This is a genomic window from Pseudomonas sp. Pseusp16 (genome assembly GCF_047324915.1).
Classification (GTDB): domain Bacteria; phylum Pseudomonadota; class Gammaproteobacteria; order Pseudomonadales; family Pseudomonadaceae; genus Aquipseudomonas; species Aquipseudomonas fluorescens_CD.
The window spans coordinates 1944113-1998539 of sequence record NZ_CP168522.1 but is presented as its reverse complement, the minus strand read 5'-3'; the positions used below and the strand labels follow the sequence as shown (position 1 = coordinate 1998539).

Annotated in this window: 60 protein-coding genes and 3 tRNA genes (2 of these 63 cut by a window edge); 41 read left to right on the top strand and 22 right to left on the bottom strand. The window is 58.4% G+C overall.

Features of this window, described 5'->3' with window-relative positions; all coding sequences use genetic code 11:
- From ACEN8Q_RS08910 to ACEN8Q_RS08880, 7 genes are all read left to right on the top strand, one after another.
- Window positions 1-512, top strand: the 3' portion of a protein-coding gene (locus ACEN8Q_RS08910) for an amino acid ABC transporter permease (RefSeq protein ID WP_008015908.1). Its footprint begins 151 nt before the window's first position; 512 of the gene's 663 nt are visible here — the last part of the coding sequence; its start codon lies beyond the left edge, outside the window; it ends in the stop codon at window positions 510-512.
- A gap of 8 nt (window positions 513-520) precedes the next feature.
- Window positions 521-1183, top strand: a complete 663-nt coding sequence (locus tag ACEN8Q_RS08905) for an amino acid ABC transporter permease (protein ID WP_413423510.1) — start codon at window positions 521-523, stop codon at window positions 1181-1183.
- The gene (locus tag ACEN8Q_RS08900; protein ID WP_413423508.1) at window positions 1180-1974 is read left to right on the top strand and encodes an amino acid ABC transporter ATP-binding protein; all 795 of its coding nucleotides are present in this window, start codon (window positions 1180-1182) and stop codon (window positions 1972-1974) included. Before ACEN8Q_RS08905 ends, ACEN8Q_RS08900 begins: the two co-directional genes overlap by 4 nt.
- A 29-nt stretch (window positions 1975-2003) precedes the next feature.
- Window positions 2004-2393, top strand: a complete 390-nt coding sequence (locus ACEN8Q_RS08895; RefSeq protein ID WP_413705015.1) for a RidA family protein — start codon at window positions 2004-2006, stop codon at window positions 2391-2393.
- Between the two features lie 74 nt (window positions 2394-2467).
- Entirely contained in the window at window positions 2468-3232 is a 765-nt protein-coding gene (locus ACEN8Q_RS08890) for an IclR family transcriptional regulator (protein ID WP_413423504.1), read from the top strand.
- Window positions 3233-3271: 39 nt separating this feature from the next.
- Entirely contained in the window at window positions 3272-4489 is a 1218-nt protein-coding gene (locus tag ACEN8Q_RS08885) for an amino acid deaminase (protein WP_413423502.1), read from the top strand.
- A gap of 129 nt (window positions 4490-4618) precedes the next feature.
- On the top strand, window positions 4619-5551 hold the full coding sequence (locus tag ACEN8Q_RS08880; RefSeq protein WP_413705014.1) for a sugar kinase: 933 nt from the start codon (window positions 4619-4621) through the stop codon (window positions 5549-5551).
- A gap of 123 nt (window positions 5552-5674) precedes the next feature.
- Here the strand turns inward: ACEN8Q_RS08880 and ACEN8Q_RS08875 are convergent, their stop codons facing one another.
- From ACEN8Q_RS08875 to ACEN8Q_RS08820, 12 genes are all read right to left on the bottom strand, one after another.
- Window positions 5675-5950 carry a peptidylprolyl isomerase gene (locus ACEN8Q_RS08875; RefSeq protein WP_007898282.1) on the bottom strand — a complete coding sequence of 92 codons (276 nt, stop codon included), beginning with the start codon at window positions 5948-5950 and terminating at the stop codon, window positions 5675-5677.
- A gap of 67 nt (window positions 5951-6017) precedes the next feature.
- Complete coding sequence (locus ACEN8Q_RS08870) at window positions 6018-8555, bottom strand: PAS domain S-box protein (protein ID WP_413423498.1); 2538 nt, start codon at window positions 8553-8555, stop codon at window positions 6018-6020.
- Between the two features lie 167 nt (window positions 8556-8722).
- Complete coding sequence (locus ACEN8Q_RS08865; protein ID WP_413423496.1) at window positions 8723-10678, bottom strand: acetoacetate--CoA ligase; 1956 nt, start codon at window positions 10676-10678, stop codon at window positions 8723-8725.
- Between the two features lie 120 nt (window positions 10679-10798).
- Window positions 10799-11572, bottom strand: a complete 774-nt coding sequence (locus ACEN8Q_RS08860; RefSeq protein WP_413705013.1) for a 3-hydroxybutyrate dehydrogenase — start codon at window positions 11570-11572, stop codon at window positions 10799-10801.
- 7 nt (window positions 11573-11579) lie between these two features.
- The gene (locus ACEN8Q_RS08855) at window positions 11580-12971 is read right to left on the bottom strand and encodes a GntP family permease (RefSeq protein ID WP_413705012.1); all 1392 of its coding nucleotides are present in this window, start codon (window positions 12969-12971) and stop codon (window positions 11580-11582) included.
- A 285-nt stretch (window positions 12972-13256) separates the two neighbouring features.
- The gene (locus tag ACEN8Q_RS08850) at window positions 13257-14672 is read right to left on the bottom strand and encodes a sigma-54 interaction domain-containing protein (protein WP_413705011.1); all 1416 of its coding nucleotides are present in this window, start codon (window positions 14670-14672) and stop codon (window positions 13257-13259) included.
- A 140-nt stretch (window positions 14673-14812) separates the two neighbouring features.
- Window positions 14813-16390: an ABC transporter ATP-binding protein gene (locus ACEN8Q_RS08845; RefSeq protein ID WP_413423488.1), complete on the bottom strand. Its 1578-nt coding sequence runs from the start codon at window positions 16388-16390 to the stop codon at window positions 14813-14815.
- 13 nt (window positions 16391-16403) lie between these two features.
- The gene (locus ACEN8Q_RS08840) at window positions 16404-17426 is read right to left on the bottom strand and encodes an ABC transporter permease (protein WP_413423486.1); all 1023 of its coding nucleotides are present in this window, start codon (window positions 17424-17426) and stop codon (window positions 16404-16406) included.
- Complete coding sequence (locus ACEN8Q_RS08835; RefSeq protein ID WP_413705010.1) at window positions 17426-18487, bottom strand: microcin C ABC transporter permease YejB; 1062 nt, start codon at window positions 18485-18487, stop codon at window positions 17426-17428. Before ACEN8Q_RS08835 ends, ACEN8Q_RS08840 begins: the two co-directional genes overlap by 1 nt.
- Window positions 18487-20355: an extracellular solute-binding protein gene (locus ACEN8Q_RS08830; protein ID WP_413423482.1), complete on the bottom strand. Its 1869-nt coding sequence runs from the start codon at window positions 20353-20355 to the stop codon at window positions 18487-18489. Before ACEN8Q_RS08830 ends, ACEN8Q_RS08835 begins: the two co-directional genes overlap by 1 nt.
- A 135-nt stretch (window positions 20356-20490) precedes the next feature.
- Entirely contained in the window at window positions 20491-20772 is a 282-nt protein-coding gene (locus tag ACEN8Q_RS08825) for a peptidylprolyl isomerase (protein ID WP_007984657.1), read from the bottom strand.
- 107 nt (window positions 20773-20879) lie between these two features.
- Window positions 20880-21761 carry an esterase/lipase family protein gene (locus tag ACEN8Q_RS08820; RefSeq protein ID WP_413705009.1) on the bottom strand — a complete coding sequence of 294 codons (882 nt, stop codon included), beginning with the start codon at window positions 21759-21761 and terminating at the stop codon, window positions 20880-20882.
- Between the two features lie 338 nt (window positions 21762-22099).
- On the opposite strand from ACEN8Q_RS08820, the gene ACEN8Q_RS08815 reads away from it, so the two are divergent.
- On the top strand, window positions 22100-23164 hold the full coding sequence (locus ACEN8Q_RS08815) for a hypothetical protein (protein WP_413423480.1): 1065 nt from the start codon (window positions 22100-22102) through the stop codon (window positions 23162-23164).
- A 60-nt stretch (window positions 23165-23224) separates the two neighbouring features.
- Here the strand turns inward: ACEN8Q_RS08815 and ACEN8Q_RS08810 are convergent, their stop codons facing one another.
- Entirely contained in the window at window positions 23225-24301 is a 1077-nt protein-coding gene (locus tag ACEN8Q_RS08810) for a 3-deoxy-7-phosphoheptulonate synthase (RefSeq protein ID WP_413705008.1), read from the bottom strand.
- Between the two features lie 663 nt (window positions 24302-24964).
- Between ACEN8Q_RS08810 and ACEN8Q_RS08805 the strand changes: the two genes are divergently transcribed.
- The 7 genes from ACEN8Q_RS08805 to ACEN8Q_RS08775 all read left to right on the top strand — a co-directional run bounded on the left by ACEN8Q_RS08805 (window position 24965) and on the right by ACEN8Q_RS08775 (window position 29138).
- Window positions 24965-25408: a GNAT family N-acetyltransferase gene (locus ACEN8Q_RS08805; protein WP_413423577.1), complete on the top strand. Its 444-nt coding sequence runs from the start codon at window positions 24965-24967 to the stop codon at window positions 25406-25408.
- 127 nt (window positions 25409-25535) lie between these two features.
- A complete protein-coding gene (gene uvrY, locus ACEN8Q_RS08800) occupies window positions 25536-26177 on the top strand; it encodes a UvrY/SirA/GacA family response regulator transcription factor (RefSeq protein WP_008015884.1) in 642 nt (213 codons plus the stop codon).
- A 2-nt stretch (window positions 26178-26179) separates the two neighbouring features.
- Window positions 26180-28003 carry an excinuclease ABC subunit UvrC gene (gene uvrC / locus ACEN8Q_RS08795; RefSeq protein ID WP_413705007.1) on the top strand — a complete coding sequence of 608 codons (1824 nt, stop codon included), beginning with the start codon at window positions 26180-26182 and terminating at the stop codon, window positions 28001-28003.
- A 32-nt stretch (window positions 28004-28035) separates the two neighbouring features.
- Window positions 28036-28596 carry a CDP-diacylglycerol--glycerol-3-phosphate 3-phosphatidyltransferase gene (gene pgsA, locus ACEN8Q_RS08790; protein ID WP_085717653.1) on the top strand — a complete coding sequence of 187 codons (561 nt, stop codon included), beginning with the start codon at window positions 28036-28038 and terminating at the stop codon, window positions 28594-28596.
- A 63-nt stretch (window positions 28597-28659) separates the two neighbouring features.
- Window positions 28660-28735 (top strand) — tRNA-Gly (locus tag ACEN8Q_RS08785).
- 47 nt (window positions 28736-28782) lie between these two features.
- Window positions 28783-28856: transfer RNA gene (locus ACEN8Q_RS08780), tRNA-Cys, on the top strand.
- 195 nt (window positions 28857-29051) lie between these two features.
- Window positions 29052-29138: transfer RNA gene (locus ACEN8Q_RS08775), tRNA-Leu, on the top strand.
- Window positions 29139-29218: 80 nt separating this feature from the next.
- Here ACEN8Q_RS08775 and xerC read toward each other — a convergent pair.
- Window positions 29219-30250 carry a tyrosine recombinase XerC gene (xerC, locus tag ACEN8Q_RS08770; protein WP_413424870.1) on the bottom strand — a complete coding sequence of 344 codons (1032 nt, stop codon included), beginning with the start codon at window positions 30248-30250 and terminating at the stop codon, window positions 29219-29221.
- Between the two features lies 1 nt (window position 30251).
- Complete coding sequence (locus ACEN8Q_RS08765) at window positions 30252-30458, bottom strand: DUF4224 domain-containing protein (protein ID WP_223533090.1); 207 nt, start codon at window positions 30456-30458, stop codon at window positions 30252-30254.
- 763 nt (window positions 30459-31221) lie between these two features.
- On the opposite strand from ACEN8Q_RS08765, the gene ACEN8Q_RS08760 reads away from it, so the two are divergent.
- The 3 genes from ACEN8Q_RS08760 (at window position 31222) to ACEN8Q_RS08750 (ending at window position 33161) form a co-directional block, all read left to right on the top strand.
- On the top strand, window positions 31222-31521 hold the full coding sequence (locus ACEN8Q_RS08760; RefSeq protein ID WP_413705006.1) for a hypothetical protein: 300 nt from the start codon (window positions 31222-31224) through the stop codon (window positions 31519-31521).
- Window positions 31522-32197: 676 nt separating this feature from the next.
- A complete protein-coding gene (locus ACEN8Q_RS08755) occupies window positions 32198-32635 on the top strand; it encodes a hypothetical protein (RefSeq protein WP_413705005.1) in 438 nt (145 codons plus the stop codon).
- A gap of 322 nt (window positions 32636-32957) precedes the next feature.
- Entirely contained in the window at window positions 32958-33161 is a 204-nt protein-coding gene (locus ACEN8Q_RS08750; protein ID WP_413705004.1) for a hypothetical protein, read from the top strand.
- A 251-nt stretch (window positions 33162-33412) separates the two neighbouring features.
- Here ACEN8Q_RS08750 and ACEN8Q_RS08745 read toward each other — a convergent pair whose 3' ends face one another.
- From ACEN8Q_RS08745 to ACEN8Q_RS08720, 6 genes are all read right to left on the bottom strand, one after another.
- Window positions 33413-33874, bottom strand: a complete 462-nt coding sequence (locus tag ACEN8Q_RS08745) for a hypothetical protein (protein ID WP_413705003.1) — start codon at window positions 33872-33874, stop codon at window positions 33413-33415.
- Window positions 33871-34143: a hypothetical protein gene (locus ACEN8Q_RS08740; RefSeq protein WP_413705002.1), complete on the bottom strand. Its 273-nt coding sequence runs from the start codon at window positions 34141-34143 to the stop codon at window positions 33871-33873. The genes ACEN8Q_RS08745 and ACEN8Q_RS08740 overlap by 4 nt, the downstream gene beginning before the upstream one ends.
- Window positions 34144-34292: 149 nt before the next feature.
- A complete protein-coding gene (gene csrA / locus ACEN8Q_RS08735) occupies window positions 34293-34493 on the bottom strand; it encodes a carbon storage regulator CsrA (RefSeq protein ID WP_413705001.1) in 201 nt (66 codons plus the stop codon).
- A gap of 265 nt (window positions 34494-34758) precedes the next feature.
- Window positions 34759-35208, bottom strand: a complete 450-nt coding sequence (locus ACEN8Q_RS08730) for a tellurite resistance TerB family protein (RefSeq protein WP_413705000.1) — start codon at window positions 35206-35208, stop codon at window positions 34759-34761.
- Window positions 35209-35526: 318 nt separating this feature from the next.
- A complete protein-coding gene (locus ACEN8Q_RS08725) occupies window positions 35527-35775 on the bottom strand; it encodes a DUF1654 domain-containing protein (protein WP_413704999.1) in 249 nt (82 codons plus the stop codon).
- Window positions 35776-35937: 162 nt separating this feature from the next.
- The gene (locus tag ACEN8Q_RS08720; RefSeq protein ID WP_322617170.1) at window positions 35938-36660 is read right to left on the bottom strand and encodes a S24 family peptidase; all 723 of its coding nucleotides are present in this window, start codon (window positions 36658-36660) and stop codon (window positions 35938-35940) included.
- Between the two features lie 106 nt (window positions 36661-36766).
- Here ACEN8Q_RS08720 and ACEN8Q_RS08715 point away from each other — a divergent pair, with 106 nt between their 5' ends.
- The 9 genes from ACEN8Q_RS08715 (at window position 36767) to ACEN8Q_RS08675 (ending at window position 42921) form a co-directional block, all read left to right on the top strand.
- Window positions 36767-36985 carry a Cro/CI family transcriptional regulator gene (locus tag ACEN8Q_RS08715; RefSeq protein ID WP_413704998.1) on the top strand — a complete coding sequence of 73 codons (219 nt, stop codon included), beginning with the start codon at window positions 36767-36769 and terminating at the stop codon, window positions 36983-36985.
- A 43-nt stretch (window positions 36986-37028) separates the two neighbouring features.
- On the top strand, window positions 37029-37523 hold the full coding sequence (locus ACEN8Q_RS08710; RefSeq protein ID WP_413704997.1) for a YmfL family putative regulatory protein: 495 nt from the start codon (window positions 37029-37031) through the stop codon (window positions 37521-37523).
- 1 nt (window position 37524) lies between these two features.
- A complete protein-coding gene (locus tag ACEN8Q_RS08705) occupies window positions 37525-38376 on the top strand; it encodes a hypothetical protein (RefSeq protein ID WP_413704996.1) in 852 nt (283 codons plus the stop codon).
- Window positions 38357-39139: an ATP-binding protein gene (locus tag ACEN8Q_RS08700; protein ID WP_413704995.1), complete on the top strand. Its 783-nt coding sequence runs from the start codon at window positions 38357-38359 to the stop codon at window positions 39137-39139. Before ACEN8Q_RS08705 ends, ACEN8Q_RS08700 begins: the two co-directional genes overlap by 20 nt.
- Before the next feature lie 31 nt (window positions 39140-39170).
- Entirely contained in the window at window positions 39171-40448 is a 1278-nt protein-coding gene (locus ACEN8Q_RS08695) for a tyrosine-type recombinase/integrase (RefSeq protein WP_413704994.1), read from the top strand.
- Window positions 40449-40487: 39 nt separating this feature from the next.
- Window positions 40488-40808, top strand: a complete 321-nt coding sequence (locus tag ACEN8Q_RS08690; RefSeq protein WP_413704993.1) for a hypothetical protein — start codon at window positions 40488-40490, stop codon at window positions 40806-40808.
- A 4-nt stretch (window positions 40809-40812) separates the two neighbouring features.
- Complete coding sequence (locus ACEN8Q_RS08685) at window positions 40813-41202, top strand: antiterminator Q family protein (RefSeq protein WP_413704992.1); 390 nt, start codon at window positions 40813-40815, stop codon at window positions 41200-41202.
- Between the two features lie 435 nt (window positions 41203-41637).
- Window positions 41638-42093, top strand: coding sequence for an Hsp20 family protein (locus tag ACEN8Q_RS08680; protein WP_008020769.1), 456 nt, complete (start codon window positions 41638-41640; stop codon window positions 42091-42093).
- Between the two features lie 462 nt (window positions 42094-42555).
- Entirely contained in the window at window positions 42556-42921 is a 366-nt protein-coding gene (locus ACEN8Q_RS08675) for a histone-like nucleoid-structuring protein, MvaT/MvaU family (protein WP_413704991.1), read from the top strand.
- Window positions 42922-43094: 173 nt separating this feature from the next.
- Here ACEN8Q_RS08675 and ACEN8Q_RS08670 read toward each other — a convergent pair whose 3' ends face one another.
- On the bottom strand, window positions 43095-43457 hold the full coding sequence (locus tag ACEN8Q_RS08670) for an NUDIX hydrolase (protein WP_413704990.1): 363 nt from the start codon (window positions 43455-43457) through the stop codon (window positions 43095-43097).
- A gap of 532 nt (window positions 43458-43989) precedes the next feature.
- Between ACEN8Q_RS08670 and ACEN8Q_RS08665 the strand changes: the two genes are divergently transcribed.
- The 14 genes from ACEN8Q_RS08665 to ACEN8Q_RS08600 form a co-directional block, all read left to right on the top strand.
- Window positions 43990-44313, top strand: a complete 324-nt coding sequence (locus ACEN8Q_RS08665) for a phage holin family protein (RefSeq protein ID WP_008015856.1) — start codon at window positions 43990-43992, stop codon at window positions 44311-44313.
- Between the two features lie 74 nt (window positions 44314-44387).
- Entirely contained in the window at window positions 44388-45128 is a 741-nt protein-coding gene (locus ACEN8Q_RS08660) for a hypothetical protein (protein WP_413704989.1), read from the top strand.
- 161 nt (window positions 45129-45289) lie between these two features.
- A complete protein-coding gene (locus ACEN8Q_RS08655; RefSeq protein ID WP_008015854.1) occupies window positions 45290-45844 on the top strand; it encodes a terminase small subunit in 555 nt (184 codons plus the stop codon).
- On the top strand, window positions 45807-47888 hold the full coding sequence (locus tag ACEN8Q_RS08650) for a phage terminase large subunit family protein (protein ID WP_413704988.1): 2082 nt from the start codon (window positions 45807-45809) through the stop codon (window positions 47886-47888). Before ACEN8Q_RS08655 ends, ACEN8Q_RS08650 begins: the two co-directional genes overlap by 38 nt.
- A complete protein-coding gene (locus tag ACEN8Q_RS08645) occupies window positions 47879-48091 on the top strand; it encodes a primosomal replication protein PriB/PriC domain protein (protein WP_116583236.1) in 213 nt (70 codons plus the stop codon). The genes ACEN8Q_RS08650 and ACEN8Q_RS08645 overlap by 10 nt, the downstream gene beginning before the upstream one ends.
- On the top strand, window positions 48088-49638 hold the full coding sequence (locus tag ACEN8Q_RS08640; RefSeq protein WP_413704987.1) for a phage portal protein: 1551 nt from the start codon (window positions 48088-48090) through the stop codon (window positions 49636-49638). Before ACEN8Q_RS08645 ends, ACEN8Q_RS08640 begins: the two co-directional genes overlap by 4 nt.
- Complete coding sequence (locus tag ACEN8Q_RS08635) at window positions 49601-51661, top strand: ClpP-like prohead protease/major capsid protein fusion protein (protein WP_413704986.1); 2061 nt, start codon at window positions 49601-49603, stop codon at window positions 51659-51661. Before ACEN8Q_RS08640 ends, ACEN8Q_RS08635 begins: the two co-directional genes overlap by 38 nt.
- 67 nt (window positions 51662-51728) lie before the next feature.
- The gene (locus ACEN8Q_RS08630; RefSeq protein ID WP_413704985.1) at window positions 51729-52049 is read left to right on the top strand and encodes a capsid cement protein; all 321 of its coding nucleotides are present in this window, start codon (window positions 51729-51731) and stop codon (window positions 52047-52049) included.
- Window positions 52046-52411: a hypothetical protein gene (locus ACEN8Q_RS08625; RefSeq protein WP_413704984.1), complete on the top strand. Its 366-nt coding sequence runs from the start codon at window positions 52046-52048 to the stop codon at window positions 52409-52411. The genes ACEN8Q_RS08630 and ACEN8Q_RS08625 overlap by 4 nt, the downstream gene beginning before the upstream one ends.
- The gene (locus tag ACEN8Q_RS08620) at window positions 52404-52955 is read left to right on the top strand and encodes a hypothetical protein (protein WP_413704983.1); all 552 of its coding nucleotides are present in this window, start codon (window positions 52404-52406) and stop codon (window positions 52953-52955) included. The genes ACEN8Q_RS08625 and ACEN8Q_RS08620 overlap by 8 nt, the downstream gene beginning before the upstream one ends.
- Entirely contained in the window at window positions 52922-53482 is a 561-nt protein-coding gene (locus tag ACEN8Q_RS08615; protein ID WP_413704982.1) for a phage baseplate assembly protein V, read from the top strand. The genes ACEN8Q_RS08620 and ACEN8Q_RS08615 overlap by 34 nt, the downstream gene beginning before the upstream one ends.
- A 57-nt stretch (window positions 53483-53539) precedes the next feature.
- Complete coding sequence (locus ACEN8Q_RS08610; protein ID WP_413704981.1) at window positions 53540-53761, top strand: hypothetical protein; 222 nt, start codon at window positions 53540-53542, stop codon at window positions 53759-53761.
- Window positions 53762-53774: 13 nt separating this feature from the next.
- Window positions 53775-54101 carry a GPW/gp25 family protein gene (locus ACEN8Q_RS08605; protein WP_043302559.1) on the top strand — a complete coding sequence of 109 codons (327 nt, stop codon included), beginning with the start codon at window positions 53775-53777 and terminating at the stop codon, window positions 54099-54101.
- Window positions 54098-54427, top strand: the 5' end (the start) of a protein-coding gene (locus tag ACEN8Q_RS08600) for a baseplate J/gp47 family protein (RefSeq protein WP_413704980.1). 558 nt of this gene lie beyond the right edge of the window; only the first 330 of its 888 coding nucleotides appear in the window; its start codon is at window positions 54098-54100; its stop codon lies off the right edge, out of view. The genes ACEN8Q_RS08605 and ACEN8Q_RS08600 overlap by 4 nt, the downstream gene beginning before the upstream one ends.

The window sequence follows — 54427 nt, the reverse complement described above, 5'->3', positions numbered from 1 at the left end:
GCGCATTGCGGGTGCTGGCGTCGGTGTATGTCACGGTGATCCGTAATACGCCGATCCTGGTGTTGATTCTGTTGATCTACTTTGCGTTGCCGAGCCTGGGCATTCGTCTGGACAAGATTCCATCGTTCATCATCACCCTGTCGCTGTATGCCGGGGCCTACCTGACCGAAGTGTTCCGCGGCGGTCTGCTGAGCATTCCCAAGGGCCAGCGTGAAGCCGGCCTGGCCATTGGCCTCGGCGAATGGCAGGTCAAGGCCTACGTCACCGTGCCGGTGATGCTGCGCAATGTGTTGCCGGCGCTGTCGAACAACTTCATTTCGCTGTTCAAGGACACCTCGCTGGCGGCGGCAATCGCCGTACCGGAGCTGACCTATTACGCGCGCAAGATCAATGTCGAAAGCTACCGGGTGATTGAAACCTGGCTGGTGACCACGGCGCTCTATGTGGCGGCCTGTTACCTCATTGCCATGATGCTGCGTTACCTCGAGCAGCGTCTGGCGATTCGCCGATAGGAGGCTCCATGTACGAATCCCCCAGTTGGTTGCATGAGTTGTGGGTGGCGCGCGAAGTGCTGTGGCAAGGCTTTGTGACCAGTGTCCAGGTGTCGGTGCTGGCGATTTTGCTCGGCACGCTCGTTGGCGTCGTCGCCGGTCTGGTACTGACCTACGGCAAATTCTGGATGCGCGCACCGTTTCGTTTTTATGTCGATGTGATTCGCGGCACGCCAGTGTTCGTGCTGGTGTTGGCGTGCTTCTACATGGCGCCGGCACTCGGCTGGCAGATCAGCGCGTTCCAGGCTGGTGCACTGGGGTTGACGCTGTTCTGCGGCTCCCACGTCGCCGAGATCGTGCGCGGTGCGTTGCAGGCCTTGCCGCGCGGGCAAATGGAGGCGAGCAAGGCCATCGGCCTGACGTTCTTCCAGGCCCTCGGGTACGTGCTGTTGCCCCAGGCGTTGCGGCAGATCCTGCCGACCTGGGTCAATTCGTCTACCGAGATCGTCAAGGCCTCGACCCTGTTGTCGGTGATCGGTGTGGCGGAATTGCTGCTCAGTACCCAGCAGATCATTGCCCGGACCTTCATGACCCTGGAGTTTTACCTGTTCGCCGGTTTCCTGTTCTTCGTCATCAACTACGGCATCGAGTTACTCGGCCGGCACATTGAAAAGCGGGTGGCTTTGCCATGACTCAGACTCAATCCAATGCACAAAACGGCCAACCGCTGCTGGACATTCGCGGCCTGCACAAGCGCTACGACCAGCTCGAAGTGCTCAAGGGCGTCGACCTGACCATGCAGCGCGGCAACGTGGTGACACTGATCGGCTCCAGCGGCTCGGGCAAGACCACGCTGCTGCGCTGCGTGAACATGCTTGAAGAATTCCAGGGCGGGCAGATCCTGCTTGACGGTGAATCCATCGGTTATGACGAGGTCAACGGCAAACGCATTCGCCACCCGGAAAAGGTCATTGCCCGTCATCGCGCCATGACCGGCATGGCGTTCCAGCAGTTCAACCTGTTTCCGCACCTGACCGCGTTGCAGAACGTCACCCTGGGACTGCTCAAGGTCAAGAAGCTGCACAAGGACGAGGCGGTGGCCCTGGCCGAGAAATGGCTGGAGCGTGTCGGCCTGCTGGAACGGCGCGATCACTTTCCTGGTCAGTTGTCTGGCGGTCAGCAGCAGCGCGTGGCGATAGCCCGGGCGATTGCAATGAACCCGAGCCTGATGCTGTTCGACGAAGTGACCTCAGCGCTGGACCCGGAGCTGGTCAGCGAAGTGCTCAATGTGATCAAGGGCCTGGCGGATGATGGCATGACCATGCTGTTGGTGACCCACGAAATGCGCTTCGCCTTCGAGGTGTCGGACAAGATCGTTTTCATGAATCAGGGGCGAATCGAAGAGCAGGGGCCACCCAAGGACCTGTTCGAACGCCCGCAATCGCCACGACTGGCGGAATTCCTCAAAAGCACACGTTTTTGATCCTTTGATTTCAATCAGGAGAAACACCCATGAGCATTACTCGTTACGGCACCGGCAGCTCCGCCGCTGGCGGCACGCCTCGTCCTTTCGCCCGCGCCGTTGAAGCCGACGGCTGGTTGCACGTCTCCGGCCAGGTGCCGGCGGTGGATGGCGAGATCATTGTTGGCGGCATCGTCGAACAGACCCACCAGGCCATGAAGAACCTGATCGCGATTCTCGAAGAGGCCGGTTTCGGCCTGGAAGATGTGGTGCGTGCTGGTGTGTGGCTGGAGGATCCGCGGGATTTCACCAGTTTCAACAAGGTCTTCTCCGAGTACTTCAAGCCCGAACATGCCCCGGCCCGTGCCTGCGTGCAGGCGAACATGATGGTCGACTGCAAGGTCGAGATCGACTGCATTGCGTACAAGAAAAAGGCCTGAACCGAGGTGGCTTCATCGCTGGCAAGCCAGCTCCTACAGGTAAACTCCCGGCACTTTGAATGGGAACCACTGAAATGACCGAAGACACCATCAAGCGCCGGGCACGCGGTCTGGACCGGGCGTTCGATATCCTCGATTTCCTCAAGGAGATCGGCCAGCCCCTGCGCCCGAACGACATCGCCAACGGCATCGGCAGCCCCAAATCCACGGTCTACGAACTGGTGGCCTCGCTACTGGAACGGCGGATCCTGGAGCCGGTGGGCAAGGACGGTCATGTCTACCTCGGTCGTCAGTTGTACTTTCTCGGCCAGGCGCATTTGCGCCATTTCGACCTCACCCGCGAGGCCGATCACGCCTTGCAGGAAATCGTCAGCCAGACCCGTGAAACGGCGCAGATGTGCCTGCTCAACGGGCGCAAATACACCGTTGCGCTGATGAAGGAGGGGGAACGGCATTTCCGCATTTCCTCGGACATCGGCGAAAACGCGCCCATCCCCTGGACCGCATCCGGGCGCCTGTTGCTGGCGCACTTGAGCGACCAGGAAATCGTCGACCTGATCGACCACGACGACTTCATCCTGCCCGACGGCGAGCGTCTGCCGCTTGAGCAGTTCCTCAAGGAAATCCGTCAGGCCGGTATCGATGGTTTCTTTTCTTTCGATAGCGTCGCCGACACCTTTACCCATTGCTTCGCCGCGCCGGTCAAAGACCCCGGCGGCGTGGCCATCGCGACCCTGTGCATCGTCGCCCCCAGGGCCGATGCCAGGAACAACTACAACGAATATCGCCGGGTGCTGATCGAAAGCGCCAACAGCCTGGCCCGTCGCATCAACGAATAACAGCGGCTGCCTGCGGCCGCGTGAACGAGGAGTTCGACCATGTCTACTGCCCCCAATACAGCCAACGTGGATAAAGGCGCAGCCCCGATCGGTGCCAGCCTGGTGCGTGACGTCAGCCTGCCCGCGCTGGTACTGCACCGCGAGGCGCTGGAGCACAACATCCGCTGGATGCAGGCGTTCGTCAGTCACAGCGGTGCAGAGCTGGCGCCCCATGGCAAGACCAGCATGACCCCGGCATTGTTCCGTCGCCAACTGGACGCCGGTGCCTGGGGCATCACCCTGGCCAGTGCCACACAAACCCGTGCGGCCTACGCCCATGGCGTGCGTCGTGTGCTGATGGCCAACCAGTTGGTCGGCACACCGAACATGGCGCTGATCGCCGACCTGCTGGTCGATCCGACGTTCGACTTCTATTGCATGGTCGACCATCCGGACAACGTCGCCGACCTCGGCACCTATTTCGCCTCCCGCGGCGTGCGCCTCAACGTCATGATCGAATACGGCGTGGTCGGTGGTCGATGCGGTTGTCGCAGTGAGCAGGAGGTGCTGGATCTGGCCAAGGCCATCGCCGCACAACCGGCCCTGGCCCTGACCGGGATCGAAGGCTACGAAGGGGTGATTCATGGCGATCATGCCGTGACCGGTATTCGCGATTTCGCCGCGTCACTGGTGCGTCTGGCGGTGCAGTTGCAGGACAGCGGCGCGTTCGCCATTGCCAAGCCGATCATTACGGCATCGGGCTCGGCCTGGTACGACCTGATTGCCGAGTCCTTCGAAGCGCAGAACGCTGGTGGACGTTTCCTCAGCGTGTTGCGTCCCGGCAGTTATGTGGCTCACGATCATGGCATCTACAAGGAAGCTCAGTGCTGTGTGCTCGACCGGCGCAGCGACCTGCACGAAGGCCTGCGTCCGGCGCTGGAAGTGTGGGCGCACGTGCAGTCGTTGCCCGAACCCGGGTTTGCGGTGATTGCCCTGGGTAAACGCGACGTGGCCTATGACGCCGGTTTGCCGGTGCCGTTGCTGCGTTACAAGGCTGGCGTGGTGCCAGCTGTTGGCGATGATGTGAGTGCCTGCAAAGTCACCGCTGTGATGGACCAGCATGCGTTCATGACCGTGGCGCCTGGGGTTGATCTGCGGGTGGGCGACATCATTTCGTTCGGCACTTCGCACCCGTGCCTGACGTTCGACAAGTGGCGCATCGGCTGTCTGGTGGACGAGCAACTGAACGTCATCGAGACCATGGAAACCTGTTTCTAAGGCTTGAGAACGAGGCGCTCCGTTCGCGAGCAAGCCCGCTCCCACAGGGTTTTGTGTACACCGAAGATCCAATGTGGGAGCGGGCTTGCTCGCGAAGAGGCCCTACCAGACAAAAAGAGAAATCCGCGTATGAACACCATCAACACCCTCGGCCCCGACACCCCACGCATCGCCCTGATCGGCGAGTGCATGATCGAGTTGCAGCATCGCGCCGACGGCAGCCTGCAACAGAGCTTCGGTGGCGACACCTTGAACACGGCGGTGTACCTGTCCCGGGAACTGGGGGCGAACGGCATCGTGGACTACGTCACCGCCTTGGGCGATGACAGTTTCAGCGATGCGATGTGCCGCAGTTGGGCGGCGGAAAACATCGGGCTCGGCATGGTTCAGCGCTTGCCCGGGCGTCTGCCGGGTTTGTATTGCATCCAGACTGACGCGGCGGGTGAGCGGCGCTTCCTGTACTGGCGCAATGAAGCGGCGGTTCGCGATTGCTTCACTACGCCGGCCGCCGAGCCGATCCTGGCGGCGCTGCCGGATTATGACGTGCTGTACTTCAGCGGCATCACCCTGGCGGTGCTCGGCGAGCAAGGCCGGGGAAAACTGCTGGAAACCCTGATCGAAGCGCGCCAGCGTGATGCGCGAATCGTGTTCGACAACAACTACCGGCCACGGCTGTGGGCCTCGGTCGAGGACGCCCGGGCGGCGTATCGCCGAGTGCTGGCGTATGTCGACCTGGCGTTGCTGACACTGGATGACGAACAGGCGTTGTTCGGTTATGCCGATTGTGACGCGGTGTTTGCCGCGTATGAGCAGATCGGTACGCCGGAGGTGGTGCTCAAGCGCGGTGCTGAAGCGTGCCTGATTCGTTGTACGGGCGAGTCGTTCGAGGTGCCGGCGCAGAAAGTCGAGCGGGTGGTGGACACCACGGCGGCGGGGGATTCGTTCAGTGCGGCGTATCTGGCCTCGCGGCTGAAGGGTGGGAGTCCGGTGGAGGCGGCTGAAGCGGGACATCGGTTGGCGAGCCGGGTGATTCAGCTGCCGGGGGCGTTGATTCCGAAGTAAGCGTTGAATGGCCGCTGGCTGCGCCATCGGTTCGCGAGCAAGCCCGCTCCCACATGGATCCTCAGTGTTCACACGACCTGTGGGAGCGGGCTTGCTCGCGAAGAGGCCCTCAAGCCAAATGCATCAATCCCGGTAGAACACCTGCACCAGGTGATACCCGAACTTGCTCTTGATCGGCCCATGGACCACCCGCAGCGGCTTCTTGAAGATCACCGCGTCGATCACGCCGACCATCTGCCCCGGCCGCACTTCGCCGAGGTCACCGCCGCGCTTGCCCGATGGGCAGGTCGAATACTTCTTGGCCAGCACATCAAACGCTTCACCCTTGGCGATGCGTTGTTTGAGCTGCTCGGCTTCTTCCGAGGTTTTCACCAGAATATGGCGGGCTTGAGCTTTCATGTGGCGGTTACCTTGCAACGGTGGTGGCTATGTGGATGCCAGCGGGGGCGCGCGATTATGCCCCAACTCAGTCCGGTTGACCGATCATCGTGCGAATCTTGTTGGCCAGCAGGTCGATGGAAAACGGTTTGCTCACCATGTCCATGCCTTCTTCCAGGAATCCCTGGCGCTCGGCGGCGATCTCCGCGTAACCGGTCATGAACAGCACTTTCAGTCCGGGGCGATGCTGGCGGGCGATTTCTGCCAGTTGTCGGCCGTTCATGCCGGGCAATCCCACGTCGGTCACCAGCAGGTCCACCCGCAGGTCTGACTCCAGTACCGGCAGGGCGCCCCTGGCATCTTCGGCTTCATGGGCGCGATAACCGAGCTCCTTGAGCAGGTCCAGTACCAGCATGCGTACCGCCGCATCGTCCTCGACCAGCATCACGGTTTCGCCGGCAATCGCCGCCGGTGCCTCGCCGACGACGGGTGACAGGACCTTTTCCGGCTCGATCGAGTGCAGGCGCGGCAGGTACAAGCGCACGCTGGTGCCCCGACCGGGCAGGCTGAACAGACTGACGTGGCCCCCCGATTGCTGGGCGAAGCCGTAAATCATCGACAAGCCCAATCCGGTGCCCTGGCCGATGGGTTTGGTGGTGAAGAACGGGTCGAATGCCTTGGCCAGCACCGAGGGCGTCATGCCGGTGCCGTTGTCACTGACGGCAATCATCACGTAGTCACCGGCCTTGACCGGTTCCAGAGTCGTGAGGTCACTGCCGTCGAGGTACACGTTGGCCGTTTCGATCTGCAACTCACCGCCCTCGTGCATGGCGTCCCGGGCGTTGATCACCAGGTTGAGCAAGGCGTTTTCCAGCTGGCTGACATCGGTGTTGACCCGCCAGACGTTCTCGGCCAATTGCAGTTTGAGTTCGATGTGGTCGCCCTTGGTGCGACTGAGCAGCTCTTCGAGCGAATGAATCAGCTCGTTGGGATTCAGCGGCTTGCGGTTGAGCGATTGACGCCGAGAGAATGCCAGCAAGCGATGGGTGAGCGCGGCGGCACGGTTGGCCGAAGACACGGCCGCCTCGGTGAATCGGCCGATCTCGCTGAAACGCCCGTCGGCGATGTAGCGTTGCATCAGGTCGAGGCTGCCAATGATACCGGTGAGCATGTTGTTGAAGTCATGGGCGATGCCGCCGGTCAGCTGGCCGACCGCTTCCATTTTCTGGGCGTGGCGCAAGGCGTCTTCGGCGCGCTCACGCTCGAACATCTCGTTTTGCAAACGCTCGTTGGCCTCGGCCAGTTGCCGGGTGCGGGCGGCAACCCGTTCCTCAAGGGTTTCGTTCAGGTTGCGCAAGGCTTCTTCGGTCTTTTTGCGTTCGGTTTCGTCGATCACGAAGATGTAGAAGCCGTTCACCGCGCCGTCCGCACCGTGGCGTGGCAGGTAATTCATCAAGGCCTGGCGGATGCTGCCGTCGCGGTGTGGCGTGCTGATGCTGAAACAGCAGGGCCGGCCGGACAGCGCCTCGGTGATGTACGGGGCGCGCAGCGCATAGGCTTCTTCGCCGAGCACTTCAAGAATGGTTCGCCCGTAAAGCTCTTGCGGCGTCAGCCCGTACCAGTCGAGGTACGCCGAATTGTTCAGGCGAAAGCGTTCTTCGCGGTCGACGTAGCTGATCAGGATCGGCATGGCGTTGATGATCAGTTGCAACTCAGTTTGGCTTTGGCGCAGAGCCTGTTCGGTATGTTTGCGTTCGGTCAGGTCCAGGGCGGCGCCGAGGAAACGGGTCGGCCGGCCGTGGTGATCCTTGTAACAGCGACCGCGGGCAAACACCCAGCGCATCTGGCCGTCGGATTGCAGCAGGCGATATTCCTCGGCGTATTCGCTGCCGTGGGTGATGCAATGCTTGATGCTGCGGGCGATCAGGGCACGGTCTTGCGGATGTACGCCATGCAGGTACTCACTGATCGGCAACTGGTTGGCCATGGCCGGGTCGATGCCGTGCAACTGGGCAAAATGCGCATCGGCGATGAAACGGTCCTCGCTGATGTCCCAGTCCCAGGTACCGACCGCATCGGTGGCGGCGAGGGCCAGTTGCAGGCGCTCCTCGGTTTCACGTTGGGCCTTGAGGCTGGCCGCCGAGCGCTGTTCGAGCTCGAGGGCGATGCGCCGGCGTTCGTTGGTTTCGATGGCGGTGACCAGAATCCCGGCCACCTCGGCACTTTCGTCGCGGATCGGGCTGTAGGTCAGGTCGAGCCAGAAGTCGGACTCCCGCCCGTCACGTTGCAGGGTAAAGCGTTGTTCGCTGTAGGTTCGTACCTGACCCTGCAGGACGGCGCGGTAAATCGGGTCGGTAAAGTCTTTCAACTCAGGCCAGATCAGGTGTGCCGGTTGTCCGAAAGCATGTGGATGTTTGTTTCCGGCGAGCAGGGCGAAGCCGTCGTTGTAGATCTGCGTCAGTTGCGGGCCCCAAAGCAGCAGCATTGGCATCGGTGAGTGAATGACGATGTCCACGGCGGTTCGCAGGCTCTGTGGCCAGGTGCTGGCAGCGCCCAGCGGACTGTTTGCCCAGTCGAGCCGGGCTATCAGGGCCTGGGCATCACTGCCGGTCGGTATTGCGTTCATCAAGGAGTCCTGCGCCTGAGTCGCTTTATCTGGCAACCATTCTTGCACAGGTTGTTGTAGGAGCGAGCCCGCTCGCGATGGTCGTCAACGATTACGCTGGTTGCCAGGTGCCCCGCGGCGCTCTCGGGTTTATCGCGAGCAAGCTCGCTCCTACAGGTAACCATATTTCAATCCAGGAGTTCGGGTCTGTTCCGGTACTGCTCCAGCGCTTCGGGATTGGCCAGCGCATCGGTGTTCTTCACCTTCTGCCCATGCACCACATTACGCACCGCCAGCTCAACGACTTTGCCACTGATGGTCCGGGGAATGTCGGTGACCGCGACGATTTTCGCCGGTACATGACGCGGCGTGGTGTTGGCGCGAATCGTCTGGCGGATCTGCTGTTGCAATGCCTCGTCCAGTTCGAGCCCTTCGCGCAGCTTTACGAACAGCACCACCCGCACGTCATCCTGCCATTGTTGACCGATGGCCACGCTGTCGAGCACCTGCGGGATTTTTTCCACCTGGCGATAGATTTCCGCCGTGCCGATGCGCACGCCGCCGGGGTTGAGCACGGCATCCGAGCGGCCGTGGATCATCATCCCGCCATGGGGCAGTTGTTCGGCGTAGTCACCCTGGGCCCAGACGCCGGGGAACAGACTGAAATAGGATTTGCGCAGCTTTTCGCCATCGGCATCGTTCCACAGGCCAACGGGAATTGCCGGGAAGTGGCGGGTGCACACCAGTTCGCCTTTTTCGCCGATCACCGGTTGGCCGGCGTCGTTCCACACTTCGACGGCCATGCCCAGGCTCTTGCCCATGATTTCGCCACGCCGCACTGGCGACACAGGGTTGCCGTTGACGAAGCACGAGACGATGTCGGTGCCGCCGGACATCGAGGCCAGGCACACGTCAGCCTTGAAGTCGCGATAAACGAAGTCGTAACTCTGCGGCGACAGCGCCGAGCCGGTGCAAAGCAAGGTCTTGAGGCTGCCCAGGTCATGACTTTCACGCGGCTTGATGCCGCTGCTTTCCAGGGTCGCGAGAAATTTCGGGCTGGTGCCAAAGACATTGATGGACTCGTCGTCGATCAGGTCGATCAAGCGTTGCGGGTCGGGATGGAACGGCGAGCCGTCATACAGCACCACGGAGCTGCCTGTCGCCAACGCCGACACCAGCCAGTTCCACATCATCCAGCCGCAGGTGGTGTAGTAGAACAGGCGTTCGCCGGGGCCGAGATCACAATGCAAGCCGTGTTCCTTGACGTGTTGCAGGAGTACGCCGCCGGTGCTGTGGATGATGCATTTGGGTACGCCGGTGGTGCCGCTGGAGTAGAGGATGTACAGCGGGTGGGCGAAGGGCACCGGGACGAAATCCGGTTCGCCGCCGGGCTCGTAGAAATCGTCCCACAGCGTCACGTTGGCCGGGGTGCGGAAATGTTCGATCCGCGTATGCGGCCGCCCATACGGCAGGATGATCAACTGCTGCAACGACGGCAGGCGTTCGAGGATTTCGTTGACCTTGGCGGTCTGGTCGATCTCCTTGCCGGCATAGCGATAACCGGCGCAGGTCACCAGCACTTTCGGTTCGATCTGGCCGAAGCGGTCAACCACCCCTTGAGTGCCGAAGTCCGGTGAAGAACAGGACCAGACCGCGCCAAGACTGGTGGTGGCGAGCATCGCCACCAGGGTTTGCCAGGTGTTGGGCATGCAGGCGGCGACCCGGTCACCCACACCGACGCCGGCGGCGATCAAACCGTTCTGAAAACCGGCAACCTGTTCTGCCAGTTCGGCCCAGGTCAGGTGTTCGCGTTGACCGTTTTCCCCGATGGCGACCACGGCCACCGCATCGTCGCGACGCAGCAGCAAGTGTTCGGCAAAGTTCAGGGTCGCGCCGGGAAACCACTGGGCGCTGGGCATCTCAGGGCCTTCGAGCAGCACGGTGTCGGGTTGTTCATGAAAACGAATGTCGAAGAAATCGACGATCGCCTGCCAGAAGTCGGGACGTTGCTCGATGGACCATTGGTGCAGGGCAGGGTAGTCGTCAATCTTGAGGTGATACCGCTGATTGACGAAGCGCCGGAAAGCCTCCATGCGCGTCTTGCCAATGCGTTTGGCGTCGGGTTGCCAGAGGATGTCGGACATGGTTTGCCTCTTCTTATGTCTGTAGATCCATTCGCGAGCAAGCCCGCTCCCACATGGAAATGCGATCCCCTGTGGGAGCGGGCTTGCTCGCGAAGAACGATAACGCGGTCCATCGGCCAGTTACTGCGCCAGCCACCCACCATCCACATTCCACGCCGCGCCACGCACCTGGCTGCCGGCATCGCTGCACAGGAACAGCACCAGTTCACCCAGTTGCGGCGGCGTCACAAACTCCAGCGATGGCTGCTTCTCGGCGAGCAAATCGTGCTGCGCCTGCTGCAGATCGACTCCACTGGCGGCACGATCGTCGATCTGCTTTTGCACCAGTGGCGTCAGTACCCAGCCCGGGCAGATCGCGTTGCAGGTGACCTGGGTGGTCGCGGTTTCCAGGGCGACCACTTTGGTCAGGCCGATCACCCCATGCTTGGCCGCGACATAGGCTGACTTGCCCACCGAGCCGACCAGACCATGCACCGAGGCGATGTTGATCACCCGGCCCCAACCCTTGGCGCGCATGCCCGGCAGACTCAAACGGGTGCTGTGGAACACCGACGACAGGTTGATGGCAATGATCGAATCCCAGCGTTCCACCGGAAACTCATCCACCGCTGCCACGTGTTGAATACCAGCATTATTGACCAGAATGTCGACGCCGCCGAACTCGCGATCGGCGTAGGCGATCATGTCGGCAATTTGCGCCGGATCGCTGACATCGGCCGGGTGATGGCCGACCTTGCCGCCGAACTGTTGCACCTCGGCGATCACGCTGGAGGCATCGCCGAAGCCGTTGAGGATCAGGTTGGCCCCGGCCTTGGCCAGGCTGAGGGCAATCCCCAGGCCGATGCCGCTGGTGGAGCCGGTGACCAGTGCGGTCTTGCCCGAAAGAGTCGTCATGAATACCTCACACAATGCCAGTGGCGTAGAAGGTGCCGATCACCACGAAAACCGCCAGGGTCTTGATCAGCGTAATACAGAAAATGTCTTTATAAGCCTCGCGGTGGGTCAGCCCGGTGACGGCCAACAGGGTAATCACCGCGCCGTTGTGCGGCAGGGTGTCCATGCCGCCGCTGGCCATCGCGGCGACCCGGTGCAGCACTTCCAGCGGAATGTTCGCCGCATGGGCGGCGCTGATGAACTGCTCGGACATCGCCGCCAGCGCGATGCTCATGCCACCCGAGGCGGACCCGGTGATGCCGGCCAGCAGGGTCACGGTAATCGCTTCGTTGACCAATGGATTGGGAATGCTCTTGAGCCAGTCGGCCAACACCAGAAAGCCGGGCAGGGACGCGATCACGGCACCGAAACCATATTCCGAGGCGGTGTTCATGGCCGCCAGCAGCGCACCGCTGACCGCGCTTTTACTGCCTTCGGCGAGTTTGCGGCTGATCGCCTTGTAGCCGAACGCCAGCACCATGAGGATGCCCACCAACAGCGCAGCCTGGACCGCCCAGATCGCCGTGAGCTTGGCGATGTCCGTGGTCACCGGCGCGGCCATGCCCGGCAGCGCGAGGCTGTGGGTCTTGCCGTACCACTGGGGAATCCACTGGGTGAACAGCAGGTTCATGATGCCCACTGCCAGCAGCGGAGACAGGGCGATCCAAGGATTGGGCAGTTTGATGTCGGCGGCGGTTTCCGGCTCGTTGCGCAGGTCCGAACCATAGCCCTCACCGGTACGCTGGGCCTTGTTGCGCTGGCGCTGGAGAAACAGCATGCCGGCGCAGAACACGAAGATCGTGCCGATCACGCCCAGCCACGGTGCAGCCCAGGCAGTGGTGTTGAAGAAGGTGCTGGGGATGATGTTCTGGATCTGCGGCGTGCCAGGCAGGGCGTCCATGGTGAACGAGAAGGCGCCGAGGGCAATGGTCGCGGGAATCAGCCGCTTGGGGATGTTGCTCTGGCGGAACATTTCAGCGGCAAACGGATAGACCGCGAACACCACCACAAACAACGATACGCCGCCGTAGGTCAGCAGGGCGCAGACCAGCACGATCACCAGCATCGCCTGGCGGGTGCCGAGCAGGCGAATCGCGGCCGCGACGATGGAGCGCGAGAAGCCGGACAGTTCGATCAACTTGCCGAACACCGCGCCGAGCAGGAACACCGGGAAATACAGCTTGATGAAACCGACCATTTTTTCCATGAACACCCCGGTGAAAGCGGGGGCGACGGCAGACGGGTCGGTCAGCAGGACAGCGCCGAGGGCGGCAATCGGGGCAAAAAGGATAACGCTGTAGCCACGGTAGGCAGCCAGCATCAGCAGCGCGAGGGCTGCCAAGGCAATGATCACACTCATGGTGTGTCTCCTGGTTTGTTATTTTTGTAGGGTGAAACTTGACAGGAGAGGCGTATAGCGAGTTTTGTGCCAGATGCTTAACTTGTTGAAATATAAGGATATATTTTGATCTGGTTGATGCTGTAAGGAAATATTGTCTCTGTATTGAGACCTTTTTCGGTAGTGCCGGCCTCTTCGCGAGCAAGCCCGCTCCCACAGTTGACCGAGTTGGTCAGTGGAACACCCTATCCTGTAGGAGCGAGCTTGCTCGCGATGGACGTTCTATAAAAGGAGATATATGTCTCTTTAGTGAGACTCTGCAATTCCCAAAGCCACCATCTTTTTGTACAACGTCGACCGACCCAGCCCCAACCGCACCGCTGCATCAATCACCTTGCCCCCACATTGCGCGAGGGTCGTTTCGATCAGTTGCCGGTCAAACCGCTCCCGCGCCGCACTGAACGTCTCGTGGGCAATCGGTTCGATGGCCAATGGCGCCACGCGCTCCACCGGGGTGAACGTACCAATCGCTGCACGGATGTCCGCCACCGTCAGGCGCAAGTCATCACTGAGCAAAGCGGCCCGTTCCAGCACATTGCGCAGTTCCCGGATGTTCCCCGGCCAGGCGTGTTGCCCCAACAGTTCCAGGGCTTCGTGGTGCAGTTCATGCTGGCTGCGCAGCTCCTCAAGAATCGCCTCGCTGAGCGCCGGCACGTCATCGAGGCGATCGCGCAGGGGCGGAACCTGGATCGGCAACACATTGAGCCGGTAATACAGGTCGGCGCGGAATTCGCCACGCTTGATGGCCGCCTCGAGGTCCGTGGAGGTCGCGGCGATCACCCGCACATCGCTCTGGATCACCTCGTTGGAGCCCACCGGCTCGAATTCCTTTTCCTGCAATACCCGCAGCAGCTTGCTTTGCAGGGGCAGCGGCATGTCGCCGATTTCATCGAGGAACAACGTGCCGCCCTGGGCGATTTGCAGTTTGCCAGCACGGCCCTTGCGGTCGGCACCGGTATACGCGCCGGGGGCGGTGCCGAAGAATTCGGCTTCCAGCAACGATTCAGGAATCGCCGCGCTGTTGATGCTCACGAACGCCTTGTGCGCACGGGGCGAGGCGTTGTGGATGGCCTGGGCCAGCAACTCCTTGCCGGTACCGGTTTCGCCGAGCAGCAGCACCGGCGATTCGGTACTCGCACTGCGCCGGGCGCGACGTTTGACTTCCAGGCTGGCGGCACTGGTGCCGATGAAGTGGGCGAAGTTGTATTTGGTCTGTCGCGCCCGCAGCAGCGAGCGGGTGGAAGCCAGTTCTTCCTGCATGCTCATGTAGCGCTTGAGCATCGGCGACAGGCTGCGCAATTCGTCGAACAGGGCGAAACCGATGGCGCCGATCACCACGCCGGCATCGTCGTGAATCGGCAGGCGCATGACCACCAGCGGCTCTTTGGGGGTGTCTTGCATATCCAGCAAAATCGGCCGGCCGGTGCGCACCACCTCACGCAACAGGCTGCCGGGGATCACGCTTTCGCAGGGTTTGCCAATCGCCACTTGCGCCGATTGCAGGCCAAAGCGCCGGGCATAGCGCTCGTTCATCCAGACGATGTTGGCATCGCGGTCGACAATCACCGTGCCCTCGCTCGATTGCTCGATGATCTCGAACAACGAGCGGATTGCCAGCAAGCGAACGCGCTGGTAGTCCTTGAGGCTTTCGGTGGTGTTCATGGGGGCTGATCCTGATTATGTATTGCCTGTGCTGGCCTCTTCGCGAGCAAGCCCGCTCCCACAGGGGATTTGTGCACGACACAGATCAATTGTGGGAGCGGGCTTGCTCGCGAAGGCCGCGATGCGGTCTAACGGCAAGATTATGCCTGCCCCAACAACGCCGCCGCCAACAGCTCCTTGGTGTACGGATGCTGCGGTGAGGCAAACACCTCATGGCTGGCGCCGCGTTCCACCACTTTGCCGTCCTTGACCACGATCATGTCGTGGGCCAGGGCGCGCACCACCGCCAGGTCATGGCTGATGAACAGATAGGTCAAGCCGTGTTTTTCCTGAAGCTGGCGGAGCAGGGCGACCACCTGTTTCTGCACCGTGCGGTCCAGCGCCGAGGTCGGTTCGTCGAGCAGGATCAGCGCCGGCTTCAGCACCAGCGCCCGGGCGATGGCGATGCGCTGGCGCTGTCCACCGGAGAATTCGTGGGGATAGCGATGGCGGCTTTGCGGGTCGAGGCCGACTTCGCTCAGTGCCCGGATCACTTCGGCATTGCATTCTTCAGCGCTCAACTGGCTGTGCACTTCCAGGCCCTCGCTGATGATCTGCGCTACCGACATGCGCGGACTGAGGCTGCCGAAGGGGTCCTGGAACACCACCTGCATCTTCTTGCGCCATGGGCGTAGCTGCTTTTGCGTCAGGCCATCCAGCGCCTGGCCTTGAAAGCGGATGCTGCCTTCGGAGTCGAGCAAACGCAGGATCGCCTGGCCGAGTGTGGACTTGCCGGAACCGGATTCGCCGACAATGCCCAGGGTCTTGCCACGTTGAATGTTCAGGCTGATGCCATCGACGGCCCGCAGCCAGGTCTTGCGCTGAAACAGGCCTCCACCGACGGGAAACCGCACCTGCAGGTTATCCACCTCCAGCACGTTTTCGCGCGCGTCCCGGGGCAAGGCCTGGCCCTCGGGTTCGGCGTGCAGCAATACGCAGCTGTAAGGGTGCTTCGGCTCGGTGAAAAGGATCTCGCAAGGCGCCTGCTCGACGATTTCCCCGGCCTTCATCACGCACACGCGCTGGGCGATGCTGCGCACCAGATTGAGGTCATGGCTGATCAGCAGCAGCGACATGCCCAGCCGCTGTTGCAGGGATTTGAGCAACAGCAGGATCTTGCGCTGCACCGTCACGTCCAGCGCGGTGGTCGGCTCGTCGGCAATCAGCAGTTCCGGTTCGCACGCCAGGGCCATGGCGATCATCACCCGCTGGCGCTGGCCGCCGGACAATTGATGGGGATAGGCCTTGAGGCGTTCTTCGGGTTTCTGGATGCCCACCAGGTGCAGCAATTCAAGGATCCGCGCTTGCGCGGCTTTGCCCGCCAGGCCTTTGTGTACCAGCAAGGTTTCACCGATCTGCTTTTCGATGCTGTGCAGCGGGTTGAGGGAGGTCATCGGCTCCTGGAAAATCATCGCTATGCGATTGCCGCGCAGTTGTCGCAACTTGCCGGTATCGGCGCCCACCAGTTCCTGGCCGCGATAGCGAATGCTGCCGGTTGTCTCGGTGTCGGTTTGCGGCAGCAACTGGAGGATCGAGTGGGCCGTCACTGACTTGCCCGACCCCGATTCGCCCACCAGCGCCAGGCATTCGCCGGGGCGGATGTCCAGGCACAGATTGCGCACCACGGCCTGCCCGCTGAAGGCCACGCTGAGGTCACGGATTTCGATCAGGTTGGTCATATCAACATCCACATCATGACCGGGGATCAAACGCGTCGCGCAGTGCTTCGCCAATGAACACCAGTAAAGAAAGAATCAGCGCCAGGGTGAAGAACGCCGTCAGGCCCAGCCACGGCGCCTGCAGGTTTTGCTTGCCCTGACCGATCAGTTCACCCAGGGACGCGCTGCCGGCAGGCATGCCGAAGCCGAGGAAGTCCAGCGCGGTCAGGGTGGAAATCGCTCCGGTGAGAATGAACGGCAAGTAGCTCAAGGTCGCGTTCATCGCGTTGGGCAGAATGTGTCGCACGATGACTTTGCGGTCAGTCAGGCCCAGTGCGCGTGCGGCCTTGACGTATTCCAGGTTGCGCCCGCGCAGGAACTCCGCGCGCACCACGTCCACCAGGGCCAGCCATGAAAACAGCGCCATGATTCCCAGCAGCCACCAGAAATTCGGCTCGACGAAGCCCGACAGGATGATCAGCAGGTACAGCACTGGTAACCCCGACCACACCTCCAGCAGACGCTGGCCAAGCAAATCCACCCAGCCGCCGTAATAGCCTTGCAGTGCCCCGGCCGCGATGCCGATCAGGGCACTGACAAACGTCAGCATCAAGGCAAACAGGATCGACACCCGGGCACCGAAGATCACCCGGGCCAGCACGTCCCGTGCCTGGTCGTCGGTGCCCAGCCAATTGACGCTGGAGGGCGGACTGGGGGCGGGTTTGTTCAGGTCGTAATTAGGGGTGTCATCACTGAACGGAATCGGCGGAAACAGCAACCAGCCACCGTCCTTCTTGATCAGCTTCTGTACATAGTCGCTGCGGTAGTCGGCCTGAAACGGCAGTTGCCCGCCGAACTCCTGTTCGGTGTGGCGCTTGAAGACCGGGAAGTACCACTGGCCTTGATAGCTGACCAATAACGGTTTGTCATTGGCGATCAGCTCGCCGCCCAGGGTCATCAGGAACAGGCCGACAAACAGCCAGAGCGACCACCAGCCCCGACGGTTTTTCTTGAATCGCTCGAAACGGCGACGCGCCAGCGGTGAAAGCTTGAGCATCAGCCGTTCCTCGCGGCGAAGTCGATACGCGGGTCGACCAGGGTGTAGCAGAGGTCGCCGACCAGTTTTATCAGAAGGCCGAACAGGGTGAAGATGAACAACGAGCCGAACACCACCGGATAGTCCCGTGATACCGCCGCTTCGTAGCTCATGCGGCCCAGGCCGTCGAGGGAGAAGATCACTTCGATCAGCAGGGAACCGGCAAAAAAGACACTGATGAACGCCTGGGGAATGCCCGACACCACCAGCAGCATGGCGTTGCGGAATACGTGTCCATAGAGCACACGTCGTTCACTCAAACCCTTGGCCCGGGCAGTGACCACGTACTGGCGGGTGATTTCATTGAGGAACGAGTTCTTGGTGAGGATGGTCAGTGTGGCGAAACCGCCGATCACCAGCGCGGTCACCGGTAACACCAGATGCCAGAAGTAGTCGGCCACTTTGCCAACGGTCGACAGCGATTCGAAGTTGTCCGAGACCAACCCGCGGACCGGAAACCAGTTCAGCGAAGTGCCACCGGCAAAGACCACGATCAGGAACATCGCAAACAGGAACGCCGGCATGGCATAGCCGATGATGATCGCGGTACTGCTCCAGATGTCGAATTGGCTGCCATGGTGCACGGCCTTGCGGATGCCCAGGGGAATCGACACCAGGTAGGTGATCAGCGTCGCCCAGAGCCCGAGGGAAATGGTCACGGGCATTTTTTCGAGGATCAGGTCGGTGACGGTGGCGCCGCGGAAGAAACTCTTGCCGAAGTCCAGGCGCGCGTAGCTGGTGAGCATCAGCCAGAGGCGTTCGTGTGCCGGTTTATCGAAGCCGTACTGTTTTTCAATGTCCTTGATCAGCTGCGGATCGAGCCCGCGACTGGCCCGGGACTTGCCGCTCATGGTTTCGCCGGAGCCGCCGCCGACCGCAGCGCCGCCAATGCCTTGCAGGTGCGCTATGGCCTGTTCGACCGGCCCGCCCGGCGCGGCCTGGACGATGACAAAGTTGACCAGAAGAATGATCACCAGCGTCGGAATGATCAGCAGCAGGCGCCGTAATATGTAAGCCCACATCAGTGCGGCCCTCCGGGTTTGCCACGGCTGATACGCTCGGCGGTCATCTGTTGGTTGGTCAATGGCGTGGTGCTCATCTCCCACCAGCTTTCGATGGCTTCGTCATTGCTCGCTTGCACGTTCGGGATGCCGAAGCGGTTCCACCACACTGTAGAGGTTCCCGGCGGGTAGTAGTTGGGAATCCAGTAGTAGTTCCATTGCAGCACCCGGTCCAGGGCGTGGGCGTAATGCAGCATGTCGGCCTGGGTATTGGCGCGGATCAGCCCGGTGATCAGAGTGTCCACTGCCGGGTTCTTCAACACCATGTAATTGTTTGATCCCGGGTCGGTGGCCGCCGCCGAACTGAAATAGTTGAGCAGTTCGTTTCCCGGAGACGTGGTGACCGGGTAGCCGGTGACGATCATGTCGTAGTCGCGGCTCATCAGGCGATTGACGTACTGGGACGAGTCGATGCGGCGGATGTTCAGGTCGATGCCAATCTGTTTCAACGTGCGTTTATAGGGCAACAGCAGGCGGTCCATGCCGTTCTGACTGACCAGGAACGTAAAACTCAAAGGCTCGCCGTCGGCATTGACCAGTTGATCGCCTTTGGGTTTCCAGCCGGCCTGTTCGAGCAAGTCCAGGGCCTGCAACTGCTTGTCGCGAATCACGCCGCTGCCATCGGTCTTCGGCGCCTCGAACACTTTAGTGAAGACTTCGTCGGGAATCTGCCCGCGCAGCGGTTCGAGAATCGCCAGCTCACCCGCGTCCGGCAGTTTGCGGGCAGCAAGATCAGTATTGGAGAAAAAGCTCTGCTGGCGGATGTACATGTCGCGCATCATCTGCCGGTTGCTCCACTCGAAGTCCCACAGCATCACCAGGGCCTGGCGCACGCGACGGTCCTGGAACATGGGCTTTTGCAGATTGAACACAAAACCCTGGGCCGGCTGCGGCGCTTCGGTGGCGAGGTGGGCCTTTTGCAGGCGACCGTCGCTCAGGGCCGGGCTGTCGTAGCCGATGGAATAGCTGGTGGCGGAAAATTCGCGATTGTAGTCATAGGCGCCACCGCGCAGGACCTGGCGCGCCACGTCGGTATCGCCGAAGTACTCGATGCTGAAATGATCGAAGTTGTACAGGCCACGGCTGACCGGCAGGTCTTTACCCCACCAGTCGGGATTGCGCTCGAACGTGATGCTGCGCCCGGAATCGATCTTGCCGACTTTATAGGGACCGCTGCCCAACGGCGCTTCATAGCCGCCGCCACTGGCGAAGTCGCGGGTCTTCCACCAGTGTTCGGGAAACACCGGCAGGGTCGCGATATCCAGCGGCAGGGTGCGATTTTCGCTGTTCCTGAAATCAAAGCGGATGGTTAGCGGCGATTCCACTTCGACGCCTTTGACGTCGGCGAACTGGGTGCGGTAACGCAGGCTGCCCTGGGTCATCAGCAGGTCGAAGGTGTAGCGCACGTCTTCGGCGGTAATCGGTTTGCCATCGGCAAAGCGCGCTTTGGGGTTGAGGTAAAAGCGTAGCGACAGGCCGTCCCCGGAGCGCTCCATTTTCTCTGCCACCAGGCCGTACACGGTGTACGGCTCGTCCAGCGAGCGCTGGGCCAGCGGTGAATAGAGCAAGCCGTCGATCTGTGTGACGCCGATGCCTTTGTCGATGTAAGGCAAGACATGGTCGAACTGACCGATTTCGATTGCCGAGCGCCGCATCGTGCCGCCCTTGGGGGCCTGCGGGTTGGTGTAGGCGAAATGACTGAAGCCGGCAGGGTATTTTGCCGGTTCGCCGTACACGGTCATTGCCGGTTGCGGTGCTGCATTCACACCCGCGGCACCCGACAACAGGGCCACGGTCGTGAACAACAAGGTAGTGAAAGCCAGTCGCATTTTCAGCCTTAGAGCCGGGTGGTCGTTAACCACAATTTGTACGCTAGCGGCGCGTCCCTCGCCAGCCGAATTACGTGTCGGAAACACAACGGCCCACCAAAAGGCGGGCCGTTGTGTGAATAGCTCAAGCGTCGATCAGTCCTGACGGCTGGTCACTTCCAGCAGGTGGTAACCGAACTGGGTCTTGACCGGGCCCTGGACCACGTTGATCGGCGCGCTGAAGACCACGGTGTCGAATTCCTTGACCATCTGGCCCGGACCGAACGAACCCAGGTCACCGCCCTGGCGGCTGGAAGGGCAGGTGGAGTTTGCCTTGGCAACCTCGGCGAAGTCGGCGCCGGCCTCGATTTGAGCCTTGAGTTCGTTGCACTTGGCTTCCGAGGCAACAAGGATGTGACGGGCAGTGGCTTTAGCCATGGGAAAATACTCCTTTCAATACTCGATAAAGTGCTGAGCCTACCGGATTCAGTGAGCTATTTCTCCTCAAAGTTCCGTTCCACGCGGGATCCACGGCGGGTGACGCCTCAAAGACCGGCGTCTTTCAGTCGCCCGGCATGCTGGACATACAATTCAATCGGGTCGACTCCCGTGCGCAACTGGCCGGTCGGTTGGCCAATGGTGTCCAGATGATCCAGCGCATAGTCGGACCGGATGACCGTGCCCAGATGGGAACTGAAGCGACCGACCAAACCGTCGTTCTGCTCGCCTTCCGTGACGAAATAAACGGAAAGGGCCCGACACAGGGCATGGAGCGGATCGAGCGCATAGAGTCCTTCTTCGAGAACATTCGACTGCAGCACGCCGCTCCACGAGTAGTAACGAACACCGTTGACCCGTTCGCGCCCCTTGCCACCCCAAGTGGTCGGCAGGCCTTGCGGGTACTTGTCGTTGAATGCGCTTACGCCTTCGGTGGTCAGCGCATTGAGGGCCGCAATGGCACTCCGCGGTTGGTACTGATTGTCGCTTAATGTCGCGAGGAAGTCGGCGAAGACGGTCACCACCGTCTCGGCCACATGTTCCGGAAGGCAGCCCGGCGTCAAAGCCTTGCGCAGGAAATCGGCCAGTTCCGAGCCATGGTTCGGCCCGCTGACTGAAGTCACCGACGCGACCCTGTTTGGCGCAATCGCTGCGGCATAACGTGCAGTCAGTGCGCCCTGGCCATGGCCTATGAGGTTGACTTTGCTTGCACCGGTTCCTTCCAGTACCCGCTCGATCTGCGTGAGTAATTGGTCACCGCGTACCTCGTTGTCATGGGCGGCCGACAAATGGGGAACGAACACCCTTGCTCCGGCGTTCCTCAGCGCCTGCCTGATGTCGTGAAAGAGCTCGAACTTGCCGATTCTTTCGAAACCGAAAACGCCGTGGACCAGCAGTAACGGATAACAAGTGTTTGCATTCCTTTGCATATTCATACCTCAACGCAGAAGTTCATTGGGACTGCATGGCGTTTCACTCTAAAACACTCGAGGTTGGTGTGATGTATGAATAGTCCGCCGAAGCTTGCGAAAAGCGGAATAGAACAGGTACGAATGCTTAAGAGTGGTTGAGGCATTAGTCGGAATGGTTTGACGACTTTTCGCGGCAATCCGCTTGCTACTGATCAAAGACCTACTTCGGATATATCTTTTTTCCAGGCGAGCCGGAGCGAGGGGCTGACATCACTACTGTTGACCGTGAGATTAAATTGTCGTCATCCAACGCCGACCACCTGTTCGGCGTTCATTCCAGGGACTGGAGCGAATGAATGACTGTTTATGAACCCGATACCTTGAGTCTCGCGCAGCAACCTTTACCACTTCCCATACTTGAACAGGCGGAAAACGGCGTTCTGAACCCCGCTGACAGAAAAGCCGTCATCAGGGTTTTGCCTTATCCAGGCATGACCTGCGGCGACAAGTTGCTATTGCATTGGGCGGGGCTGGACGCCGATGGCCTTGCCTGCAATCTTCAGGTGGCACGCTTTGTCAGTGAGGACCGGGTCGGCGAGGACATGATCTTCACTGTGGGCAGCGCACCTATCGTGGCGCTTGACGGTGGCTCACTCGAAATCAGTTACTCACTCATGAGCAGCTGTTTTACGGAGCCTGTGAATTCCCATCGTTTGCAACTGTGCGTAGGTGATGTGCAATCGGACCTGTTGCCTGCGACGGTGAACGATACGATGGGTAGAACGCTTGATCCGGGTCGGGTGGAGGAAGGGGCGATCGTCACGATCAAACCCTATGCGCGCATGGCGGCAGGCGACTGGGTGTTGCTGTCCTGGGCTGGCGTTTCGATCGAAGGAAGTTTCAGTGACGCACTCAAGGTCGAGTCCTTTTCCGTGGGGGACGAACTGTCGTTTTGGGTGAGCCCGGAGTACATTGCGGCCAACCTGGGCTCCCGGGTTTCCGTCGACTATTGCGTCAAGCAAGCAGGGCATGGTCCCCGTTACTCTGAAGTAACGACACTGATGATCTGCAAGCCGGGGCGGGGGGCACTGCCAGCGCCCACTGTGCTGGAAGCAGACGAAGGTTGGGTGGATCTGCTTGATGCACAGGATGGCGTGACCATCGTCATCGAAAACCCCAGGGCTCAAAAAGGGGAGCTGGTTTACCTGAAATGTGACGGGGAGAGCTTCAATCACTGTGACGACCGCGAAATAACCAGAGACACGGCCGGCGAACCGTTGGTGTTCATAGTTCCCTACCGCTTCTGGATTGAGCATCGAGATTCTGCGATCCGTGTTTCCTATTCTGTCGAACGCCTTGATGACACTTGCCAGCATTCCGGGGCGACGCTGGTGAAGGTGCAGTCCCTGATGGGGCATTGATTGCCATTTGCCCTCCAGTCTTCGAATGAAGGCCGGAGGGCGGATGGATGATGCCGACTATCAGGCGTTGCCTTGCGCTCGCAGCCGATCTGCCGCTTCAAGCAACAGTTGTTCTGTTCCGGCCCAACCGAGGCAGCCATCGGTCACTGACACACCGTATTGCAATGACGAGCTCAACGGCTGGCAGCCCTCGAACAAATGGCTTTCGATCATCATGCCAATCAGCGAACGATCACCTTGCATACGTTGTTCAAGCACATCGTTGAACACGGCCGGCTGGCGCAACGGGTTTTTACCACTGTTGGCGTGACTGCAGTCGACCATGATACGAGCCGGAATCCTGAGCCTGGACAGGTCGCTGTTCACCTGCGCGACGCTGGCTCTGTCGTAGTTCGGTCCGCGATGGCCGCCGCGCAATACCAGGTGAGTGTCCGCATTGCCGGGGGTTTGAATGATCGCCGGGTGTCCCTGGCTATCGATACCGAAATGACGATGGGGGTGGGCCGCGGAGCGCATGGCGTCACTGGCGACAGCGACACCTCCGTCAGTCCCGTTCTTGAACCCTACAGGCATGCCCAGGCCGCTGGCCATTTCCCGATGGATCTGCGACTCCGTCGTCCGGGCGCCAATCGCCACCCAGCTCAACAGATCATCGAAGTAACCTGCCGCCATCGGTTGCAGCAGTTCAGTGGCCACGGGCAGGCCCAGGCGGAGCATTTCGCGCATCAGCTCGCGGGACAGCGTCAGGCCGGCGGCCATGTCATCGCTGCCATCCAGATGCGGGTCGTAGGCCAGGCCTTTCCAGCCAACCGTGGTACGGGGTTTTTCGACGTAGGCGCGCATCACCAGCAGCATCTGGTCGCTGACTTCGGCGGCGAGGCGGGCAAGGTTGCCGGCGTATTCGATGGCTGATTTCGGATCGTGTATCGAGCATGGGCCGACGATGACCAGCAGACGGGAATCTTCACCGTTGAGGATCGCCCGAACCGCTTGGCGGTGGGCGGCGACTTGCTGGATCAGGGCGTTGCCGAGGGGCAATTGCTGTTTGAGTTGCAATGAGCTGGGCAGGCGCAGGGTCAGCGCTTCATTGGCAGGGCTCAAGGTGGACAGCGGCAGTGCAGAGACGGACGAATTCATATTCAAGGCTTCCTGGGCTGGTGGCGGGTTCATGCCCGCGCGCTCGGCCCTACTGGGGTGTTCGACAATTGGCCAGATTGGCTGCGTGTGTGTGCTTGCCACCTGTGGGTGACCGATCGGAGGCGGCAGGCTGTCCCGAGCGGAGGGTGGTAAATCGCCAGGCGGTAAAACTGTCGTAACGGTAATAGGTGGCGTAGTTCATGTTCTGAATCCTCTGAATGACTGATGTGTCGCTAAAAGTGATGGGGCTGAAAAAACAAAACCCCCGGTCGGGAGGCCGACCGGGGGTTGAGAATTCTCTGGTGGCGACCCGTTTAAAGTGGGCGCCGTGTGGGTATCAGGCGCGCCAGTGGCTAAACCAATACCCAAAATAAAAGCTGACCGGAGCACAACCGTTGTTCACCCGGGCAGCCGCAACCGAGCGCAAGGCGCTGGCGGTACGAAGCTGCAAGAGAGTGTTGAACATGGTCTGTCTCCGATGGATGGACCGAGCTTACTAGAGGCCGGTACGCAGATTCAATCAGAAAATGCTATCGGCCAACGACGGCGCTTTCTATCACTTGAGTGCTCCGAAGGTTGTGACACACTCTGCACCTCAACAACAAACATATCGTCACAAGGACGCACCATGACCGTACTGACCCTCTCCGTGGAGCTGGAATGATGGAACGCCAATGGCGTCCGGCAACACCGGATGACCTGGAATTCGCCCGCGAACTGACCTGTAGAGGCATGCTGCGTTACTACATCGAGCATGATCTGTTGTGGCAGGACGAAGCGTTCGACGTGGCCTGGGCAGGACGAGACAACCGATTGATTGCAAGGGGCGACAATGTCCTGGGTTATGTCAGCCTGAGTCGTGATGCCAGAGCCTTGTATATCCGCGAATTGCATATCGTCGAAGCGTTTCGTGGGCAGGGCACAGGATCCTGGGCGATCGATCAGGTACTGGCTCTCGCGCGTAAGGAGCGGCGCCCGGCGTTGCGCCTGACGGTTTTCCAAAACAACCCGGCGCAAGTGCTGTACGAGCGCAAGGGACTGAGGGTGGCAGGCAAGGACGAATGTTTCCTGAGGATGCAGCTGGAGATCCCGGGCCCGCATTGCTGAAACACGCTTGCAACAAGCCTTTCAAGATGAATTGAAACTTTTAATCTGACGCTTTCCGCTAGGTCTGCCAGATGCTTTTTGCTAAGGTGTCTGGCAACCGAATAAGACCATATCGCGAGGTGTCTGCTTGATTAGGGTTCTAGTAGTCGATGACCATGATCTCGTTCGTACAGGCATTACACGAATGCTGGCTGACATCGATGGCCTGCAAGTAGTCGGCCAGGCCGAGTCGGGTGAAGAATCCCTGCTCAAGGCGCGTGAGCTGAAGCCCGATGTGGTGTTGATGGACGTCAAGATGCCGGGTATCGGCGGGCTCGAAGCCACTCGCAAATTGCTGCGCAGCCATCCGGATATCAAGGTCGTCGCGGTGACCGTGTGTGAAGAGGACCCGTTTCCTACACGGCTGTTGCAAGCCGGTGCGGCAGGGTACCTGACCAAAGGGGCAGGCTTGCCGGAAATGGTCCAGGCCATCCGCCTGGTGTTCGCCGGGCAACGTTACATCAGCCCGCAGATTGCCCAGCAGCTGGCGATCAAGTCATTCCAGCCCACCAACGATTCACCTTTCGATGCATTATCGGAGCGGGAAATCCAGATCGCGCTGATGATCGTCGGTTGCCAGAAAGTACAGATCATTTCCGACAAATTGTGCCTGTCCCCGAAAACCGTGAACACCTACCGTTACCGCATCTTCGAAAAGCTTTCGATCAGCAGTGATGTCGAGTTGACGCTGTTGGCGGTTCGACATGGCATGGTCGACGCCAGCCTCTGAAAATGACCGACACCTTTGATCCGAGCGCCTTTCTGTCGACCGTTAGCGGCCGCCCCGGCGTGTACCGCATGTTCGACAGCGAAGCGCGGTTGCTCTATGTCGGCAAGGCGAAAAACCTCAAGAATCGCCTGTCGAGCTACTTTCGCAAGACCGGGCTTGCCCCCAAGACCGCCGCACTGGTAGCGCGAATCGCCCAGGTCGAAACCACGATCACGGCCAACGAAACCGAAGCCTTGCTGCTTGAGCAGACGCTGATCAAGGAATGGCGCCCCCCCTACAACATCCTGCTGCGCGACGATAAGTCCTACCCTTACGTCTATCTCTCCGACGGAGAGTTTCCACGCCTGAGCATTCACCGCGGCGCGAAAAAGGCCAAGGGCAAGTATTTCGGTCCTTACCCGAGCGCCGGTGCGATCCGCGAAAGCCTGAGCCTGCTGCAAAAGACGTTTTTCGTTCGGCAATGCGAAGACAGTTATTACAAGAACCGAACCCGTCCCTGCCTGCAATACCAGATCAAACGTTGTAAGGCGCCCTGCGTCGGGCTGGTCGAACCCCAGGTGTATGCCGAGGATGTGCGTCACTCGGTGATGTTTCTTGAGGGGCGCAGCAATGCCCTGACTGACGAGTTGTCCGCCGGGATGGAAGAGGCGGCAATAAATCTCGAGTTCGAACGAGCAGCCGAGTTGCGGGATCAGATTGCGTTGCTGCGCCGGGTTCAGGATCAACAGAGCATGGAAGGCGGAACCGGAGACGTCGATGTGATTGCTGCCTTCGTCAACCCGGGCGGTGCCTGTGTTCACTTGATCAGCGTGCGGGGCGGGCGGGTACTGGGCAGCAAGAACTTCTTCCCTCAGGTTGGTATTGAGGAAGACGTTTCCGAAGTCATGGCCGCGTTTCTCGGCCAATATTTCATCAGCAGTCCTGAGCGCGACTTGCCGAGCGAACTGATCGTCAATGTGGTTCACGATGACTTTCCAACACTGATCGCCGCCATCGACGAGCTGCGCGGTCGTGAACTGACCATCAGCCATCGCGTGCGTGGTACGCGGGCGCGTTGGCAGCAATTGGCGGTGACCAATGCCGAGCAGGCACTGAGTGCGCGCCTGGCGAATCGTCAGCACATTACGGCACGCTTCGATGCGCTGGCAGAGGTGCTGAAGCTGGATGAGCCGCCGCAACGACTTGAGTGCTACGACATCAGTCATTCCAGTGGCGAGGCGACGGTGGCGTCCTGCGTGGTCTTCGGCCCCGAGGGCCCGATCAAGGCCGATTACCGTCGGTACAACATCGAGGGCGTTACCGCCGGTGATGATTACGCGGCGATGCATCAGGCGTTGACCCGACGCTTCAGCAAGCTGAAGGACGGGGAGGGCAAGTTGCCGGACATCCTGCTGGTCGATGGCGGTAAAGGCCAGTTGTCCATGGCCCGCGATGTGCTCGATGAATTGGCCGTACCTGATCTGATTCTGCTGGGCGTGGCAAAAGGCGCGACGCGCAAGGCCGGTTTCGAAACCCTGTACCTGAACGACGCTGCACATGAGTTCACGTTGCGCGGCGATTCTCCCGCGTTGCACCTGATCCAGCAGATTCGCGACGAAGCACACCGATTTGCCATCACCGGGCACCGCGCCCGACGTGGAAAAACCCGTCGGACGTCTACACTGGAAGGCGTCGCCGGCGTTGGACCAACACGTCGGCGGGATTTGTTGAAACATTTTGGTGGATTGCAGGAGCTGTCTCGTGCAAGCATCGAAGAAATTGCCAAAGCCCCCGGGATCAGTAAAAAGCTCGCAGAGTTGATTTATGCAAATCTGCACAGCGAGTAGAATGCCCCCTCACCTCGTAGCCAGTTGTGCCGATGAATATCCCTAATCTGATTACCGTTCTACGCGTTCTGCTCATACCGATCTTCATTTTGCTGTTCTACCTGCCTTACCAATGGAGCTACCTGGCATCCGCCTCGGTCTTCGCATTCGCTGCCGCCACCGACTGGCTGGATGGGTACCTGGCCCGCCGCCTGGAACAAAGCACACCGTTCGGGGCTTTTCTCGATCCGGTTGCCGACAAGCTGATGGTGGCGGTTGCACTGGTATTGTTGGTGCAGGAACACGGAAACCTGTGGCTCACGCTGCCTGCTGCCGTAATCATCGGGCGCGAGATTGTCGTCTCGGCACTGCGCGAATGGATGGCCGAACTGGGCGCTCGTGCCCACGTTGCCGTGTCGAACCTGGGCAAATGGAAAACCGCCGCGCAAATGCTGGCGTTGGTGATCCTGCTGGCCAATACCAAGGATTTCAGTTTCTGGGTCTTGCTGGGCTACACCTTGCTGATGGTGTCGGCTGGCCTGACTTTGTGGTCGATGGTCCAGTACCTGCGGGCTGCCTGGCCACATCTGAAGACCGACGTTGAAAAGAAATAAAACTTTTTTGAATCAAAGGGTTGACGGGGCTTCTGGATTCTATAGAATGCGCCACACCAAGACGCGGGAATAGCTCAGTTGGTAGAGCACGACCTTGCCAAGGTCGGGGTCGCGAGTTCGAGTCTCGTTTCCCGCTCCAAGTTTGTACGCATTTGATGTCGCGCTACTAGACACCAAATGTTTTGAGGCCGAGTAGCAAAATGGTTATGCAGCGGATTGCAAATCCGCCTACGCCGGTTCGATTCCGACCTCGGCCTCCACTAATAAACAAGCTCCGTAGATCTTTGATTTACGGAGCTTTTTTATTTGCAGTAGCCTGCAAGATTTAGTCTTGAAAAGGGTATTTGCGAACTTGCTTCACCGGGGCGGGATGTATATATTTCCACCTCTGCTGCACAGGCGTCAGAATTGCCAGATCGTTATTTGGCAGAGCCTGGACGCTTCACCGCGCTACCGCCCGAATGGCGAAACTGGTAGACGCATGGGACTTAAAATCCCCCGCTCGTAAGGGCGTGCCGGTTCGATTCCGGCTTCGGGCACCATATAAATCAAGGGTTTGCGAGCGAAAGCTAGGCAAGCCCTTGTTCGTTTCTGGTCCGCAATTATTGAATTGGTCCGCAATTCACTTGGTTGGTGAGACTTTCTTCCCCTTACGGTTTCGAATGTACTGCTCAGTCATTACGACGGTCGTATGCCCAAGTTGATCCCTGGCCTGCAAAATGTCGCCGCTTGATTCGGCCTTGTCAGTGCCAGCTTTAGCGCGTAAGTCGCGCATTTGGAACTCGGACTTTGCGACCCCGGCCGCTTCTCTGGCTAAGTCAAATCTTCCCCGCAACATTGCCACCGACATTGGTGTGCCATCCTCTGTAACGATCAGCCGCGTCGAGCGGACCTTGTGTCCTGACTTCCGGGACATAATTCGATCAATCAAAACCTTCAACTCACCAGTGATTTCAATTCGCCGCTTGGCGTTTGTCTTGCCCTGGAGGACCCATATCAGCCCTTCGCGGACGTCTCGCTCATCCATCAATCGTGTGTCGGTCACCCGTTGGCCAGTCAAATAAGCAAGGTCCATCGCATCCCGAAGACCCACATCTGCTTTCTCGTACACGCGCTTGAATAGTGCATCCTCGATATAGATGTCCCGCCCCGTCTCCTTGTTGCCCTTTATCCCGGCACAAGGATTAGCGAGTGCCGTATAGCCAATATCACGGGCGAAGTTCCAGATTGCACTGAGCAGGGCCTTCTCCCTATTGGCACGCACCGGAGCGGCCTTACGCCAGGTCAGGTACTGGCGGACATGCAGCGGCTGGATTGTTTCGAGCGGGGCCGGAGGGTCGTCGAAAAATGACATCAGATTTTTTAACTCCCTGACGTTGTCCTTTTGCGTTGCTGGTTTCTTTGACGGCACCACGTCTACTAAGTACTTCTCGGCCACGTAGCGGAAGGTAATCACCTTGGCCACTAAGTCGGTAGCGGTGCGATCACGCTCGAGTTTCGCGTACTCCATAATCGCAAGGCCGTAGTCGCTGCCTAACGGAATCTCTTTGCGGTCCTTGCCGCCGGTGTCGTAATAGTAGAAAACCCGGCCGCTGGCTTTCTTGCGCTCTCTAAACCGGGCAATTGATCCGGGTTTGCTTGGTCGTCGTCCCATGTCAGCTAGCCTTGCGTGGTTTCCATACGGGTTTCTCTGGCTCAAACATTCCGACCGCCGTCACAGCCAACGCCGTAACACTTGGCCAGCCATTCACCTTAATGGTGTGCCTGACGCCGTTCTTCTTCAGGTTAAGGATCTGGCCTGCCTTGGTCCGCGCGCCGGTAAGCTCGCAGACCTCCGTGTGGGAAAGAAACTGGATGTTCATGAGCGTCTCCATGCCGCGCGTGGCGGCAGAAGGTGGGTGAGTGGAGGTAGCAGTTCGTTTGCTTAAGGCACCAGGTTGGAGGCTGTCGCGCTGATGCTAATTAGCGATTTGCGGGTCCGGGTGAAACCGGGTGGATCGATTTTCTGTGGGCATGGGGATGTCCTTCGACGGTGATCAGCTACAGTTGATGGCTCACTGATATGGAGATCGGATATGAAATGCTTAATCTGTCAGGCTGCCGCCAGGATTGTTCACGCGCTTGGAGATTGGTCAGAGGTCAAATGCTCAGCAGGTTGTGGACACTTCAGGGTCTCAGCGAACCTTGTTGCGAAGATGAAGTTCAAGAGCGAGCTTTTTGACGTTGAACGAACAAGGCAATGGCTCGCGATGGCTCGGCGGGAGGGACCAGCACCGTTGATTTCGACCTACGATTACAATGTTTCTTTATTGCACCGCGCTGCTAATGAGCGATCCACCATCTTGGGGAGCCGCTCTGGTAAGTCGATAACTTCGGAATAAATGGACTTCTAACTTCGGCCCGCTGATGCGCTTGGTCATGCCCGGCCGGTGGAGGGTGGGTAGGGGGCTTACGCTGCGTCAGTCCGAGGAGGTGGCCTCCGAGAATTCCGCCACCAGAGCCTGCGAAAAGAGCCAGCTCATTCATTGATCCTCCATACAGCCATCGGCCTTGCCGGCTGGCGTGATTCGTTGAAGTGGGGTATTTGTGTTCGGCCCGGCATGGCGCCGGATAAAGGAAAGTTTGATGTCTGTGAAATTGTTCGATCGTTTGTGGATCAAGATCATTGGGCGTGATGCGTTCGCAAAGGCAGTACTGCGAAAAAAAATTGCAGCTGTTCAACAGCTGGAAGAGTCGATTCGCTCGAAAAAGGGCGAAGAAGCTTCTCGCAATGTCCTCAATGATGGACTGATCGTTCATGCACTGAAGCGCTGCCTAGAGAATTTGGAAGGCTCAAGCACAGTAACTGAGGAGGATTTTCGGGTGTTCTACGAGTTCGCGACTACTGCCGCTATAAAATCAGAAAGAATCCTCAACGAAACCTAAGACGAGGACGAAGATAGATGCCCAGTAGGCGCAATAGGTGTAGGTAGGGCAGGCGCATTAAAGGCCAGCGTACAGCCGGTCGAAGTCGAAACGCTTCTCGCGGGGAGGGGCGTTTTTAAGCGCTGCCTCGTAGCTCACCTTTGCCTGCTTTTGCGTTGAACACCACTCGCCGGTGGCGCGGCTGGTGCTGAATCTGAATTGCCGATCCTTCCCCCACCAGCCACTCGGCGAACGTACAGTCGATATCCTCATTCAGAAACTTTTCGTAGCGGGTTAGCTTTGGCTGTGGTGGCAGGCTACCAATTGCCACCCGCTCGCCATCGGGAGTCGCGCGATAAACCACGTCTGGCTGATCACAAAACGCGGAAGGCTTTCCTCAAGTCATAAAACCCGCAGCGACTGGCACGTCCAGGTTGTGGGTGTCGTCGTTTCCTGGACTGGTCAGGAAGTAATTGCGAGTTACGGTGCGGCGGTTGCGATCTTCCGAGCGGATACCCAGGGTGTGCCAAAGTAGTCCAAGCTGATCGTACTGATTTCTGAAAAGCCCATGGGTTATCTCCAGTGAGGCGCCGCCCTCCGTGACCGGGTGCGCAGCGTAGTGGTGAGATAATATTGCATTGTCTACAAAGGCATGGTTTTAATTCGTCCGATAACGGACTCAATCGGAGCATGTGCAATGGATTTCACAAGAGACCCAAACGATTTCCTCAGTTACATCACCACAGTCAAAAGGGACTGGGCTCGTGCTTCTTCTGAGTTGCTCGACCTCGTTGAGCATTGGCAAGATTTGTCGACGAAGCATTTCGCAGGTATGACTTCAATAGCTGCGAAGGAGCGCAGTATCGAGGGAGAAGTATTGGGTAAACAGTTTTCTATCGAGATCAACCCAATCTCCCTGGATAAAGCTGGGCTGGCAGAAGCTGTATTGTTCTTGCGCCAAGTCGGAGGTTCAAAATCGGAATTGGGTCGATTTAGCGTTCGTCGTGACGGAGCGATTTTAAGCAGCGATGGATCGGTTCTCGTATATCCGCAAGATGATCACTACAGCTACCAAATATTCACCACAATCATGCACGCTGTGATTGAGGCGCCCACTCCAGTCGATGCTGGATAACCGTCAGGTGTCATAGCTGCAGCCGCGCAACTCGTCATGCCTGTATGCCCGTTCCAATTTTCGCGACACGTTTTCGCTGATCGTGATTTCGTGTCGCGACATGTTGGCGAATCAGGCGGGCTCCTCGGTGGGAGCCGCTGCTAGGTGAAGGATGAAGGTTGACACCGTCTCCTGCCATTCCTCGAAGTCGTGCCGCTGGCCGCCACATATCCCAATCAGGCGCCGCACTCCGTGACCGGATGCGACAGGGTGTAGTGGTACTATTGTTGTGGGTGAGCTATTAATCTTTCAGGCCGGTATGGAGTCGGTTCAAGGAGATGAAATGGTCACTGATCGCGAAATTGCGCTTGAGCAAGCGCTTGTAGCAATTATTGGAGCGGCCATTGCCAGCGGGCTAGATGTAAAAAGCCTGATGGACAACGCGACAGCCGGCTTACTTGGAAATGCTTCATACCGCTGGGCTGAACATCCGCATGTGTTGAACGCCATTAAAGTGATGAATGATGCATATGATCAAGTAACGTAGTGGAAACCGTCTCCTGCCATTCCTCGAAGTCGTGGCGTTGGCCGAGCACCTGAAGTACATCAGTCAGCGCTTTCGACACTATCAGTGCGCGTTTCTCGGCCTATGCGGTCGAGCAAGGCCTGCTCCTTGGCGCACTTGTCGCTCTGAACATCCGTGCTGCTCTTGGCAATGGACTACCTCTTCAATTCCGTGAGCAGGTAGATCCAGCCATGTCTGTCGTCGGCGCTGACGTACCTGGTTGCTGATGCTTCTCATGCTGCCCTCTGCTGATTCCAAACACCCACGGCGTCGAACACCTGGGCGGCTTGCTCTTCAGTCAGCGATATTTCGGCGGGAATGGCGATCCAGCCCGAAGCAACCCGATGATTCGGATTGCTCTCGGCGACCAGGTCTTTGTAGGTGTCCTCGATCACGGCTTCGAGGTGCGCGGCCAGATAGTTACCTTGGGGAGCAACCTCTACTGATTTAGTGTAGCGGTGCCCTAGTTGATCGCGACACTGGACGCTGACATAGATCGTCCAGCGGTGGGCAATGTCGCAGACTGCTTCTGCCATGCGCTGCCCTGGCGGGATGCTCTTGCAGCTCTTTCTGTTGATCATCCCTTGGCGTCCGCTGGGGTCGATGTGGACCACCGCGACGTGATTGGCATTGAGCAGTGCCCGGCTCGCTCGCTCTAACCGGGTACGCATGTTATTAGGCTTTCGCTTTTTCATAGCGTCACTGCAATCTGGCGATTGGCCTTTGCTTCGAACTGCATGGCAAGGACGTGAGCGGACTTGTAGGTACCACGGAAGGCGCAAGTCTTGCCTGTGGTGAGATCTTTAATCTGGTACATGCCGAAGCTTCCGCCGACGATTTGGTAGCGCACCGGTTTGGCTGGGGCTGGTCGTCCAATATGGGCGAAGTGCCCGACCCGGACGGCACTTGATTGTTGCAGCGGCACACCGAGGTCATCGATGCGTTCTTGAAATGATGGATGCATGGCTGATCCCTCGGAGTAGGTTAGATGTATTCGTCAACACTCCGACCACTTGCTAGTGTCCATTGGGCAGGGAAGGGTGCTGATTGATAACGACAGGCGTAAAAAAGCCCGATCGGAATCGGGCCATTGTTTGCGTCACGAAGACCTGCCTAAGTGATTGCAGGTGTTGCCATCGGGGGAGTCGACAAACCTGCCTGGATGCGCTGGGTGATTTCTTCTCGATTTACCAGTACATCTTTTGGTGCGCTTGTTCCGATACGTACCTGTTTGCCGCTAACACCCAGCACTGTGATCGTGATGTCGTTGCCTATGTTGATGCTTTCGCCTTCTTTGCGAGTCAAAATCAGCATTGTCCATTTCCTTGCGTGAGTTAGTTTCCCAATGCCGCCTTGCAAGAAGCGGCATCAGTGAAGCATCACTGCGTTACGCGGATTTCAGTGCGAGGGAACCACTCACCGTCGAGCTTCACCATGCAGCCAACAAACGCGGCGTAGCGAGTCTCTCGGTCAGTCTGGAAGCCGTAGTAAGAGCAAGTGGCCCGAGAGGCAAGACTGCTCAGCAACATGCCACCCAGGATCAGTGCCAGGAGGATTAACAGAACCTTTGTCGCGTACTTCACGCCTCGATACCGTAGTCAGCCAGGCGCAGGCCGAAGTGCATGCTTATTTCCTTCAGCACCACAAACTCTGCTGGCTCGATCAGGCCGTCAGCCTGGGCAACGGCAAGAATGTTGACGAAGGCTTCCTCTGCATCGGCCGGAACGTTTTTGATGTCGGCCAGTTCCCGCTTGATCGCCAATCGGCCTACTTGAAAGTTGGCGTTCAACTGACCTGTAAAACGATTGATGGTTTCGGTGATCTCGCTGCCGAAGTGCGTCAAATTCGGGTTGGAGCGAATCAACTGATCCAGCTTGGAAACCTCGCTGGCTTCAATCTCACCATCAGCCGCAGCGACCAATAAGCCACCTCCGACAATGGCCTGCATCAAGTCGCGGTTAACGACCTTCTTCATTTCGGCCTGGGCGTTGCCGACTTGTTTTCCGAAGAGTTTTTTCATTCCGAACATGGTGTTTCCTCATACAGGGGAGGGGATTTCCCACATGGCCCTGTTGCCAAGGCCATGTAGTGAAATCTGTTTGAGCTGTCAGCGGGACTCAGATACGGCGCACTTAGGTGGGAGTCGCCCACGCCTGGTGCGTTAGTCTTTTTGCAGCTGACAGCTTTGAATCGATCGGGTTGTTAAAGAGCGGCGGGTGGCCCCGTATTGCCGCTGCGATTCACTGCGGCGAACAAATATTGCCGCCGGGGATATTTAAAGTCAATGCCGCCGGAGATATATTTCCGCTCTATGAAAAAAGCCCGTGCTGGACGGGCTTGCTTTGGGCTAGATGTTTGCGGGGAGGTCCCAAGAGATGCGCGCGGCGCAGTCATCTTCTCGATGCACTAGTACGTGCTCGGTTTCTGCTATCTCTTCAAGGAGCCGTTTCCAGTCCTCAAGGCATTCATCTGCTTCCTTGCAAATGACGGCCGTTTTTCGTTTTTGGGCGGCGGGGGCGCTGATGATTTTTTGGATGCGGAATCCAAGAAGCTCAAACGAATTCGGCGGTGTCGGTTTGTTTTTTGTCTTTGCCATAGCACTGCTCCTTTTATGTATGGATACACAGTGAATGGCTTGAACCCTAAGCGCTAAAGATTAACGATTAAAAACAATCATTTAATAGAAAGAAGCCCGCAATTTGCGGGCTTCAGGAGGGAGGTATCCAAGGGGATTAGAGACAAATCGAAGGGCTCAAATTTAGATTCTGCCCAGCACCTTGCTGGGGGCAAGAATTGCCCCTACGTAATGGATTCTCTCGATATCAATCCGAGCTACTGTCAGCCGCTCGCCGTAAGCGGAGTTGATCGACATGAGGCTGACCTCTTCTTCGGTCTCGAAGAGAAGTTCTTTAACCATGCTTTGTCCATCAACGGTGGTGACCATCACATACTCACCTGGCACTAGGCGGTGATTGGGTTCGCAGACAGCGACCCACCCGCTACGGATCGCTGGTGCCATTGAGTCACCCTTGAGCCGAAGTGCGTAGGCGTCCTCATCTCTGGAGTAGGTCTCAACCCAGCCAGCTGCCTGGTCAAGGCTTGTCCAATACCCCTCGCTGCCGAGCTGTGCGGTACCTTCGATATTGATTCTGCGAGGTGAGGAATAGATGGGGGGACCAGCCTCGACATTAGATTCGAAGCTGGACTGCGCCATTTTCGCAATCTCATCAGCCAGTCGAGGGCTGAATGACTCCACGGGTTTGGAAATCAATCCGGCAATTGCGCTAGCGACTTTCGCATTCAGTGCGTTGTAGCCGTTCAGGTACGAACTGACGGAGCCCTGATTTATGCCTAGGGCATCTGCGATTTTTCCCTGAGTCAGGGCGTCACGCCGCGATTTGCCTGTGTTGAAGGCATCCACAGCCGCTTTGAGTGCTGAGCACTCTTCTTTTTCCCAGTCTTCGAGTTCGCGTTTTTTCATTCCACGATTATTCCTAGCGGCGATATTTAATCAAATGCCGCCGGGCTTGATTAATTAAATTCCGCCGGAGATACTTGGTGGGTGTTTAATCAAGGAGATCGGTGAGATGAGCCGAAAAAGTCTGGATGAGTTTGCTCGTGCACGCGGGCAAACCAACGCAGCAAATCTGCTTGGGATGTCCCAAGGGTCGCTCAACAAAGCTCTGCAGGTTGGTCGTGACATTTTTGTTACTGAACACGCAGATGGCTCTTTCACAGCTGAAGAGCTCAGACCATTCCCGGTCCAAAGCGCAAAAAGGTCACGTCGCCGGATGCTGCCCAGCTAATGAGCCAACTTTGAGCGCAACGGCGCCGAGAGAAAACTAGACCATGAAAGTTTCAGTACTAGACACCCGTCGATTAGTGATGGTTGAGGTGGCAAAAAATTTCCCGGGTGGGCAGCCGTGCGCAGCGGCCCGTCTCGCTATCGATCCAAAGCGATTGAAAAACCAGATATACGAATCTGCAGGTTGCAGGTCACTCAGTGATGAGCAGATACAGGTTCTGGAAAGCGAGCAGGGCACCACGCACCTACCAGACTACATCTGCGCGATGTATGGCGGCGTATTCGTCCGCTTGCCTGAGTCTGGTGAGCTGGACAATGTGGACATGCATCACCGTTCTCTACATACGGCAGTGAAGCGGGGTCGGGTTGACCAGCTTATTGCCCTGGCGCTGGAGGATGGCGAAATCACCGCAGTGGAAGCATCGGAGATTTTGGCCTTGCATGCCAAACACTTGGCTGCCCGGCACGAGGAGGTGACGGCACTGATCGAATTGCACAAGTCGACACACCCAGCCCGCCCGCTAGGCGGGAAGGGGTGATATGCAGTTCACCATCACGATCAACCAAGTGAAAGCGCTGGAGTGGGGATTGAACTCCCAGCAGGCGCAATTGTTTTCCTTCGTCTACGAATGCCCCAGTTGGGCCAAAGCAATCAAGACCGATAACGGGATTTTCTTTGTCTTGACCAAGGCAAAGATCATTGAGGAATTGCCCCTGCTCACCGATAAACCCGATACGGCGTATCGGCTTCTCAAAGGGCTCGAAAAAGCAGGTTTGGTGGAGTTATCCAGCACCGCGAACGTTTCGTTGTTTCGCTTGACCGAGAAAGCCAAAGAATGGAATCGCAAGCTGGATGGGTCGGAAAAATATCCGACCTCTGAGGCGTTTGAGGGTCGGAAAAAAATCCGATCTACCTCGGAAAAATCTCCGAGCAAGGTCGGAAAAAAATCCGAACAGGGTCGGAAAAATATCCGAGGAGGGTCGGAAAAATTTCCGACAAATCAGGGTACCAGTAATCAGGGTACCAATCAGGTAACCAGTAATCAGGAAAAGCAGGGCGCTAACGCGCCAGGTAAATCATCAAAATTCGACCCGCTGACCGCCAAACCGGAAAACGTCAGCGTCGAGGTTTGGGGCGATTGGTGCCAGCACCGCAAGGAAATCCACAAACCCCTCACCGCCAAAAGCTGCGAACAACAGGCCAAGGCCTTGGCGAACCATCCAGCCCCCGATTCTGTTCTGGCCCTTTCGATCAGCAACGGATGGACGGGAATCTTCCCCGACAAAGCAGTCATCCCCACATCACTCCCGACCAGTCGCCATTCCGGCTTTGACACTCGTGATTACAAGGCCGGCACCAAGGAGAACGCCAATGGCACCTTCCGTCTCTAACTTCGGCGCTCACATGGACCGCAAATTCGGCGTCATCGGCCGTCAGCCAGCAAGCTGCTTGGATCATGGCGGTTACTCGTCGGTCATCCTCAAGGGCGGCAGCCTGTCTGGCTGTCCCATCTGCGCGAGCAACAAACGCGACATGCAGGAGCTTGAGCGCAAGCGCCTGCAGTTTCGGATTGTTCAGCATTCAAGCGCCCGGATTCCTAAGCGTTTCGCGGAAAAGACATTCGCCGATTTCGTCGTATCGAATCCGGCCCAGCAGATTGCCTTGGATGCGTGTACCGACTACGTCGACAACTTTTCGAAGCATCGCCGGGAAGGTCGCTGCATGTTGCTGTTGGGGAAGGTCGGTACCGGCAAGACTCACCTGGCCATTGCTTCGGCCAGTCACCTGATCAACGAATGCATGGTCAAGGCGATTTACCGCACGGTGGGCACGCTCATCGGCGAGATTCGGGCGACGTTCAATGATCGCTCAGGCGAGTCCGAGGCGCACATCTTGCGGGAGGTGATTGGCGCGGACCTGCTGGTGCTCGATGAAGTTGGTGCAACCAAGCAGAGTGAGTTCGAGCTGGCCACGCTGTTCAGCATCATCAATGGTCGTTACGAGCAATGCCGTCCGACGATCATTGTCAGCAACCTGTCTCCCACCGAACTGAACGACGCCATTGGTGCGCGATGTGTCGACCGCATCCGCGAAAACGGCTGCATTGGCGTGGCATTCGAGTGGGAATCTCAACGCGGTAAGGAGGGCTTCTGATGATCGATCGGTTTAGCGAGGGTGATGAGCAATGACAGCTCCGTTGAAAACCTTGACTGTGAAACTATCTGATGCAGTCATCAAACAGCATGCCATCGACCCGACCATAACCGAGCTGAAAGATCCGCGGCACCCGCTGCGGTTTCGTTATCGTCACGACCGTAGCAAAGGCAGTTGGCACCTTGTGCGTTTCGACAAGGGCGCCAAATGGAAAAAGGCTGCCAATTGGCCCGACGTGCCTGCGCGGGTGATGCTCGACAGCTTGCCGGTAGTGCAGGCCCGGTTGTTGGCCGATCCGACGGCAGCAGCCACAGTGGATGGCTGGGAGCGGGTCGGGCAGGTACTGGAGTGGTATGCCGCGCGCTTGTACACCGATAACAGTTTGTCCAAAAGCCGCCGGGGATCGTCGTTGTCGGCGATCCGCTGCCAGTTGTTGCCCGCTCTGGGTGATTTGCCCTTGTGCAAACTCAATGCCGATACCTTGGACCGACACTTGGTCTGGCACATGCAGGCCGAATACAGCCTGTCCTACGTCAAGTCGGTGTTGGACGTACTGAAGGTGGTGTTCGGCGCCGCCTTGACGCTGAAAAAGATCACCGTGAATCCACTACTCGGGGTGTCGTTCAGTCACTTCACCAAGGCCAAAATCAAGCCCAAGGGCGCGCGCTTGCGACACGTTGCCGTGGTGGACCTACTGGCCGAATGGGGCGAAGCGTTCAACGCGGAACCGGTGGCCGTGACGCTGCTGGTGTTGATGTTGACCCATGCCACGCGGATCACCGAAACACGTCTGGCAATGTGGAAAAACATCCACCTGGACGCGGGGGAGTGGTTCATCCCGGCCGATGACACGAAATCCAAGCGCGACCACCTGTTGCCGTTGACCACGCAGGCCGTGGCTTTTCTGGAGCGCTACCGAGCGCAGCAGCGGGCCGAGGGTTACGACGGGGCGTACCTGTTTCCGGCGACTTCACGTGCGGGGCGCCCGATATCACGCAGCCAGGCCTTTGCCATTTTTGCCCGGTTGGGGGCGGGTGAGTGGACCAGTCACGACCTGCGCAAACTGGCGCCTTCCATCTGGGCCAACCTCGGTGTCGATTCGCTGGTGGGCAAGCTGCTACTCAACCACGCCCTGACCGAATTGGAGCGCACTTACTTTCAGGCGATGGGCGAGGTGGTAAAGCGCAACGCTCTGGAGCGGTGGCACGGCTGGCTTGATGCACAGGGTTTTGATGCATTGCAGGACAAGACAGGAGCAAGACGCACGAGTAAGCCGGTTGCCCTGGACCCCTCGGGCTGGTTGGCCTGAAGCCGAAAACAGAAATTAATCTTACAAGAGGATTCAAACATGCAGAAAGGGCAGGGGTATGGCTTTAAGAGGGGGCGGATCGAGCTAGAGCCTTGCCCAACCTGCAAGGGCAAAGCGGTAGTGAATGGGCTGTTTTATGAGCTTATTTGTACTGCTTGCAACGGCTCTGGTTGGGTTATTCGAGGGAGTAGGTTGGTGCTTTCTTCGGACGAGTTAGTCACCCAGTTGAGCTTCAAATTGCAGCAGGCCCAGCGAGAGATTGAAGCGCTCCAGCATGGCTCGTCGATACCTGGTCCGGCCGAGTACTACCAACAGAACAACCGTCGCGGTGCCGGCGGTACAAATTACACAGGGGATTGAGAACATGATGATTCGAAAGCCAGCGGGCCGACCTTTGGGTGATACCGAATACCTGCTGGAACAGTGGGGATGGTGGCGGATGGATGGGGCAGGCGTTCCCAACTACATCTCACCAACATTTGCGCTAATGCGTCAGGCGATGCCGCAGGTGTCTGCGAGCAAAAGCTATTGCATTACAGATGAATGGGCCGGCGCTATTGATTACGCAGTTGCGCGCCTCTCACACCGTGATGGACAAATGGGCGACATTATTTGGCTCTACTACGGTGCTAAATGGCCGATGGTACGGGTTGGCAAGCACTACGGTATAAGCGAAGGGAAAGCGCGGGAGCTGGCGAGAGCAGGGGCGGCATGGATCGATTGTGCTGTCGATGAAATACGGAAAGCTGCCTAAGCTATTAGCCGATTGCTGCCTGTCGCGACAGGCAGAGACCGACCCATTGCTGCCAGTCATTTGCGTCTACAAAGTCAGGGGCGATTCATCTTTTATGTAGGGGGTCCAGATTGGCAAACGTCAATAACTTTAACTGCGACTTTGGGGCTTTCGTTTCTCAGTAAGTTGTCTAGCTCTGTATTGGTTATTGAGGTCGTCCCGGTTGTAGTGTTTGCCCTTCCGGCAACCAGTCAGCTTTCGAAGCGATAAAGGGCGTGCCAAGCCGATGCCTTTGGCCAATATAAATGACCTCGTTGATGCCTTCGTCTTTTGAGAATAAAAAATTATTTTTGCTCCTCTTGAATCGTTTTTCTCACATCGCTATATATTTTTGTACGCGATGCCGAAACCGGGTCGCGCCATAAATCACTTGGAGAAAACTCAGGAGATTTAGCTATGGCTAGTACCGTTTCGTTGGCCCCACTGTTCCGTCAGTCGGTAGGCTTTGATCGTTTCAACGACCTTTTTGAATCCGCGCTACGCAGCGAGGCGGCCTCGACTACCTACCCACCTCATAACGTCGAGAAGCACGGTGACGATCATTATCGAATCGTCATAGCTGCGGCGGGTCTGAGTGAGGAGGATTTGGACATTCAAGTCGAGAAGGAGGTTTTGACCATCGCCGGTGGCAAGCGAGAAAGCGATCAGGAGACGATTTACCTTCATCAGGGAATCGCTCAACGTGCATTTCGACTGTCTTTCCGTTTAGCGGATCACATTGAGGTTCAAAATGCATCGTTGTCCAATGGGCTGTTGAGCATTGATCTGCTGCGGGTTGTACCAGAGGAAGCCAAGCCTCGGCGCATCAACATTGATGGCTCGGGGAAGTCTGATCTGAAACAAATCAACTGATAGCAGCAAACGAGGCGCTCTTCGGAGCGCCTTTCTTAACTGCAGAATCGGCCAATAGAAGACATTCTCTGGCCTCTCAAAAGATATCCCACGAATATCTCCTAATTGAACGATTCCACGAGCATAGTCTAGCTTTACGAACCACCAGATTGGAGTCGATGGCCTGGCAGATCAGGATGAATCGGTCCCGATATCGTAGAGCCCATATGAGAGGCAGCTTTTGGCCGCTTGCTGCCCCTGACGAAGGGCAGTAGTCGACCCATTGCTGCCGGTCAGCAAGGGCAGAACTCAGCAAAAACTGTCGCTGGAAATGAAATAATGCGCAAATAGATCCAAGAGTTCACGGCCAGAAACATCTACGAAATCAGGGACGGTTCATAGCGTTGACGTTCTTCACCATCTATATCTATTGCGTCAGCCGATTTTCAGTCACTGCTAGGAAACTATCTAAAGAGATCTGCTATGTCCAAACTCGCAGAGATCCGTCAGCTTGAAAAGAACCTCGCCGAGCAGCGTCAAGCACTCGAGGCGCTGAAAGGTGATGCTGGTCTAGAGATAGAAATTGAGTTCGAAGCGAAGCTCCGCTCTCTGCTAGCTGAGTACGGCTACAGCTTGCCAAACGTGATCAAACTTCTTGATCCACAGGCTGGTCGAAGTGAACGTGCTCCCGAGCGCAAAGCCGGTACCCGTAAACCTCACCAAATGAAGGTCTACAAAAATCCGCACACTGGCATTTTCGTACATACCAAAAGTGGTAATCACAAAACGCTTAAAAACTGGAAAGCTGAGTACGGCTCCACGACTGTCGAGTCTTGGTTGACCAAATGATTTTGTTTTGAATAAAAAACGGCCCAAGAAGGGCCTTTTTTGTTGCTGTGGTTGACGGCGGTTCTGTAAACAGGGGTGGACGTCCTTTTTGGCCGATTTCTGCCTTCCACGACCGGCTGAAACCGACCCATTACTGTCACTCGGAATGATGCGAAGGGGTGATTCAACCGGGACTAGAGGCGGCGTAGAAATGATCTGAGAATTGATTTCGTAGCATCGCTTGTATCTAAGTCATGAAACGCGCTCAGAGAATGCCAAATGCACTCGGAGATCTCGTTTTGAGGTGCGGCGTTTTCGGCATCTGGGACAGAAGCTTCAAAAACATGGTGGCGTGTGTTGCCTGCATCGAACTCAAAAATGTACAGGAGCTGATCAACGTTCAGCCCGGTTTCTTCTTGGAGTTCTCGGACGGCAGCTCCAGCGATAGCTTCGCCAGCCTCCACCCTGCCACCAGGCAGAACCCATTTCGACTTCGGTTTTCGAACGAGCAAGATATGCCTATCTCTCTCGCATATGACTGTAGCTCTGACTTTCATCTTCTTACCCGGAAGGTTTGCCATTAAATTGTAATAAAAATGTCATCTTCAAGGCGCACTTATCGACGAATGCAACGTTTAGAGCTCGCCAAACTCAAAAAAGTGCCAGATTGTCTTAGCGGTGAGTGATTTTGATATGGCTTTGGCGACCGACCGCTTCTGGCCGATTGCCGCCTGTCGCGCAGACCTGATGTGCGTTATTTTCTATCCATCATTGTTCAAGCATATTGGGCAAATTTCATGTATCCGATGGTTAGGTCGAAGGCAAACGCGGTGGGCAGGTCGGGGGGTAATTTCGCATACGCTACGGAAAGACCTTTTCCGCACGGAATAGACCTGCTTTTATAGCAGCGTGTGTTGCTGTGAACGCAGCGAGACGCCTTTCAAGAGCCCGACCATTGAGTCGGGTTTTTTGTACCCTTTTATAAGCCCTGCCATCGAGCGGGGCTTTTTCGTTTTCGGCCCTATGCCTGGCTCTTTGCTTCGAGCGGATGACAGTGACATAGAGGCCGGACCTATTCGAGGACTACAGATGAACACAGAGCATCAGGCTCTCGCCGATGTGCCCCTTTGGCTATTGGTATTGTTGAGCATGGCCGGTTTGTCTGGGGAGATGTTGAGAGCCTCAGGTACTGACCTTGGTCTTCGACAGATCCTCCAGCGAGTAGCTCTGCGTTTTCTTGCGTCTGGCCTGTTGGGTATGGCTACGCTGTTGCTCGCGATGGCGCTGTGGAGCAGCTTCTATCTTGCCGCCGGTCTAGGCATCGTAATCGCGGTCATCGGTGCTGATGTAACCGGCGGTTTGTACACCCAGTTTCTGGCCAGGAAAGCTGGTATCAGATCGCATAATTCATAGCGTGGTAAAGCAGCCTGCATGACCCGCTCAACGGGACGCAAGACAGCTATTTCTCGGCTATCGCGGAAAACTAAATGGTCAAAATCAAGATCACGCCCAACATGCTGCCCGTGTCTGAAGCGCTGCTGGAGCTGGAGAAAAAGCACATTCCGCATGTGCTTGCCTTGACCGCTACACGCTTGGCTCAGCAGGTGAAGAAGGGTGAACTGGCCGTCATGGCGCAGCGCTTGGACCGGCCAACCCGAACTACGATGAACAGCCTGTTCGTCAAAATGGCCACCAAAAGCAAGCCAGCCGAAGTGTATTTCAAGGACTCTTGGACCTCGGGTATTCCCGCTGATACCTACCTTCAGCAGACTGTCAGGGGCGGGCCACGACCGCATAAGCGCTTTGAAAAGGCTCTGATCGCGCGTGGCTTTATGAAGTCCAGCCAGTTCGCGATCCCTAATCCCAATGTGCTCGACAAGCATGGCAACGTTTCCCGAGGAACGATGACCCGGATCTTGTCGGGCTTGGGGGCCGCTGAAACCTCGCGTGGCTATCAGGCCAATGCCTCGAACAGCAAGCGCAGTCAGCGCAAGGGCAATGCCAGGAGCTATTTCTCCGGCATCGTTGGAGGAACGGCCGGTGTGTGGGAGCGCAAAGAGACGGCGTTCGGTGATGCGATCAGGCCGATGTTTGTCTTCAGCCGGAGCGCGCCGATGTACCGCACGATCTTCCCGTTCTTCAAGATCGCCAACAACATCTGCAAGGCCAACTACAGCGCTGAGTTCCGCGATGCATTTGCCGATGCAATGGCCACTGCCAAGCCCTAACGACGAGCAAGAAAGACCGGTTCTGGCTGGTGATGCTCGACTTGTTTGCCCAGACGAAAATTTAACGGGTCCTCCCGAGGGGGCGGGGGGCAGGGGGTAATTCGGGCCCCGCTGCTTCGCTATATATGACCCATTTTTGAATCGAGGTTGTTGTTTAGTCCATGGCCAATCCGACCATCTCCCGCGAGCCTCATTGGCTGAACAAATCGCGCATGGCTACCAGCCTCGGCATCACGACTCAGGCCTTTGATAAATGGGGCGTTCAGCCTGTTGCGAAGATCGGCCGCGATGTCTTCTACGACGTCCGGTCGGTGCTGGATAACCGGCTCAAGCATCAGGTGACAAAAGACCAACCTGTCGACGACAACGGTGATCCGATCGATCCGCTCATTGAATACAAACAGGCGCAGCAAAAACTGCGACTGACAACTGAGCAGGCGGACGCTCAGGAAATGCGAAATAAGGTGAAGGCCAAGAAGCTGGTACCGGTCGATTTTTGCTTGTTCGCATTATCTCGCCTGAGCGCAAAGCTCGGGTCAACCCTCGATACCGTGCACTTGAAGGTTAAACGCAAGTGCCCCGACATCGAGGTGCGTCACCTTGAGGCGATCCAGCGTGAAGTCGCCGTGACGCGTAACGATGCGGTCGGCTTGGCTGATCTTTTGCCGGAGTTGCTTGATGAGTTTGTCGACACCTTGGATGAGGGCGCTGGTTGAGGGTGTCCGCAAGGGGCTCGCCGGACTCTACAAAGAGCCGCCGCGCACAGCGGTTGAGTGGGCTGATGAGCACTTCTATCTGTCGTCTGAGTCGTCCTATCAAGAGGGCGATTGGACGACGGCGCCTTTTCAGGTCGCGATTCTCAACGCGATGGGTAACGACCTGATCCGTGAAGTCAACGTGCTGAAATCGGCGCGGGTTGGCTACACCAAAATGCTGGTAGCCAACATGGGCTACAAGGTCCAGCACAAGAAACGCAACGTCATCGTCTGGTGCCCAACCGATGGCGACGCTGACGGGATGATGAAGCGGCACATCGAAACAATGATTCGTGACAGTCCTGTGGTGCGTGCCTTGGCGCCTTGGTATGGGGTGAAGCATCGCGATAACACACTGGATGAAAAACGGTTCGATAACGCCAAGATGCTTTGGTGCCTGGGTGGTACGGCGGCAAAAAACTACCGGGAGAAAAGCCCGGATGAAGTGATCTATGACGAGCTATCGAAGTTCAACGCGGACATCGAGGGCGAGGGGGCTCCGACCATTCTTGGCGACAAGCGCCTGGAAGGTGCCACGTTCAAAAAGTCCATACGCGGATCGACCCCGACGACAGTGGTTGTCGCTGACGACAATGAGGAAATTTCGGGGGAGGGTTGCCAGATCACGCGGGCGGCCAATGATTCCCCGCACTTTCTGCGTTTCAACATCATGTGCCCGTGCTGCGGGACCGAGCAATACCTGAAGTGGGGCGACCCGGCTACGCCGTTCGGTATCAAGTGGGCCGTGGATGAACTGGGGCAGGTGATTAAGGCCTGGTACCTGTGCGAGTCCGGCCATGGCTGTACCTTCGAATACCACGAAATGGTCGCTGCATCGGTGAACGGTCGTTACATCTGCGAGCGGACCGGTATCTGGACGCGTGACGGCATGGACTGGTTCACCGATGTGGACACTTCAATGCCGTCACCGCGTTCGGTGACTTTCCATATCTGGACGGTGTACTCGGAGTTTGTGACCTGGGCTGAAGTCGTCACGGAATGGCTCAAGATCAAGAAGGATCGGGGCAAGCTCAAAACTTTCGTCAACACCACGCTGGGCGAAGCGTGGGAAGAGGACCAAGGCGAGCAGTTGGAGTGGCAGCAGTTGCACGCGCGCCGGGAGATATACCCGCAAGTGCCGGCTAAAGCGGTTGCCCTGTTCGGCGGTATTGATACTCAGGATGACCGCTATGAGGGCCGGGTTTGGGCATTTGGCGCGGGTGAGGAAGCGTGGCTGGTCCATAAGTTCGTGCTTCAAGGTGACCCGGGCAGCATCGAGCTACGGGCCAAGGTCGGCATCGAAATCCACAAGACCTTCACCCGGGCGGATGGCACGGTGATGGGTGTGGAGCGTTGGTGTTGGGACCAAGGTGGTCACTACTGCGACGAAGTACGTGAGGAATGCATCAAGCACGGCACCCAGTGGGTGATCCCTGTATTCGGTGCCTCGACCTACGGCAAGCCGATTGCGACCTGGCCGCGTAAGAAAACCAAGGTCAAAGGCGGGCGTGTGTACCTGGTCGAAGTGGGTACCGACAATGCCAAAGAGCTGATTTATGGCCGTCTCAAGATGCAGCCGGACGGTTCGGGCGTGCCTGTGCCTGGCTGTATCCACTTGCCTGCCAACGAGATGATTTGCGGCGAAGACGAATTGCGGCAACTGACCGCCGAGCGCCGCAAGTGGGTGATCGTCAAACACCAGCGCGTCCAGCGTTGGGACGCAGGCGGGCGACGAAACGAAGCGCTCGATTGCCTGGTGTACGCGTTGGCAGCTCTACGCATAACACAGCAGCGCTTTGGCATGAATCTCGACCTGCTCGCACAGAAGTTGCCGTCAGGCACTTGGGTTGTGCCGGTGAGTATCGAGCAGGAAAGCAAACCGGCCACCGTTGCCGCACCGAAATCGGCCCCAGCCCCGGTGTCTCAGCTAGAGCCGGAACAATCATCCGACCAGCCCGCCGAGTCGGGTGGCTGGCTTAATACAGGGCAAGGCGCATGGCTATAACCGCTCAAGATATGGTGGACCGTTATCTGGAGGCCGAATTGGCCATCCTGCAGGGCAAAGAAATCCTCTTCAATGGTCGCAAACTGATCATGGATGATCTGGAAGAAATTCGCGCCGGCCGATTGGAATGGGAGCGCCGGCTGCGAGCACAACAGGCAGCAGCGGCGGGGCAACCGCCGTACGCCTTGGCGACATTCCGATGAACCTGCTGGATCGCGTGCTGGCCCCGGTATTTCCCGGGCTGGTGGCTGACCGTCTGCGTGCCCGTAGCACCATCATGGCCTTTGAAGCGGCGCAGGCGACCCGCACCCACCAAGCCAAAAAACAATCTGCCAGCGCGGACCGCTCGCTGCAGCGTTCGGCGCGCTCTTTGCGCGAGCAGTGCCGCAAGTTGGACGAAGACCATGACATCGTCACCGGCTTGTTCGATCGCCTGGAAGAGCGAGTGGTGGGCGGCATGGGCATCGCGGTCGAGCCGTTTCCCTTGAGTTACGCCGGGGAAGTGCATCTGGAGTTTGCGGCGCAGATCAAGGCACGCTGGGCCGAGTGGTCATTGCGCCCGGAAACGTCCGGCGAGCTGTCCCGACCACAGATGGAACGGCAGGTGTGCCGAACTTGGCTGCGCGATGGCGAAGCCTTGGCGCAGAAGCTCAAGGGGTGCGTGCCCAGCTATGAGCATTTGAGCGTAGTGCCCTTCGCTTTGGAGTTGCTGGAGCCGGATTACCTGCCGTGGGAATACAACGATGAAGCCAAGGGCATCGTGCAAGGAATCGAGCGCAATCAATGGCGGCGGGTCCGGGCCTATCACCTGGTCAAGCATCACCCCGGGCATGCCGCCGGTTTCCAGCTGACTTTGACTACTAAGCGCGTGCCGGTCGAACAGATGATTCACATCGCGCACCGTAAGCGCATCGGTCAAAACCGCGGCCAACCCTTGCTGCATGCCGTGCTGATTCGCCTGGCGGACATCAAGGATTACGAGGAAAGCGAACGAGTTGCCGCACGTATCAGCGCGGCACTGGCGATGTACATCAAAAAAGGCACACCGGACGACTACACCACGCCATCGGCAGTGAATGGCCAGGCTGCCGCTGCTCGCAGCATTCCCATCGGCCCGGGCATGGTATTCGACGGCCTGCTGCCCGGCGAGGACGTCGGCATGATCGAGAGCAATCGGCCCAACCCTTTTCTGGAAGGCTTCCGCAACGGTCAACTCAAGGCCGTGGCCGCCGGCACCCGAGGCACCTACTCCAGCGTGGCCCGCAGTTACGACGGCACCTATTCCGCACAGCGTCAGGAGCTGGTCGAGGGGCAGGCAGGTTATGACCTGCTGCAGCACGAATTTATCGACTACTGGAGCCGCCCGGTCTATCGCGAATGGCTGCACATGGCGATTGCCAGCGGGGTGATCAAGGTGCCGGTCGACGTTGATCCGGACACGGTGTTTGGCGCGATCTACCAAGGGCCAGTGATGCCTTGGATCAACCCGATCCATGAGGCCAATGCCTGGAAAATTCTGGTCGAGGCCGGCTTTTCCGATGAATCGGAAGTGGCGCGGGCGCGGCAGCGCAATCCGCAGGAACTCAAGCGTTCCCGGGCTTCGGAAATCAAAACCAACCGGGAACAGGGACTGGTCTTCAGTTCGGACTTCTATCACGAGACCTATGGAAAAACGCAAAGCAATGAACAGCAAAACAAAACGAAGCCTGCCGATGATGAGGCCGAGGGCCTCGATAACCCCGACGAATAAGCCCGGTGAAAGCTGGTACTCGCTCCGTGCGGCGCAGCAGCGCGGGGTGGTCGAGGTGATGCTGTACGACGAGATCGGCGCCTGGGGCATTACCGCCAAACAGTTCGCCCGCGATTTGGCCGCCATCGGCGATGTGTCTCAGATCAACCTGCACATTCACTCTCCGGGCGGCGACGTGTTTGAGGGGACCACCATGTACAACCTGCTGCGCGGCCATTCGGCGCGGGTGGTGGTGTACATCGACGGTCTCGCCGCTTCGATGGCCAGCGTGATTGCCATGGCCGGGGATGAAATCAACATGCCGGCCAACGCCATGATGATGATTCACAAGCCATGGGGTGGTCAGGTAGGTGATGCCGACGCCATGCGCGAGTACGCCGACTTACTCGACAAGGTCGAGAGCACGCTGATTCAGGCGTATACGCGCAAGTCGGGCAAGGCGATCGAGGACATTCAGGCGCTGCTCAAGGCGGAAACCTGGATGGATGGCAACGAAGCGGTGGCGGCCGGTTTCGCTGACAAGGTGCTCGATACGTTCAAGGCGGCCGCTCAACTCACTTCAAAACGCATGCAGGAGTTCACCAACATGCCTACCTCGGCACAAAATCTGTTCAATCCGCGCGCTTCCGCTCCAACCCCAGCACCGGCCCCAGCTCCAGCCCCGACCCCAGCGTCGACTGTCGATCCGGCGCCGGTCGCGCTAACCTTGGATCAGATGCGCACCCAGGTCATGGCGGCGGACGGGGAGCGCCGCACGGCAATCAATGCCGCGTTCTGCGGCTCACTGGTCACCAGCCACACCGAGCTACTCAACACCTGTCTCAATGACCTGAGCTGCACGGCCGAGATGGCGCGGGAAAAACTGCTGGTTGCGCTGGGCTCGACCACCACCCCAACGGGTGGACCTCACCACCATGGCCACATTAGCAACGGCAACTTGGTTGGCGATTCGGTGCGCGCCTCGCTGGCCGGTCGTTTGGGTCAGGCGGAAAACCAGAAAGACAACGCCTATAACCACATGAGCCTGCGCGAGCTGGCCCGTGCCTCGCTGCATGATCGCGGCATTCTAGTGGCCACCCTTGATCCGATGGCCATGGTCGGCTTGGCGTTCACCCATGACTCCAGCGACTTCGGCAACATCCTGGTGGACAGCGCCGCCAAGTCGGTCCTGCTCGGCTGGGACGAGGCGCCGGAGACCTATCACCTGTGGACCAAAAAGGGCCGCTTGAGTGACTTCAAGGTGGCGTCCCGGGTCGGCATGGGTGCGTTTCCGAGCCTGCGTGAAGTCCGCCCAGGGGCTGAATACAAATACATCACCACCAATGACCGTGGCGAAAAAATCCGCCTGGCAACCTACGGTGAGATGTTCAGCATCACCCGGCAGGCGATCATCAACGATGACCTCGACCAGTTGAGCACGGTGCCTTACAACATGGGTCTGGCCGCGCGCGGCACCATCGGTGATCTGGTCTATGACACGTTGATCCATTCACCGGTGATGAGCGACGGCAAAGCGCTGTTCGATGCTGAGCGCAACAACCTGTTCTCCGGTACCGGCGCGAATATGTCGATTGAGGCGCTGAGCAAGGCCAAGACCGCCATGGCCTTGCAGAAAACCGAGGTCGAGGGTGGCAAGGCCCGCACCCTGAACATTCGCCCGGCGTTTGTCCTGGTGCCGGTGGCGCTGGAAGACAAGACCAACCAACTGATCCGCTCGGCGTCGGTGCCTGGCGTCGACACCAATGCCGGCATCGACAACCCGATCCGCAATTTCGCCACGGTGATCGCCGAGCCACGCCTGGACGATGATTCGCCAGTCACCTGGTATGAAGCCGCCCGCCAAGGTACTGACACCATCGAAGTCGCTTACCTGGACGGCGTTGAACAGCCCTACATGGAGCAGCAGCAGGGTTTCACCATTGATGGCGTGACGAGCAAGGTGCGGATCGATGCCGGGGTCGCGGCGCTGGATTATCGCGGTCTGAACAAGTCAGTCGGTGCGGTAACAACTAAAGCCCGCTGACGGTAGTGATTCCCCTCAATACCCCGCCGCGAGCGGGGTTTGTTGTTTCTGTACAGGAGAAATGCGCATGTCCAAAAATTATTCGGGTCCCGGCAGCACGCTGACTTTTGTGGCGCCAGACGGTGGCGCGACGGCGGGGGTGCCGTTGGTGCTGGTTGATACGGTGGTCATCCCGATCGCCAGTGGTGTGGTGGGTGATGTCCTGGTTGGCCATCTCGACGGCGTCTGGCGCCTGCCTGCCGATGCGGCGCTGCTGCAGGGGCAAAAGGTGGCTCTGCAAGCCGGCGTGCTGGTTGATCCGCTCACGGCCACTGGTGAGACGGTGCCCTTCGGCAAGCTGATGAGTGCTCCGGTCGGCGGTATTGCCGAAGCGTTGTTGATTCAATGACCACGCTGGGCCGCTTTCGTGACGTCACGGCCCGGATGGATGCAGTGCTGGTCGATCGCCTCGGCGATCGCGCCATCAAGCCGGACGGCCTACCGTTGTCCGGTGCGTTCTTCTCGCCCTTTGTCGGTGCGGATGTGGGTGGCAAATCGAAGAGCGTGCGTCTGGGCAATGCCATCGTGACGGATAACGTCCTGGCGCCGACCTTCACCGCCCGCGTGGTGGAGGCGGTGGGCATCGAGAAAGACACTTTTCTTACCATTGATCTACCGGCGGAGCAGGGCGGCGGCCGTTACAAGGTCAGCAAGCGCGAGCCGGACGGTGCCGGCATGGTCACTTTCATACTGAGTTTGAACAATGGATGAGCTGACGACCTTACACAATGCGATCGAGGCGACGTTCCGCGCCGGCCTGCCGTCGGTGGTGAGCGTCGAGGCGTTTCCCGAGCTGAGTGCGGAAGTCGGTCTGCCGGCGGTGTTGTTTGCCCTGACGGAAATTGGCGAAGCACCCGACAATGGCAGCGGCAAAACTTCCCTAAGTGGCCGCTTTCAGGTGTGCATCATGGTCGATTCCACCATCAGCAAAGCGGCCTTGCAGGCCGCCATTCTGGCCGCCGAGATCAGCAAGATTTTGCGCGGGCAATATTGGGGGCTGGACTTTGTCGAAGAGGTGCAGGAGGTGCGTGCATTCCCGGACGACTCGATGCCGGAGCTGGCGCAATTTGTGGTGTGGATCGTTGAGTGGAAGCAGATATTCCAGATCGGTGAAACCGAATGGTTATGGCCAGTCGAGCCGCCGGGTTCTCTGTACCTGAACGTCGATGGCTGCACCGGTACCGGCAATGAAGATCACTATTTTCAACCGGAGGATCTGGCATGGTATACGCAAGCGCCGAACACGACCGGATGATCGCTGCGATGCTGCTGCCCTGCGTGGTGGTCGGCGTCGATCTGATGGCCGGGCGGGTGCGGGTCAAGGCCGGAACCTGGGTCAGTGCCTGGGTGCGCTGGCACAGCCTGGCGGCGGGTAAGGCCCGTCATTGGCGCGCACCGAGCCTGAATGAGCAGGGCATGCTGTTCAGCCCGAGCGGTGATCCGGCCATGGGCACCTTTATCCCGGGGCTGTATGGCAACGCCGGGGCCCCGCCGGACAACCGCGATCACGTCGAGGCCTGGTACTTCGACGATGGCGGCTCGCTGGTCTACGACTGGCAAGCCAGCAGCTACAGCATTGCGTTACCTGACGGCAGCCGCGCGACCATCACGGTCGGTGGCTCGGAGTTTGAAGTGACGCCGGATCAAGTGCGGGTGACGGCCAGCCAAATCACCTTGGCAGGTGAGGTGGCTATCGACGGATCGCTGAGCGTGTCCGGCGACATCAGCGGTGCCGGCACGATCATTGATGCCGGGGGCAACAGCAGCAACCACTCGCATTGAGTACACATTCACCTTCAGCCCGCCGCGCGCGGGCTTTTTCCTGTCTGGAGAAAAAGCATGACGAGTAAAACCAAGGCAGTTCCCGCCGCCACGGATGCAAGCGCGCCGGCCACGCTGAGTATCTTTCGCGACACGCTGTACACCTCGCGGGTGCTGATCCTGCTGGACGCCGGGCGCACCTTGAAAGTCGAAAAGGGCCAGGTCGCGGTGGCCTCGGACGACACGGTCGCGCTCGACTATTTGCATGGCCGCAAGGATTTTATCGCGGTCGAGGGCTGATCCCATGATCGGGATGATCGGACTGGACCGCCGCACCGGCCAACTCATTTCCGGCCTCGATCACCTGCGCCAGTCCATCGAGGACATCTTGTCCACGCCCTTGGGCAGCCGGCGCATGCGCCCGGAGTACGGCAGCAAGCTGCGGCGCTTTGTCGACCTGCCGGTCAATGACGGCTGGAAAAGCGCCGTGCAGGCGGAGGTGGCCAGTACGCTGGGTCGTTGGGAGCCACGGCTGAAACTCGGCCGGGTGCGCGCCGTGGCCATCCTCGACGGGCGTATCACCTTTGAGCTGACCGGGCAGTACCTAGGCAGCGACGTGACTTTGGAGGTGTCCGCATGACTATGGAACTGGCGGCCCTGCCGCCGCCGCAAGTGCTCGAAGACCTCGACTTTGAAGTGGTCTACCAGGAGAAGCTGGAAGCCTTCCGCCTGAGCATGGGCGACAACTGGAGTGCGGAGCTCGAAAGCGATCCGGTGCTCAAGCTGATCGAGCAGGCCGCGTATGGCGCCTTGCAGAACCGGGCGCGGGTCAACGACGCGGGCAAGGCTTTGCTTTTGGCCCATGCCGAGCGGGCCGACCTCGATCACCTCGCCGCCAACGTCAACCTGCAGCGCCTGGTGATTCAGGCTGGAGACCCGAGCACGGTGCCGCCTACGCCGCAGGTG

Coding starts and splice junctions, on each gene's coding strand:
- ACEN8Q_RS08720 (WP_322617170.1), bottom strand. CDS start 36,660: ATGAAAAAACGCGAACTCGAAGACTGGGAAAAAGAAGAGTGCTCAGCA.
- xerC (WP_413424870.1), bottom strand. CDS start 30,250: ATGGGACGACGACCAAGCAAACCCGGATCAATTGCCCGGTTTAGAGAG.
- ACEN8Q_RS08635 (WP_413704986.1), top strand. CDS start 49,601: ATGATGAGGCCGAGGGCCTCGATAACCCCGACGAATAAGCCCGGTGAA.
- ACEN8Q_RS08705 (WP_413704996.1), top strand. CDS start 37,525: ATGCAGTTCACCATCACGATCAACCAAGTGAAAGCGCTGGAGTGGGGA.
- ACEN8Q_RS08710 (WP_413704997.1), top strand. CDS start 37,029: ATGAAAGTTTCAGTACTAGACACCCGTCGATTAGTGATGGTTGAGGTG.
- ACEN8Q_RS08750 (WP_413705004.1), top strand. CDS start 32,958: ATGGTCACTGATCGCGAAATTGCGCTTGAGCAAGCGCTTGTAGCAATT.
- ACEN8Q_RS08845 (WP_413423488.1), bottom strand. CDS start 16,390: ATGACCAACCTGATCGAAATCCGTGACCTCAGCGTGGCCTTCAGCGGG.
- ACEN8Q_RS08810 (WP_413705008.1), bottom strand. CDS start 24,301: ATGAATTCGTCCGTCTCTGCACTGCCGCTGTCCACCTTGAGCCCTGCC.
- ACEN8Q_RS08890 (WP_413423504.1), top strand. CDS start 2,468: ATGACCGAAGACACCATCAAGCGCCGGGCACGCGGTCTGGACCGGGCG.
- ACEN8Q_RS08650 (WP_413704988.1), top strand. CDS start 45,807: ATGAGTTTGTCGACACCTTGGATGAGGGCGCTGGTTGAGGGTGTCCGC.
- ACEN8Q_RS08830 (WP_413423482.1), bottom strand. CDS start 20,355: ATGCGACTGGCTTTCACTACCTTGTTGTTCACGACCGTGGCCCTGTTG.
- ACEN8Q_RS08695 (WP_413704994.1), top strand. CDS start 39,171: ATGACAGCTCCGTTGAAAACCTTGACTGTGAAACTATCTGATGCAGTC.
- ACEN8Q_RS08740 (WP_413705002.1), bottom strand. CDS start 34,143: ATGCATCCATCATTTCAAGAACGCATCGATGACCTCGGTGTGCCGCTG.
- csrA (WP_413705001.1), bottom strand. CDS start 34,493: ATGCTGATTTTGACTCGCAAAGAAGGCGAAAGCATCAACATAGGCAAC.
- ACEN8Q_RS08640 (WP_413704987.1), top strand. CDS start 48,088: ATGAACCTGCTGGATCGCGTGCTGGCCCCGGTATTTCCCGGGCTGGTG.
- ACEN8Q_RS08900 (WP_413423508.1), top strand. CDS start 1,180: ATGACTCAGACTCAATCCAATGCACAAAACGGCCAACCGCTGCTGGAC.
- ACEN8Q_RS08745 (WP_413705003.1), bottom strand. CDS start 33,874: ATGAAAAAGCGAAAGCCTAATAACATGCGTACCCGGTTAGAGCGAGCG.
- ACEN8Q_RS08610 (WP_413704981.1), top strand. CDS start 53,540: ATGACGAGTAAAACCAAGGCAGTTCCCGCCGCCACGGATGCAAGCGCG.
- ACEN8Q_RS08715 (WP_413704998.1), top strand. CDS start 36,767: ATGAGCCGAAAAAGTCTGGATGAGTTTGCTCGTGCACGCGGGCAAACC.
- ACEN8Q_RS08860 (WP_413705013.1), bottom strand. CDS start 11,572: ATGACGACTCTTTCGGGCAAGACCGCACTGGTCACCGGCTCCACCAGC.
- ACEN8Q_RS08855 (WP_413705012.1), bottom strand. CDS start 12,971: ATGAGTGTGATCATTGCCTTGGCAGCCCTCGCGCTGCTGATGCTGGCT.
- ACEN8Q_RS08690 (WP_413704993.1), top strand. CDS start 40,488: ATGCAGAAAGGGCAGGGGTATGGCTTTAAGAGGGGGCGGATCGAGCTA.
- ACEN8Q_RS08850 (WP_413705011.1), bottom strand. CDS start 14,672: ATGAACACCACCGAAAGCCTCAAGGACTACCAGCGCGTTCGCTTGCTG.
- pgsA (WP_085717653.1), top strand. CDS start 28,036: ATGAATATCCCTAATCTGATTACCGTTCTACGCGTTCTGCTCATACCG.
- ACEN8Q_RS08645 (WP_116583236.1), top strand. CDS start 47,879: ATGGCTATAACCGCTCAAGATATGGTGGACCGTTATCTGGAGGCCGAA.
- ACEN8Q_RS08865 (WP_413423496.1), bottom strand. CDS start 10,678: ATGTCCGACATCCTCTGGCAACCCGACGCCAAACGCATTGGCAAGACG.
- ACEN8Q_RS08870 (WP_413423498.1), bottom strand. CDS start 8,555: ATGAACGCAATACCGACCGGCAGTGATGCCCAGGCCCTGATAGCCCGG.
- ACEN8Q_RS08725 (WP_413704999.1), bottom strand. CDS start 35,775: ATGGCAAAGACAAAAAACAAACCGACACCGCCGAATTCGTTTGAGCTT.
- ACEN8Q_RS08730 (WP_413705000.1), bottom strand. CDS start 35,208: ATGTTCGGAATGAAAAAACTCTTCGGAAAACAAGTCGGCAACGCCCAG.
- ACEN8Q_RS08895 (WP_413705015.1), top strand. CDS start 2,004: ATGAGCATTACTCGTTACGGCACCGGCAGCTCCGCCGCTGGCGGCACG.
- ACEN8Q_RS08765 (WP_223533090.1), bottom strand. CDS start 30,458: ATGAACATCCAGTTTCTTTCCCACACGGAGGTCTGCGAGCTTACCGGC.
- ACEN8Q_RS08630 (WP_413704985.1), top strand. CDS start 51,729: ATGTCCAAAAATTATTCGGGTCCCGGCAGCACGCTGACTTTTGTGGCG.
- ACEN8Q_RS08760 (WP_413705006.1), top strand. CDS start 31,222: ATGTCTGTGAAATTGTTCGATCGTTTGTGGATCAAGATCATTGGGCGT.
- ACEN8Q_RS08665 (WP_008015856.1), top strand. CDS start 43,990: ATGAACACAGAGCATCAGGCTCTCGCCGATGTGCCCCTTTGGCTATTG.
- ACEN8Q_RS08605 (WP_043302559.1), top strand. CDS start 53,775: ATGATCGGACTGGACCGCCGCACCGGCCAACTCATTTCCGGCCTCGAT.
- ACEN8Q_RS08675 (WP_413704991.1), top strand. CDS start 42,556: ATGTCCAAACTCGCAGAGATCCGTCAGCTTGAAAAGAACCTCGCCGAG.
- ACEN8Q_RS08670 (WP_413704990.1), bottom strand. CDS start 43,457: ATGAAAGTCAGAGCTACAGTCATATGCGAGAGAGATAGGCATATCTTG.
- ACEN8Q_RS08655 (WP_008015854.1), top strand. CDS start 45,290: ATGGCCAATCCGACCATCTCCCGCGAGCCTCATTGGCTGAACAAATCG.
- ACEN8Q_RS08840 (WP_413423486.1), bottom strand. CDS start 17,426: ATGCTCAAGCTTTCACCGCTGGCGCGTCGCCGTTTCGAGCGATTCAAG.
- ACEN8Q_RS08880 (WP_413705014.1), top strand. CDS start 4,619: ATGAACACCATCAACACCCTCGGCCCCGACACCCCACGCATCGCCCTG.
- ACEN8Q_RS08825 (WP_007984657.1), bottom strand. CDS start 20,772: ATGGCTAAAGCCACTGCCCGTCACATCCTTGTTGCCTCGGAAGCCAAG.
- uvrC (WP_413705007.1), top strand. CDS start 26,180: ATGACCGACACCTTTGATCCGAGCGCCTTTCTGTCGACCGTTAGCGGC.
- ACEN8Q_RS08625 (WP_413704984.1), top strand. CDS start 52,046: ATGACCACGCTGGGCCGCTTTCGTGACGTCACGGCCCGGATGGATGCA.
- ACEN8Q_RS08885 (WP_413423502.1), top strand. CDS start 3,272: ATGTCTACTGCCCCCAATACAGCCAACGTGGATAAAGGCGCAGCCCCG.
- ACEN8Q_RS08820 (WP_413705009.1), bottom strand. CDS start 21,761: ATGCAAAGGAATGCAAACACTTGTTATCCGTTACTGCTGGTCCACGGC.
- ACEN8Q_RS08905 (WP_413423510.1), top strand. CDS start 521: ATGTACGAATCCCCCAGTTGGTTGCATGAGTTGTGGGTGGCGCGCGAA.
- ACEN8Q_RS08815 (WP_413423480.1), top strand. CDS start 22,100: ATGACTGTTTATGAACCCGATACCTTGAGTCTCGCGCAGCAACCTTTA.
- ACEN8Q_RS08620 (WP_413704983.1), top strand. CDS start 52,404: ATGGATGAGCTGACGACCTTACACAATGCGATCGAGGCGACGTTCCGC.
- ACEN8Q_RS08805 (WP_413423577.1), top strand. CDS start 24,965: ATGGAACGCCAATGGCGTCCGGCAACACCGGATGACCTGGAATTCGCC.
- ACEN8Q_RS08680 (WP_008020769.1), top strand. CDS start 41,638: ATGGCTAGTACCGTTTCGTTGGCCCCACTGTTCCGTCAGTCGGTAGGC.
- ACEN8Q_RS08700 (WP_413704995.1), top strand. CDS start 38,357: ATGGCACCTTCCGTCTCTAACTTCGGCGCTCACATGGACCGCAAATTC.
- ACEN8Q_RS08685 (WP_413704992.1), top strand. CDS start 40,813: ATGATGATTCGAAAGCCAGCGGGCCGACCTTTGGGTGATACCGAATAC.
- ACEN8Q_RS08615 (WP_413704982.1), top strand. CDS start 52,922: ATGGTATACGCAAGCGCCGAACACGACCGGATGATCGCTGCGATGCTG.
- ACEN8Q_RS08660 (WP_413704989.1), top strand. CDS start 44,388: ATGGTCAAAATCAAGATCACGCCCAACATGCTGCCCGTGTCTGAAGCG.
- ACEN8Q_RS08875 (WP_007898282.1), bottom strand. CDS start 5,950: ATGAAAGCTCAAGCCCGCCATATTCTGGTGAAAACCTCGGAAGAAGCC.
- ACEN8Q_RS08755 (WP_413705005.1), top strand. CDS start 32,198: ATGGATTTCACAAGAGACCCAAACGATTTCCTCAGTTACATCACCACA.
- ACEN8Q_RS08835 (WP_413705010.1), bottom strand. CDS start 18,487: ATGTGGGCTTACATATTACGGCGCCTGCTGCTGATCATTCCGACGCTG.